Annotated in this window: 57 protein-coding genes and 1 tRNA gene (2 of these 58 running past the window's edge); 36 read left to right on the top strand and 22 right to left on the bottom strand. The window is 57.9% G+C overall.

The features are described from left to right. On the bottom strand, positions 1–166 hold the 5' portion of the coding sequence (locus JXR15_RS09990; protein ID WP_422053083.1) for a helix-turn-helix domain-containing protein. Its footprint begins 236 nt before the window's first position; the window shows 166 of its 402 coding nt (coding positions 1–166); its start codon is at positions 164–166; its stop codon lies beyond the left edge, outside the window. 81 nt (positions 167–247) lie between these two features. Between JXR15_RS09990 and JXR15_RS09985 the strand changes: the two genes are divergently transcribed. Further along, a complete protein-coding gene (locus JXR15_RS09985) occupies positions 248–1,450 on the top strand; it encodes a pyridoxal phosphate-dependent aminotransferase (protein WP_422053082.1) in 1,203 nt (400 codons plus the stop codon). Positions 1,451–1,477: 27 nt separating this feature from the next. After that, entirely contained in the window at positions 1,478–1,885 is a 408-nt protein-coding gene (locus JXR15_RS09980; RefSeq protein ID WP_422053081.1) for a hypothetical protein, read from the top strand. Positions 1,886–1,960: 75 nt separating this feature from the next. Here the strand turns inward: JXR15_RS09980 and JXR15_RS09975 are convergent, their stop codons facing one another. After that, complete coding sequence (locus JXR15_RS09975) at positions 1,961–3,331, bottom strand: MATE family efflux transporter (protein ID WP_422053080.1); 1,371 nt, start codon at positions 3,329–3,331, stop codon at positions 1,961–1,963. Positions 3,332–3,465: 134 nt separating this feature from the next. Between JXR15_RS09975 and JXR15_RS09970 the strand changes: the two genes are divergently transcribed. Further along, complete coding sequence (locus JXR15_RS09970; RefSeq protein WP_422053079.1) at positions 3,466–4,110, top strand: TIGR02453 family protein; 645 nt, start codon at positions 3,466–3,468, stop codon at positions 4,108–4,110. On the opposite strand, the gene ppk2 is transcribed toward JXR15_RS09970, so the two are convergent. Further along, entirely contained in the window at positions 4,107–5,060 is a 954-nt protein-coding gene (ppk2, locus tag JXR15_RS09965; RefSeq protein WP_422053078.1) for a polyphosphate kinase 2, read from the bottom strand. The genes JXR15_RS09970 and ppk2 overlap by 4 nt on opposite strands. 238 nt (positions 5,061–5,298) lie before the next feature. On the opposite strand from ppk2, the gene JXR15_RS09960 reads away from it, so the two are divergent. The 7 genes from JXR15_RS09960 to JXR15_RS09930 all read left to right on the top strand — a co-directional run bounded on the left by JXR15_RS09960 (position 5,299) and on the right by JXR15_RS09930 (position 12,226). Further along, entirely contained in the window at positions 5,299–6,600 is a 1,302-nt protein-coding gene (locus tag JXR15_RS09960; RefSeq protein WP_422053077.1) for an alpha/beta hydrolase family protein, read from the top strand. A 230-nt stretch (positions 6,601–6,830) separates the two neighbouring features. After that, positions 6,831–7,607 carry a substrate-binding periplasmic protein gene (locus JXR15_RS09955; protein ID WP_422053076.1) on the top strand — a complete coding sequence of 259 codons (777 nt, stop codon included), beginning with the start codon at positions 6,831–6,833 and terminating at the stop codon, positions 7,605–7,607. 215 nt (positions 7,608–7,822) lie between these two features. Beyond that, positions 7,823–9,781, top strand: a complete 1,959-nt coding sequence (gene parE / locus JXR15_RS09950) for a DNA topoisomerase IV subunit B (RefSeq protein ID WP_422053075.1) — start codon at positions 7,823–7,825, stop codon at positions 9,779–9,781. A gap of 30 nt (positions 9,782–9,811) precedes the next feature. Next, on the top strand, positions 9,812–10,102 hold the full coding sequence (locus tag JXR15_RS09945; protein ID WP_422053074.1) for a hypothetical protein: 291 nt from the start codon (positions 9,812–9,814) through the stop codon (positions 10,100–10,102). 148 nt (positions 10,103–10,250) lie between these two features. Beyond that, entirely contained in the window at positions 10,251–10,691 is a 441-nt protein-coding gene (locus JXR15_RS09940; protein WP_422053073.1) for a hypothetical protein, read from the top strand. Between the two features lie 69 nt (positions 10,692–10,760). Then, positions 10,761–11,507: a hypothetical protein gene (locus JXR15_RS09935; protein ID WP_422053072.1), complete on the top strand. Its 747-nt coding sequence runs from the start codon at positions 10,761–10,763 to the stop codon at positions 11,505–11,507. A 44-nt stretch (positions 11,508–11,551) separates the two neighbouring features. Further along, positions 11,552–12,226: a hypothetical protein gene (locus JXR15_RS09930; RefSeq protein ID WP_422053071.1), complete on the top strand. Its 675-nt coding sequence runs from the start codon at positions 11,552–11,554 to the stop codon at positions 12,224–12,226. A 116-nt stretch (positions 12,227–12,342) separates the two neighbouring features. Here the strand turns inward: JXR15_RS09930 and JXR15_RS09925 are convergent, their stop codons facing one another. Together JXR15_RS09925 and gph are read right to left on the bottom strand one after the other, a co-directional pair. Further along, entirely contained in the window at positions 12,343–12,918 is a 576-nt protein-coding gene (locus JXR15_RS09925) for a PA14 domain-containing protein (protein WP_422053070.1), read from the bottom strand. A 104-nt stretch (positions 12,919–13,022) separates the two neighbouring features. Beyond that, positions 13,023–13,676, bottom strand: coding sequence for a phosphoglycolate phosphatase (gph, locus tag JXR15_RS09920; protein ID WP_422053069.1), 654 nt, complete (start codon positions 13,674–13,676; stop codon positions 13,023–13,025). Between the two features lie 161 nt (positions 13,677–13,837). On the opposite strand from gph, the gene JXR15_RS09915 reads away from it, so the two are divergent. The 7 genes from JXR15_RS09915 (at position 13,838) to lpdA (ending at position 24,101) form a co-directional block, all read left to right on the top strand. Beyond that, complete coding sequence (locus JXR15_RS09915) at positions 13,838–14,764, top strand: LysR family transcriptional regulator (protein ID WP_422053710.1); 927 nt, start codon at positions 13,838–13,840, stop codon at positions 14,762–14,764. A 129-nt stretch (positions 14,765–14,893) separates the two neighbouring features. Then, on the top strand, positions 14,894–16,312 hold the full coding sequence (gene puuE / locus JXR15_RS09910) for an allantoinase PuuE (protein WP_422053068.1): 1,419 nt from the start codon (positions 14,894–14,896) through the stop codon (positions 16,310–16,312). Further along, complete coding sequence (locus tag JXR15_RS09905; protein ID WP_422053067.1) at positions 16,305–16,814, top strand: ureidoglycolate lyase; 510 nt, start codon at positions 16,305–16,307, stop codon at positions 16,812–16,814. Before puuE ends, JXR15_RS09905 begins: the two co-directional genes overlap by 8 nt. 65 nt (positions 16,815–16,879) lie before the next feature. Then, entirely contained in the window at positions 16,880–18,220 is a 1,341-nt protein-coding gene (locus JXR15_RS09900) for a uracil-xanthine permease family protein (RefSeq protein ID WP_422053066.1), read from the top strand. Positions 18,221–18,420: 200 nt separating this feature from the next. After that, complete coding sequence (gene aceE / locus JXR15_RS09895; RefSeq protein WP_422053065.1) at positions 18,421–21,075, top strand: pyruvate dehydrogenase (acetyl-transferring), homodimeric type; 2,655 nt, start codon at positions 18,421–18,423, stop codon at positions 21,073–21,075. Positions 21,076–21,099: 24 nt separating this feature from the next. Then, the gene (gene aceF / locus JXR15_RS09890; RefSeq protein WP_422053064.1) at positions 21,100–22,359 is read left to right on the top strand and encodes a dihydrolipoyllysine-residue acetyltransferase; all 1,260 of its coding nucleotides are present in this window, start codon (positions 21,100–21,102) and stop codon (positions 22,357–22,359) included. An 11-nt stretch (positions 22,360–22,370) separates the two neighbouring features. Further along, a complete protein-coding gene (lpdA, locus tag JXR15_RS09885) occupies positions 22,371–24,101 on the top strand; it encodes a dihydrolipoyl dehydrogenase (protein ID WP_422053063.1) in 1,731 nt (576 codons plus the stop codon). A 198-nt stretch (positions 24,102–24,299) separates the two neighbouring features. On the opposite strand, the gene JXR15_RS09880 is transcribed toward lpdA, so the two are convergent. After that, complete coding sequence (locus JXR15_RS09880; protein WP_422053062.1) at positions 24,300–26,078, bottom strand: SLC13 family permease; 1,779 nt, start codon at positions 26,076–26,078, stop codon at positions 24,300–24,302. 175 nt (positions 26,079–26,253) lie between these two features. Beyond that, positions 26,254–27,072, bottom strand: coding sequence for a TIGR00282 family metallophosphoesterase (locus JXR15_RS09875; protein WP_299419703.1), 819 nt, complete (start codon positions 27,070–27,072; stop codon positions 26,254–26,256). Positions 27,073–27,221: 149 nt separating this feature from the next. On the opposite strand from JXR15_RS09875, the gene JXR15_RS09870 reads away from it, so the two are divergent. Continuing rightward, positions 27,222–27,479, top strand: coding sequence for a DUF333 domain-containing protein (locus JXR15_RS09870; protein WP_422053061.1), 258 nt, complete (start codon positions 27,222–27,224; stop codon positions 27,477–27,479). Positions 27,480–27,482: 3 nt separating this feature from the next. On the opposite strand, the gene JXR15_RS09865 is transcribed toward JXR15_RS09870, so the two are convergent. Both JXR15_RS09865 and mgtE read right to left on the bottom strand, forming a co-directional pair. Beyond that, positions 27,483–28,040, bottom strand: coding sequence for a 5-formyltetrahydrofolate cyclo-ligase (locus tag JXR15_RS09865; RefSeq protein ID WP_422053709.1), 558 nt, complete (start codon positions 28,038–28,040; stop codon positions 27,483–27,485). A 13-nt stretch (positions 28,041–28,053) separates the two neighbouring features. Next, a complete protein-coding gene (gene mgtE, locus JXR15_RS09860) occupies positions 28,054–29,442 on the bottom strand; it encodes a magnesium transporter (RefSeq protein ID WP_422053060.1) in 1,389 nt (462 codons plus the stop codon). Between the two features lie 143 nt (positions 29,443–29,585). Between mgtE and guaD the strand changes: the two genes are divergently transcribed. Next, positions 29,586–30,872: a guanine deaminase gene (guaD, locus tag JXR15_RS09855; protein WP_422053059.1), complete on the top strand. Its 1,287-nt coding sequence runs from the start codon at positions 29,586–29,588 to the stop codon at positions 30,870–30,872. On the opposite strand, the gene JXR15_RS09850 is transcribed toward guaD, so the two are convergent. Both JXR15_RS09850 and JXR15_RS09845 read right to left on the bottom strand, forming a co-directional pair. Further along, positions 30,869–31,252: a nuclear transport factor 2 family protein gene (locus tag JXR15_RS09850; protein ID WP_422053058.1), complete on the bottom strand. Its 384-nt coding sequence runs from the start codon at positions 31,250–31,252 to the stop codon at positions 30,869–30,871. The genes guaD and JXR15_RS09850 overlap by 4 nt on opposite strands. 23 nt (positions 31,253–31,275) lie before the next feature. Next, the gene (locus JXR15_RS09845) at positions 31,276–31,515 is read right to left on the bottom strand and encodes an Lrp/AsnC ligand binding domain-containing protein (protein ID WP_164641951.1); all 240 of its coding nucleotides are present in this window, start codon (positions 31,513–31,515) and stop codon (positions 31,276–31,278) included. A gap of 131 nt (positions 31,516–31,646) precedes the next feature. Here JXR15_RS09845 and hisB point away from each other — a divergent pair, with 131 nt between their 5' ends. Then, positions 31,647–32,234: an imidazoleglycerol-phosphate dehydratase HisB gene (gene hisB, locus JXR15_RS09840; RefSeq protein ID WP_422053057.1), complete on the top strand. Its 588-nt coding sequence runs from the start codon at positions 31,647–31,649 to the stop codon at positions 32,232–32,234. Positions 32,235–32,281: 47 nt separating this feature from the next. On the opposite strand, the gene JXR15_RS09835 is transcribed toward hisB, so the two are convergent. Further along, complete coding sequence (locus tag JXR15_RS09835) at positions 32,282–32,914, bottom strand: DUF2306 domain-containing protein (protein ID WP_422053056.1); 633 nt, start codon at positions 32,912–32,914, stop codon at positions 32,282–32,284. Positions 32,915–33,011: 97 nt separating this feature from the next. Between JXR15_RS09835 and JXR15_RS09830 the strand changes: the two genes are divergently transcribed. Further along, a complete protein-coding gene (locus JXR15_RS09830) occupies positions 33,012–33,617 on the top strand; it encodes a TetR/AcrR family transcriptional regulator (protein WP_422053055.1) in 606 nt (201 codons plus the stop codon). An 82-nt stretch (positions 33,618–33,699) separates the two neighbouring features. Further along, positions 33,700–34,338, top strand: a complete 639-nt coding sequence (hisH, locus tag JXR15_RS09825) for an imidazole glycerol phosphate synthase subunit HisH (protein ID WP_422053054.1) — start codon at positions 33,700–33,702, stop codon at positions 34,336–34,338. A gap of 76 nt (positions 34,339–34,414) precedes the next feature. Here the strand turns inward: hisH and JXR15_RS09820 are convergent, their stop codons facing one another. Then, positions 34,415–35,140 carry an AraC family transcriptional regulator gene (locus JXR15_RS09820; protein ID WP_422053053.1) on the bottom strand — a complete coding sequence of 242 codons (726 nt, stop codon included), beginning with the start codon at positions 35,138–35,140 and terminating at the stop codon, positions 34,415–34,417. A gap of 93 nt (positions 35,141–35,233) precedes the next feature. Between JXR15_RS09820 and JXR15_RS09815 the strand changes: the two genes are divergently transcribed. Then, positions 35,234–35,770 (top strand): peroxiredoxin-like family protein, encoded by a 537-nt coding sequence (locus JXR15_RS09815; protein ID WP_422053052.1) that lies wholly within the window; start codon positions 35,234–35,236, stop codon positions 35,768–35,770. 65 nt (positions 35,771–35,835) lie between these two features. On the opposite strand, the gene JXR15_RS09810 is transcribed toward JXR15_RS09815, so the two are convergent. Next, positions 35,836–36,228 (bottom strand): DUF2147 domain-containing protein, encoded by a 393-nt coding sequence (locus JXR15_RS09810; protein WP_422053051.1) that lies wholly within the window; start codon positions 36,226–36,228, stop codon positions 35,836–35,838. 169 nt (positions 36,229–36,397) lie between these two features. Here JXR15_RS09810 and hisA point away from each other — a divergent pair, with 169 nt between their 5' ends. The 7 genes from hisA (at position 36,398) to JXR15_RS09775 (ending at position 41,600) form a co-directional block, all read left to right on the top strand. Then, entirely contained in the window at positions 36,398–37,120 is a 723-nt protein-coding gene (hisA, locus tag JXR15_RS09805; RefSeq protein ID WP_422053050.1) for a 1-(5-phosphoribosyl)-5-[(5-phosphoribosylamino)methylideneamino]imidazole-4-carboxamide isomerase, read from the top strand. Then, positions 37,117–37,428: a hypothetical protein gene (locus tag JXR15_RS09800; RefSeq protein WP_422053049.1), complete on the top strand. Its 312-nt coding sequence runs from the start codon at positions 37,117–37,119 to the stop codon at positions 37,426–37,428. The genes hisA and JXR15_RS09800 overlap by 4 nt, the downstream gene beginning before the upstream one ends. Before the next feature lie 69 nt (positions 37,429–37,497). Then, the gene (locus JXR15_RS09795) at positions 37,498–37,965 is read left to right on the top strand and encodes a DUF2867 domain-containing protein (RefSeq protein WP_422053048.1); all 468 of its coding nucleotides are present in this window, start codon (positions 37,498–37,500) and stop codon (positions 37,963–37,965) included. Positions 37,966–38,042: 77 nt separating this feature from the next. Beyond that, on the top strand, positions 38,043–38,840 hold the full coding sequence (gene hisF, locus JXR15_RS09790; protein ID WP_422053047.1) for an imidazole glycerol phosphate synthase subunit HisF: 798 nt from the start codon (positions 38,043–38,045) through the stop codon (positions 38,838–38,840). Further along, entirely contained in the window at positions 38,837–39,154 is a 318-nt protein-coding gene (locus JXR15_RS09785) for a phosphoribosyl-ATP diphosphatase (protein ID WP_422053046.1), read from the top strand. Before hisF ends, JXR15_RS09785 begins: the two co-directional genes overlap by 4 nt. 67 nt (positions 39,155–39,221) lie before the next feature. Further along, entirely contained in the window at positions 39,222–39,758 is a 537-nt protein-coding gene (locus JXR15_RS09780; RefSeq protein ID WP_422053045.1) for a hypothetical protein, read from the top strand. A 108-nt stretch (positions 39,759–39,866) separates the two neighbouring features. Continuing rightward, entirely contained in the window at positions 39,867–41,600 is a 1,734-nt protein-coding gene (locus tag JXR15_RS09775; RefSeq protein ID WP_422053044.1) for an ATP-binding protein, read from the top strand. Here JXR15_RS09775 and JXR15_RS09770 read toward each other — a convergent pair. The 3 genes from JXR15_RS09770 to rlmB form a co-directional block, all read right to left on the bottom strand. Next, on the bottom strand, positions 41,597–42,064 hold the full coding sequence (locus tag JXR15_RS09770) for a CoA-binding protein (RefSeq protein ID WP_422053043.1): 468 nt from the start codon (positions 42,062–42,064) through the stop codon (positions 41,597–41,599). The genes JXR15_RS09775 and JXR15_RS09770 overlap by 4 nt on opposite strands. Before the next feature lie 239 nt (positions 42,065–42,303). Continuing rightward, positions 42,304–42,663, bottom strand: a complete 360-nt coding sequence (locus JXR15_RS09765; protein ID WP_422053042.1) for a hypothetical protein — start codon at positions 42,661–42,663, stop codon at positions 42,304–42,306. 108 nt (positions 42,664–42,771) lie between these two features. Then, positions 42,772–43,551 (bottom strand): 23S rRNA (guanosine(2251)-2'-O)-methyltransferase RlmB, encoded by a 780-nt coding sequence (gene rlmB / locus JXR15_RS09760; RefSeq protein WP_422053041.1) that lies wholly within the window; start codon positions 43,549–43,551, stop codon positions 42,772–42,774. A 138-nt stretch (positions 43,552–43,689) separates the two neighbouring features. Between rlmB and JXR15_RS09755 the strand changes: the two genes are divergently transcribed. Together JXR15_RS09755 and JXR15_RS09750 are read left to right on the top strand one after the other, a co-directional pair. After that, a tRNA-Tyr gene (locus tag JXR15_RS09755) sits at positions 43,690–43,773 on the top strand. Positions 43,774–44,000: 227 nt separating this feature from the next. Continuing rightward, positions 44,001–46,289, top strand: a complete 2,289-nt coding sequence (locus tag JXR15_RS09750; RefSeq protein ID WP_422053040.1) for a calcium-binding protein — start codon at positions 44,001–44,003, stop codon at positions 46,287–46,289. 31 nt (positions 46,290–46,320) lie between these two features. On the opposite strand, the gene JXR15_RS09745 is transcribed toward JXR15_RS09750, so the two are convergent. The 4 genes from JXR15_RS09745 to JXR15_RS09730 are packed head-to-tail and all read right to left on the bottom strand — an operon-like array spanning position 46,321 to position 50,250. After that, a complete protein-coding gene (locus tag JXR15_RS09745; RefSeq protein ID WP_422053039.1) occupies positions 46,321–47,097 on the bottom strand; it encodes an SDR family NAD(P)-dependent oxidoreductase in 777 nt (258 codons plus the stop codon). Further along, positions 47,094–48,032, bottom strand: a complete 939-nt coding sequence (locus JXR15_RS09740) for an SDR family oxidoreductase (protein ID WP_422053038.1) — start codon at positions 48,030–48,032, stop codon at positions 47,094–47,096. Before JXR15_RS09740 ends, JXR15_RS09745 begins: the two co-directional genes overlap by 4 nt. Continuing rightward, positions 48,029–48,937: a bile acid:sodium symporter family protein gene (locus JXR15_RS09735; RefSeq protein ID WP_422053037.1), complete on the bottom strand. Its 909-nt coding sequence runs from the start codon at positions 48,935–48,937 to the stop codon at positions 48,029–48,031. Before JXR15_RS09735 ends, JXR15_RS09740 begins: the two co-directional genes overlap by 4 nt. After that, a complete protein-coding gene (locus tag JXR15_RS09730; protein ID WP_422053036.1) occupies positions 48,937–50,250 on the bottom strand; it encodes a flavin-containing monooxygenase in 1,314 nt (437 codons plus the stop codon). The genes JXR15_RS09735 and JXR15_RS09730 overlap by 1 nt, the downstream gene beginning before the upstream one ends. 64 nt (positions 50,251–50,314) lie before the next feature. On the opposite strand from JXR15_RS09730, the gene JXR15_RS09725 reads away from it, so the two are divergent. Then, a complete protein-coding gene (locus JXR15_RS09725) occupies positions 50,315–50,980 on the top strand; it encodes a TetR/AcrR family transcriptional regulator (protein WP_422053035.1) in 666 nt (221 codons plus the stop codon). 17 nt (positions 50,981–50,997) lie between these two features. Here JXR15_RS09725 and JXR15_RS09720 read toward each other — a convergent pair whose 3' ends face one another. Next, a complete protein-coding gene (locus JXR15_RS09720; protein WP_422053034.1) occupies positions 50,998–51,441 on the bottom strand; it encodes a hypothetical protein in 444 nt (147 codons plus the stop codon). A 105-nt stretch (positions 51,442–51,546) separates the two neighbouring features. Between JXR15_RS09720 and JXR15_RS09715 the strand changes: the two genes are divergently transcribed. The 3 genes from JXR15_RS09715 to JXR15_RS09705 form a co-directional block, all read left to right on the top strand. Further along, positions 51,547–52,551: a hypothetical protein gene (locus JXR15_RS09715; protein WP_422053033.1), complete on the top strand. Its 1,005-nt coding sequence runs from the start codon at positions 51,547–51,549 to the stop codon at positions 52,549–52,551. A 244-nt stretch (positions 52,552–52,795) separates the two neighbouring features. Beyond that, a complete protein-coding gene (locus JXR15_RS09710; protein WP_422053032.1) occupies positions 52,796–54,085 on the top strand; it encodes an O-acetylhomoserine aminocarboxypropyltransferase/cysteine synthase family protein in 1,290 nt (429 codons plus the stop codon). A 214-nt stretch (positions 54,086–54,299) separates the two neighbouring features. Then, positions 54,300–55,767: the 5' portion of a hypothetical protein gene (locus JXR15_RS09705; protein ID WP_422053031.1), read on the top strand. The gene runs 1,274 nt beyond the window's last position; 1,468 of the gene's 2,742 nt are visible here — the first part of the coding sequence; the start codon lies at positions 54,300–54,302; its stop codon lies beyond the right edge, outside the window.

Below are 55,767 nucleotides of genomic sequence, written 5' to 3'. Positions count from 1 at the left end.
CTTCCCAATTGGACAGGGTGCTGCGTTTGATCCCCAGCCGCTTGGCCAGTTCCCCTTGTTTCAGCCCCGCCGCGTCGCGCGCCGCCGCCAGGCGATCGCCAAAGGTCGCCACATCCTCACCGTACCAGCCTTCGTCGGTCAGCGGTTCTACTTGGTCCTGTGACATCTACATTCCTTTGGTTTCTACCTTGAACGGTATTCGCGCGCACCCTAAGACATGGAGCCAGTGATTACAAACGAGGCCCCAATGTCTTTCCTGTCCAATACCCTGTCCCGCGTGAAACCCTCCCCGACCATCGCCATGACAGCAAAGACCGCCGAGCTGAAAGCTGCGGGCCGCGATGTGATTGGCCTTTCGGCTGGTGAGCCAGATTTTGACACGCCTCAGAACATCAAAGACGCGGCGGTAGCGGCAATTGCGGCGGGCGAGACCAAATACACCGCGCCGGACGGCATTCCCGAGCTGAAGCAAGCGGTTTGCGCCAAAATGAAGCGCGATCACGGGCTCGAGTATACGCCTGCACAGGTCTCCGTGGGCACCGGCGGCAAACAGACACTGTACAATGCGCTTATGGCCACGTTAAACGACGGCGACGAAGTCATCATCCCCGCGCCCTACTGGGTGAGCTACCCGGATATGGTGCTGCTTGCGGGCGGCACACCGGTGGTTGTGGAAACCTCGCTAGACGCCAAATTCAAGCTCACCGCTGAGCAGCTTGAGGCCGCAATCACGCCCAAAACCAAATGGCTGATCTTCAACTCACCGTCCAACCCGACCGGCGCGGGCTACTCCCGTGAAGAACTCAAAGCGCTGACCGATGTGCTGATGCGCCATCCCCATGTCTGGGTGATGACCGACGACATGTACGAGCATCTCGCCTATGACGGGTTTGAATTCTGTACCCCTGCCGAAATCGAGCCCGGCCTTTATGAGCGCACCCTGACCTGCAACGGCGTGTCCAAAGCCTACGCCATGACCGGCTGGCGCATCGGCTACGCCGCTGGTCCCATCGACCTGATCGCCGCCATGCGCAAGGTGCAATCCCAGAGCACGTCCAACCCGTGCTCGATCAGCCAATGGGCTGCCGTGGAGGCGCTCAACGGCACGCAAGAGTTTCTGGAACCCAACAACGTGGTCTTCAAACGCCGCCGCGATCTGGTGATTGAGATGTTGAGCCAGATCGACGGCATCTCTTGCCCCACACCCGAAGGTGCCTTCTATGTTTATCCGTCCATCGCAGGCCTGATCGGAAAAACCACGCCCAAAGGCACCGTGATTGAAAACGACGAGGCCTTTGCCAACGCGCTGCTAAACGAAGCGGATGTCGCCGTGGTCTTTGGTGCCGCCTTTGGTCTGTCGCCCAACTTCCGGGTCAGCTACGCCACCTCAGACGAGGCTCTCAAAACCGCCTGCACGCGCATTCAGACCTTCTGCGCCTCGCTGACTTAATCGCGGATCCAAACCAAAAGGTGGCCCATGAGCAGTGACCTGCCAGACTACTACTTCCGCGTCCGCGAAAACGGCGCCATGGTTTTTCGTGTCGACACGGAAAACCGTCAACGCCGGATCGAGATGGACCAGATCGCGGTCATCAACATCAAAAACGGCGACGTGAAACCCCATGGTGACACCAAGCTGACCAAGGAAGATAAGGCCGAGATCAACGCCTGGATGGACGAGCGCCGCGCGCTTTTGGACGCGCGAACCGTGGACGATATCCTGCGCACGGTGGACCACCTCAACCTGACCTCGCAATGGGCGCAATCCAAAGCCACGCCCGATCAGCTGGAGCAAATCACCGACACCTTGCTGTTGGCGATGCATGATCTGCGATCCGTATTGGTGCGCAAAAAAGCGGACCGCCTGCTCAAGGGCAAAAAGTAAGAGGGGCGTTGCCCCGCCCCATCCCTGATGGGACTCCCCAGGATATTTTGGGACTGTGAATATGGGGCGTTGGCGTTAAGCCGACGCCTTTTTCTCAGAGAACCGCTTACGCAGGCGATTCAGATCGGTGACCCAAAAACGGTACATCAGCAGGATGCCCGCCGCGGTCAAACCGCACACCAGCCCCAGCCAGACACCTTCGCCCCCCAAGCCAAAGGTAAAGCCCAGCACATAGGCGCTTGGCACGCCAATACCCCAATAGCTAATCGCGGCAATGACCATTGGCCCACGGGTGTCTTGCACCCCGCGCAGCAACCCAAGCGCCATCACCTGCGCACCATCGGTGACCTGGAACAGCGCCGCCACATACAAAAGCGTCACTCCGGTGGCGATGATCACCTCTCGCTGAGGCTCCTGCGGGTCAATAAAGGCCCCCAAAAGCTGCTCCGGGAAGATCAGGAAAATCGCCACCGCAATAAACGCCATCAGCAAGGAGGCCACAATCGCTACCCAGGCGCCGCGCGCCATATGGTCCGCGTCTTTGCGCCCCATGGCATTGCCCGCCCGCACAGTGGCGGCATTGGACAGGCCCAGATGGATCATAAAGGCCAGGCTTGCCAGTTGCAGCGCGATGCCATGCGCAGCCAAGGTCACTGTGCCCAGCCACCCCATCATAATGGACGACGCCGAGAACAACCCAACCTCCGCCAGGTTGGTCACGCCGATTGGCAGGCCAAGTCGGAACACCTTGGCAAACACTTCCCAATCCGGCCGCCAAATGCGGGCAAACAGCGTGTGCTGCGGCAGCGCTTTTACAGCGTAGAGGATCACGCCAATCAGCGACACAAACTGCACAATGATCGAGGCAATTGCCGCCCCGCGCACGCCCAGTTCCGGCAGCCCCCAATTGCCAAAAATCAGCCCGTAGTTCACCACTGCATTCACTGGAACGGCGGCCACCGTGACCCAGAACACCACGCGGGTGTGCTCCAAAGCTGCGAGATACGATTTGAGCACCATCACCAGCAAAGCTGGCACCAACCCAAGTCCGGCAATCCGCAAATAGGCCTGCGCCAGTTCCGCCACATCTGGGGCCTGTTTTAACGCCAGCAGAAGTGGACCTGACATCAGGAACAGTGGCTGTACCAAAACCCCAAAGATCACAGAGAGCCACAGCCCCATGCGTGTCACACGGCGTAAGGCCTGTTCGTCGCCTTCGGCATCCGCCTCCGCAACCAAGGGCATCACCGCGATGGCAAAACCGGATCCCAGAATAAAAATGACAAAGAAAAACATGCTGCCCAGCACCACAGCCGCCAGCGCCTCGACCGAGTACCAGCCCAGCATGACCGTGTCGGTCAAGCCGATTCCAAACTGCGCCACATGGCCGCCGATGAGCGGAAGGCCAATGCGCAAAAGGGCGCGAACGTGGTCAGACGTCCGCATTGGGGCGGTCACTTGTGATGTTGTCATGCCCAAGCAGTAAGCTTGTTAATTAGGCAGAGCAAGACCCGGCTTTGCGTTGATCAAAATTCCGCCCTCTGGCACCATGTTCCGTATTAATTGAACAAGGTCCTTCCATGTCCCCCGATCCCTTTGCCACATTGATTTCCGACAGCCGCACTTTTCTCACCACGCTGGCCGACAACAACACCAAAGACTGGTTCACCGAGAACAAACCGACCTATGAGGCCCAACTCAAAACACCCGCTTTGGCTTTGCTCGACACGGTGGCGGCCGCATTGGAGCGACAAACCGGTCAAGTGCCGTCCACCAAGCTTTTCCGCCCCCACCGGGATGTACGCTTCTCTAAAGACAAAACGCCTTACCACCTGCATCTGCACATGTTGTGGTCCACCCCGCCCACTGGGTTTTTCTTTGGCATCGGCCGCGACTATCTGTCTGTGGGCGGCGGCATCATGGGGTTGGACAAAGACAAGCTCACCTGCTGGCGCGCGGCTGTGGATGGGGCGACTGGCGCAAAAATCGCCACTGCCTTGGACGAACTACAAGCCAGCGGTGCGCGCATGGACGACGCAGAGCTCAAACGTGTCCCTGCCCCGTATGACAAGGACCATCCGCAAGCCGCCCTGCTCAAACGCAAAAGCTGCACAGTCTGGTTTGACTTTGAGGAAAGTGAGATCACAAAAGGCGGCCTCGTGTCACACATCGAGACCGCCTTCCAAAAATTGCAGCCACTCAATGAGCTGCTGTCCGCACTTTAACGCGGCTTACGTGTGTCCGGGTGCAAGGCCGCGCCCAGAATGTGGTCAGACTGGTGGATCACATGACTCGCTGTGTTCACAATCAGCGGATCCGCATGCTCGACAATGCTGTGATCCTTGCCTGGATAGTCAAGTGACGCCAGGAAGTGCCGCATACAGTTCAAACGCGCACGCTTCTTGTCGTTAGATTTCACCACCGTCCAGGGCGCATCCGCCGTATCCGTGTAGAAAAACATCGCCTCTTTGGCCTCGGTATAGTCCCCCCATTTGGAAAGCGAGGCTTTATCAATTGGGCTCAACTTCCACTGCTTGAGCGGATCGGTCTCGCGGCTTTCAAACCGGCGTTTCTGCTCGTCTTGCGTGACCGAGAACCAGTATTTGTATAGCCGAATACCCGAGCGCACCAACATCCGCTCCAGATCCGGAGTCTGGCGCATAAATTCCAGATATTCCCCCGGTTCACAAAATCCCATCACCCGCTCCACACCAGCCCGGTTGTACCAGCTGCGGTCATACAGCACCATTTCGCCAGAGGTTGGCAGATGGTCAATGTAGCGCTGGAAATACCACTGGCCACGTTCTTCATCGGTGGGTTTATTCAACGCCACCACACGCGCGGATCGCGGGTTAAGGTGCTCGGTAAAGCGTTTGATTGTGCCGCCTTTGCCGGCCGCATCCCGTCCCTCAAACAGCATCACAAACTTCTGACCAGTGTCCTGCGCCCAAAGCTGTACCTTCAACAACTCTGCCTGCAGCTGTGCCTTCTGCTTTTCGTATGACCGACGGGACAGCTTGGTCGCGTAAGGGTATTCTCCTTTCTCAAACGCGCGGCGCAACTCCTCCGCCGTTGGCTCGTTTTCGGCACCCGTCACTTCTTCGTCCGCTGCCTCTGCAACGTCCTTGATTTCACCGTCATTTACCTGAGCCACACCATCCAACTGGTCATCCATAAGCGTCTCCTTTCTTGCTTTTCTTGTGATGACACCGACCTACCACGCGGCGCAAAAACCCTCTTTGATGCACGTCAACTGAATCTTCTGTTTTGTGGGTTTCCGCCAATAAAAACAGGCATTCCGGCCTGGCCTTCGGTACACACCTGTACACAATGACCTCACGTCGCCAAATCACGCTCAGGTAGATTGGCGCACCCCGCCCCCCTAGACTTTCCCCAGTCATTGGAGGACGCTTATGTTTGGTACTTCTCTCTCCCATTTTCGAAAGCTCGCCGTGTCACTGACCCTCGCAGCCACATCCCTCTCCGCTCAGGATCGCATTGACCTGATACGCCCCGACGCCCCGGACCTGGCACCCTATGGCGCTTTGCCAGTTGGCGTCACAACACGGACCTTTAATAATCCCGATCAAATCGACGTGCTCAACTCCACCGAGGACACGCTCACGCGCTACGATCGCACCTTGACCGTAGAGATCTGGTATCCCGCTGCAGCAGGCACCCAACTGGGCGGCACCTACGAAACCGAACTGCGTGATCCGTCCCTCTCGGCAACCCTCACCGGCCGTGCCGCCCGCGACGCCACGCCCACAGCAGACGGCTCTTTCCCGCTGGTGGTGATCTCCCACGGCTACCCCGGCAACCGCCTGTTGCTTTCCCATCTGGGCGAGAACCTCGCCTCCAAGGGCTATGTGGTCGCCTCCATCGATCACACCGACAGCACCTACGCTGATCAAGCCGCCTTTGGCTCCACCCTGCTCAACCGCCCCTTAGACCAGAGCTTTGTCCTCAACAACATGGCAACGCTCGACGGCCCCATTGGCGCCATCACCAACGCCGATCAAGCTGCGGTGGTTGGCTACTCCATGGGCGGCTACGGCGCGCTAATCTTTGGCGGTGCCGGGCTCGCACCGGGTGTCGAAGCCTCCCCTTTTGCGCCGCCACAAGGCACCCTGCTGCACAACGTTCGCAACACGGACACGCACGAAGCGCTGGTCGATGATCGCGTCAAAGCGCTGATCTCCATTGGCCCCTGGGGACGCAACTATAACCTCTGGGATGACGAAGGCCTCGCGGGCCTGCGCAAACCAACCCTCCTGATGGCGGGCGAAGTGGACGATGTCTCAATTTACCCGGCCATGCGCGAAATCTTCGAACACGCCACAGGGACAGACCGCCACCTGCTCACTTTTGAAAACGCCAACCACAACGCCGCCGCGCCGATCCCTGCGCCTATGGCCAGCTGGCAACCGTCCGAGACACTCGGTTTCCCGCCGTTTGATCACTATGCCGACGCGGTCTGGGACACCACGCGCATGAACAACATCACCCAGCACTTCGCCACAGCTTTTCTGGACCTGCACTTGAAAGACGACAGCGACAAGTCGATCTATCTCGACCTTATCCCCAACGCGAAAGACGGCCTGTTCTCCGCAGAAGAAGACGGCACCTTCAAACCGGACCACTCTTATTGGAAAGGCTTCCCGGCCCGCACCGCAATTGGTTTGCGATTTGAGACCCTACTCAAGGGGCAGTAAGCGCACTCTCCCCCCAAAAGGCGACCATTCCGGTCGCCTTTTTCACGGCTGCATTGTTTAGAATTGTCTCCAACTGTCACAAATCGCCCCGACAAAACAATACCTGAACTTCTTATATAAATCAGTATTTTAGATAAGTTCACCACCCGAAATAAAACCTATTTTCCGCTAATATGTCATTAAGACTTGGGTGCCTAGGCTGCTGCAGGAATTGCGAGGAGGCATCCCAAATGAAATTCATGACTGCCACGGTTTCTGCCATTGCGCTGACCGTTTCCACCGGCGCTGCCATCGCCGACACCATCACCATCCTGGCCGCGGATCTGCCGCCTATGGTCTATGCCGACGGTTCCGGGCGTGAGGCCGAAATTGTCACCCGTGTGATGGAACACTGCGGCCACGAGGTAAATTATGTGGTGCAACCCTTCACCCGCCACTGGGCCACCTATGAGGGCGGAACAGGCGACGCGGTGATGACCGTGCCCATGGGCATGCCCATGGACGGCGCTCAAAGCGCGCCTTACATCGCGTATCAGAATGGCGTGTCGTATCTTGCCTCGTCCGGCAACAATTTTGGCGCGCTGGATGATCTCTCTGGTCTCAGCATCGCCGCCTTTGAAGGCGCCTCCGGCATCCTGCCCGGCCTGTCTGATGCTCAGGGCTCCTTTGGCTCCTACCGTGAGATGGCCGACCAGGAAACCCAATCCAAACTGCTGTTTGGCGGCCGCGTTGACGGCATCTTGGGCGACGGCATGCTTTTTGCCGCCTACGCAGCCAGCCTGCGTGACGCTGGCTCTTCCGCAGGTGTAGACGCCAGCCAACCGCTGGAGTTCCGCGCCATCTTTGAGCCCTCCAACTACGCCATGAACTTCCGTGATCCGGACATGTCCGTTGCCTTTGACCGCTGCTTCACCGAGCTCGAAGCAGACGGAACCATCGCGGCGATCAACACCAAGTGGATCGACAAATACCGTGACTCGCTGGCGGACAACTATCTGTCCATGTGACCGCCAGCCTTTCCGTCACGTATCGCGTGATCTCGCGGTGCCCGGGTATCCCTATCCCCATATCCCTCCATCCGGGCACCGCACATCCCCTCTCTCTCCAAAAGCCGCCTGTTTAATCACAGGCGGCTTTACGGTTCTTGCGCCCAGCCTCTTCCCACCGCCGCACACCCCTGCCATAATGCGCGCCAAGCAACACAAACAAGAGCAGCCCGCGAATGCCCAACGACCTTCTGGCCGAAACACAGCCGACCGAATACGACGCCTCCTCTATTGAAGTCCTTGAGGGGCTGGAACCTGTCCGAAAACGGCCTGGCATGTACATCGGCGGCACGGACGAACGCGCGCTGCACCACCTTGTGGCCGAAGTGCTCGACAACTCGATGGACGAAGCGGTGGCGGGCTTTGCCAATCGCATTGAGGTCGAGCTGCACGAAGACTATTCGATCACCATCCGCGACAACGGCCGCGGCATCCCGGTGGACCCGCACCCAAAGTTCCCTGACAAATCCGCCTTGGAAGTCATCCTCTGCACCCTGCACGCGGGCGGGAAATTCTCCGGCAAAGCCTATCAGACCTCGGGCGGTCTGCACGGCGTCGGGGCCTCTGTTGTGAACGCGCTATCTGATCTGATGGTGGTACAGGTTGCACGCGACAAAAAGCTGTTTGAACAACGCTTCTCCCGCGGCATCCCCCAGGGCCCCGTGGAACAAGTGGGCGCCGCCCCCAACCGCCGTGGCACCACCGTGACTTTCCACGCCGATGAGCAAATCTTCGGTTCCCACCGCTTCAAACCGGCCCGCCTGTTTAAATCGATCCGCTCCAAGGCCTACCTCTTCTCCGGCGTTGAAATCCGCTGGAAAACCGCAATCGACGACGGTGAAACCCCGGCAGAGGCCACCTTCCACTTCCCCGGCGGTCTGTCCGACTACCTCAAAGAAACCATGGACAAGGCGACCACTTACGCCGAACAGCCCTTTGCTGGCACCGTGGATTTCCAAGGCCGCTTTGGCGTGCCCGGCAAGGTCGAATGGGCCATCAACTGGACGCCCTCGCGCGACGGTTTTATCCAGTCCTACTGTAACACCGTGCCCACCCCCGAAGGTGGCACGCACGTTGCCGGCTTCTGGTCCGCCGTGCTCAAAGGCATCAAAGCCTACGGAGAGTTGGTCAACAACAAAAAGGCCGCCTCGATCACCCGCGACGACCTGATCACCGGCGGCTGCGCGCTGGTCTCCTGTTTCATCCGCGAGCCGGAATTTGTTGGCCAGACCAAAGACCGCCTTGCCACCGTCGAAGCCCAGCGTCTGGTGGAAAACGCCGTGCGCGACCACTTCGACAACTGGCTGGCCGCAGATACCAAATCCGCCGGCGCCATCCTCGACTTCTTGGTCCTTCGCGCCGAAGAGCGTCTGCGCCGCCGTCAGGAAAAAGAGACCGCGCGCAAGACTGCCACCAAGAAACTGCGCCTGCCCGGCAAGCTGGTGGACTGCTCCGCCACCAACCGCGACGGCACCGAGCTCTTCATCGTGGAGGGCGACTCCGCGGGCGGCTCCGCCAAAATGGCCCGCAACCGCAAGACGCAAGCTTTGCTGCCGCTGCGTGGTAAAATCCTCAACGTGCTGGGTGCGGCTGGCTCCAAGATCACCACCAACCAGGAAATCAACGACCTGACCCAAGCGCTTGGCGTGGGCCTTGGCACCAAATTCAACGTCGACGATCTGCGCTATGACAAGATCATCATCATGACCGATGCGGACGTCGACGGCGCCCACATCGCCGCGCTCCTGATGACCTTCTTCTACACCCAAATGCGCCCGATGATCGACGCCGGCCACCTCTACATGGCCTGCCCGCCGCTTTTCCGCATCACGCAGGGGGCCAAACGCGTCTACTGTGTGGATGAGGCGGAAAAAGACATGTGGCTGGAAAAAGGCCTTGGCGGCAAAGGGCGCATCGACGTGTCCCGCTTCAAAGGTCTTGGGGAAATGGACGCCAAAGACCTGAAAGAAACCACCATGGATCCCGAAAGCCGCAAGCTGATCCGGATCACCATCGACGAAGACGAGCCCGGCGAAACCGATGGGTTGGTGAATGACCTGATGGGCAAAAAGCCCGAAAAACGCTTCCAGTACATTCAAGAGAATGCGCGGTTTGTGGAGGAGTTGGATGTTTGAGGCATAACGCTTCGCTTCCAAGATACTGAGATGTCCAAACTCCAAGGTTCCGATCCCAAAGTTTTTTGGGTCTTTCAACTCTGCAACATCGGCGCATCGGCTCTTCTGAAAGTTTTCCTGCCCCTCACAGTTGGCGGCATCAACCTCGCATATCCGCTTTTTGCAGCGAAGATCATTCTGCTCATTTGGATGACTGACTTTCCCCAACGCAGATCTCTAACTGCCTTGGCATTCTTTATCCTGGTCTGTTTGGATGTTTGCGCCATGCTCCTGGCTGGCTCGTTTTCCATCTTCAGCTGGGTCTACGCACATCTCTTCTAACAGCTGAAGAGACAGACCAATTTAGGCAGCGCCTGACCCGAGGGTGGGTGCAGAACGCGCCCTCCCATGGGGGTGGGTCGGGCGCGGCGGAATGCTCTGCATTCCGCATTAGGTTGTGGAACACACCTCACCCTGCCAAACTCCCCGCATGCGCCCTGCCCTTGCCCTGATCCTCGCCCTCCTGCTGCCCGTCCCTGACGCCACAGCCCAAGCCCGCAAAGATTCCGCGCGGCATCAGAACAACTTCATGTCGCCAGAAAGCCAGCAGCGCTCCAATCAGCCGTCTTTGAACACCAACAAAGGCACGCACCAGTGGGGGCAAAAACAACCGCGCACAGAGCTCTTCTGTGACCAATACGCCCGCGCCGCCGCCGGTATGCGCGGGCGTGTACAAGGCGGGCAAACCGGCACGCAACTGGGCTATGGCCTCGGCTACATCGGCACCCGCGATCACCGCGACGCGCTTGGCAGTGCCGTGGTCGGCGGCGCCATCGGCTCCGCCGCTGGGGCCGCGCAAGACCAGAAGTTTTACGATTTCCACTTCACCGAATGCATGAACGGCGGCCGCTTGGTCACCACGCCCAAGTAAGTCCGCCGAAGTCCGTCGCGACACGCAGCCGTGATCCCTGTTTCAGCCATTCGTCGCTAAGCTGCCTCCATGGCCGCGTTTTTACAAACCTATCAACTCCCTTTGATCCTTGCCTGCTTTCTGCTGGGCTGCCTTGGCGCGCTGACGCTCTTTCGTCGCACGGAAGACACCAAGGCCTGGCTTTTGGCCGACGTGATCTGGGTCGCCTTGGGCGGGGTTGGCGCCGTGGTCGCCATCGCGGCGAGCATCTACCAAGAGGACAGCACAGCCCTCAACCGCCAGATCACCGTCGCCTACACCGCGTCCCGCGCCTTTGACACTGACGCCGCCCGCTTCCGCCTGCGCTACTGCGCAGAAACCAGTGACGCGGACCTGACCACGCTCTGCGAAAAGGTCGAATTCCTCTCCGCGTCCTCAGCGGAAAACACCGCCCTGCCCCTGTTCCTCACCATCACGGAACGCGCCGCCCCACTGGAAGGCATCTCCCTACTGTTTGGCAGCGCCCGCGATCACGCCGAGATGTCCCAAGCCACCGCGGAGCTGGAAATGGCCGAGTTCCTCGCCTTTGACACCCGAGACGTGCCCACCATCATGGCGGTGGAAAACATCGCGCCCACCCGCCCGGAGATCGCCGCCGACTACCGCGTGCTGGCGCTCACCTATGACACGCTGATCGAAGACATCACCGCCTTGCGCGACTCATGGCAACGCCTGCAATCCGGCCGCGCCCTCTTGATCCTGCAAATCATCGCCCTCTGCCTTGTGGCCTTTGCGGCACCTTTCCGCTTGGGCCGCACAATCGACAGCCTTCTGTGATTTCCCACCTTGCCACCACAAGGCGCTTTGTTAGTCTCCCCCACATGCGCATCTGGCCCGTTTTCTTCTGTCTCGCTTTGATCTCCTGTGGCCGGTCCCTGACCGATACGGAACGGGCATTTACCGCTGACGTTTTGGGCGACACCATCGACACCAAACCGATCCGGATCACCAAAAACGCCCCTCTGGGCATTCAGACGTGGGAATATGAAAAACGCCCCCGCCTCGCCTGTCGCGAGCGCATCAATCCGGAGCCCAAAGAGGAAACCATCACCGCCACCGCCGCCGGTGTTGTGCTCTATGAGCACGTCTACACCTCCCGCGATTGGTCGGTGCCGGACTACGTGCCGAGCTATCCTGAGAAGCTGCACCTGACGGCGGCGATGTTCTTCGCCCATGAAATGGTGCACGTCTGGCAATGGCAGAACCGTGAGATCACCGGCTACACGCCGTTGAAGGCCGCCCAAGAACACAAAAACGGCGCGGATCCTTATCAGTTCGAAGGCGCCACTGCCGCGACCTTTCTGGACTACGGTTATGAGCAACAGGCCGCCGTGGTCGAGGAATACCTCTGCTGTTCATTTCTCGACCCCGAGGCCCCACGAACTGCGCGCCTGAAATCTTTGCTCTCACCGCACTTCCCAGTCGAAAATCTGCCCCGCCCAGACGCGGTGGTTCTGCCGTGGGAAGACGCACAGGTTAAGAATATCTGCCGCTGATCGGTGCAAAAATCGCCACAGTCGCGAAACAGTCGTGATGCCGACAGAATACCGACGTGGATTTCGCCCACAAAAAAGGGGGCCGAAGCCCCCAATTAATCACTCTGAACAGATGTTTACTTATAACCAAACGCGCTGTTTGGGATCAGCTGACGCTTGCCACCAGGCGCTTTCCACTCGCTTTCGAGGCACGCCGTGCCCTCTTTCTGCCAGTATAACACTTTGAAATCATACCATCCTGCCGAGGGCACATTGACCTTCGGCCGCCCCACACTGGCACAAGCCGTAATCTTGTTCAGCTTCGCCACCGACTTGCCACCGATCCAAATTTGCGAGCCATCATTGCTAAAGAATTCAAGGTCATAGACCCCGGGCTTATCAAACTTGATATACCCGTTAATGTCCGCAACCACCAAAGTGGCCTTGCCCGATGTCAGCACCGGCGCGCCCTGCCCTTTGTCCGGAAAGTTCAACCCTGGCAAAGGCTTACCCGGCTTGGACCACTTGATCTTGGACTTCGCCTGCGACAGGTTCCGCACATTGCGTTCGCCAGTAAAGTAGTTGACCTTGAGCCCCCGCTTCACGCCCGTTGGCTGAGGATTGGCCGGGGTTATGTCAATCGTCTGTGCAGAGACAGCCCCCCCAATCAAAATAGCTACAGCGGCCAAAGCACTGACAATAAAAGATTTCACAACCAAACTCCTCGCGTCATGGCGTTTGGAAACAGCCTAAAACCAACTGCCCCCAATGAGCAAGTCACAGTTATGCGGATCGGAGAGAAGCCGCGTATTTTGGCCTATGCCGGTTGCGCTCCCTCAACCACTGCCAAAAAATCACGCCACTTTGAAAAAATGAAATCATGGTGAATGTCCGCTACGGGTGTCTTTCGGTAGCCCTCTGTAAATAAAGCAAAAGTCACGCCAGCCCGCTGCGCCGTCTCCGCATCAACTTCGCTGTCACCCACATAAAGCACGTCCGACAAATCGGTTTCGCCAATCACATTCAAAAGAGGCAAAGGGTCCGGTTTCCGTTTTTCAAACGTGTCTCCCCCAACAACCATGTCAAAAAACTGCGTCAGATCCAAAGCCTGCAAAACGTGCCGCGCAGGCTCTTCCGGCTTGTTGGTACAAACTCCTAACCGCACCCCTTTGGCTTGAAGCGTACTCAGCACATCCCGCACACCATTGTACAACACTGTGTGCTCATAAGTTGACGCATTGTAGATCGCCAACACCCGCGCATTGAGACGCGAAAACTGCGTATCCTCAATGTCAAAATACGCCATGACACGACGGACCAACGTCGGTAATCCATTGCCAACAAAGGAAATAACTGTTGGTAGGTCCAACTCCTCGAAGCCTTCTTCTGCCAGCATGACATTCACCGACGCTCGAATATCCGGAGCACTGTCCACTAGGGTTCCGTCCAAATCAAAGATCACTGCCTGCATAGCACGCGCCTCCTAAGCTTATGGTTTTGCAAATTTTCAATCACGCCGCGACGATAATGGAAAGCAAGAAATCGTTTGCATGTCAGCCCCTCTGGCGCGGACGACTTTTTTGGGATACCATGGAATACAATTCCAGTTTCAAGAAATGCCTGAAGATCGCCATGTCCTACATCGACAACATTCGCACTTTTGTACGTGTCTACGAACTTGGCAGCATGTCCGCCGCCGCTCGCGACCAACGCATTTCCGCAGCCGTGGCCTCGTCGCGGATTTCACAGTTGGAGGATTATCTCAGCGTTCGCTTGTTCCACCGCACAACCCGACAGCTCAACCCCACTGAGCAAGGCAATACCTTCTATGAAGGCGCTTGCAAGATTTTGGAAACCATTGACGAAGCGGAAGCAGCGGTTAACTCCATCACACAAAGCCCACGCGGCTTGCTTCACATTGCGGCCCCGTTGGGCGTTGGCCGCCGCCTGATTGCCCCCCTGATCCCTGAGTTTAAAAAGGAATACCCGCTCATTGATCTGCGCTTGCGATTGTCTGATCGCAAGTTGGATTTAACAGCAGAAGGCCTTGATGTAGCGTTCTTTTTGGGTGTTCCGGAAGATAGCACTCTACGCATTCGCAAAATCGCGGACTGCCCGCGCGTCTTATGTGCTTCGCCAAAATACCTGTCAGACCGAGGCGCGCCAACCAGCCCCGAGGAATTGACCAATGGCACCCATGACTGCCTCAATTTGCGGTATCCTGGTGCTCCTGAATTCCAATGGCCGTTGGAGACAGCAGAGGGCACTCGCCGGTTTGCTGTCAAAGGCCCATTTGAATCCGATGACGGCGACGTCCTCACCGATTGGGCTCTTGAGGGCCATGGCATCACGCTCAAACCCGAATTCGAGATTGCGGAACATCTGACATCTGGCGCCTTGGTTTCGGTCCTATCAGGGACCCCGCCCATGCCAATCCAAATGGCACTGCTGTACACACACCGTCGTCACCAAGATCCAAAAACCAGGCTCCTGATTGAGTTTATGACGCCGCGCTTGCAAGCGGCGCTTCAGAAAAAGGAAGCAGCCGCAAGCACCTAACGGTGAGCCCTCGCACAAATCTCTTTTTTACGGGTTTCTCGTGACAACAACTCTTTCAAGAAAAATTGGAAAGTCACGGCGCGCTTTATAAGGTAAAACGAAGCAATCGCGAAACAGGGGAGATTTGGCGTGATGCGTTATGCACGGGACATGCGAGGCTACGGCCCTAAGCCACCACACGCACAATGGCCCAATGACGCCAAAGTTGCTGTTCAATTTGTGCTGAACTACGAAGAAGGTGGCGAAAACTGCGTTCTGCATGGCGATGCAGCCTCTGAGGCGTTTCTTTCCGACATTCCAGGCGCCGCCCAATGGCAGGGCCAGCGTCATTGGAACATGGAGTCGATCTACGAATACGGCGCGCGTGCCGGTTTCTGGCGCCTGCATCGCTTGTTCACTGGCAAAGACATTCCTGTGACCATCTACGGCGTGGCAAGTGCGCTGGCGCGTAACCCAGAACAGGTTGCGGCCATGAAGGCCGCGGATTGGGAGATCGCCAGTCACGGCCTCAAGTGGGTTGAGCATAAAGACATGCCCGAGACGGAGGAACGCGCGTCCATTGCCGAAGCGGTTCGGCTGCACACCGAAGTGGTCGGCGACCGTCCGCGCGGTTGGTACACGGGGCGTTGTTCCGAGAACACTGTGCGGCTCGTCGCCGAAGAAGGTGGGTTTGCCTATATCTCGGATACTTACGATGACGACCTGCCATACTGGCGCGAATATGGAGACAGCGATCAGCTGATCATCCCATATACACTGGAAGCCAACGACATGCGCTTCGCCACGGCTCCGGGCTGGGTCACAGGGCAAGATTTTTTCACCTACCTCAAAGACGCCTTTGACGTGCTCTATGCCGAAGGCAGCGAAGGCGCCCCCAAGATGATGTCGATAGGCCTGCACTGCCGGTTGATTGGCCGTCCAGGCAAACTCGCCGGATTGGCGCAATTCCTCGACTACATTCAGGGCTTTGAGGGCGTATGGACCCCGCGACGTATCGAGATTGCGGAACACTGGGCACAGACACATCCACACAATCGGATCGAACGCCCCAGCGAAATGGACAAAGCTCGATTTGTGGAGCTGTATGGCGGCATTTTTGAGCATTCCGCCTGGATTGCGGAACGTGCCCATACGTTGGAATTGGGGGCCGCACACGACTGTGCCGCGGGGGTTCACAGTATACTGTGTCGGGCTTTCCGCAGGGCAAGTGACGAAGAGCGTCTTGGCGTGCTCAACGCACACCCGGATCTTGCGGGCAAATTGGCATCCGCCGGTCGTCTGACCGCGGAAAGCACCTCTGAACAGGCCGGTGCTGGTCTGGATATGCTCACGGATGAAGAGCGCGCAAACTTCACTCAATTGAACAGCGACTATGTGACCAAACACGGCTTCCCATTCATCATAGCAGTGCGTGACCACACCAAAGCTTCGATCATGGCGGCTTTTGAGCGTCGGATCGGCAACGACAGCGTCACCGAGTTTGCGGAAGCCTGCAAACAAGTTGAACGCATTGCAGAATTCCGGCTGATGGATCTTTACCGTGACTGAAATCGCCATCCAGCCCCTGACAGCAGAGGCATTCGCGCCCTTTGGCGATGTCATCACGCTCAAGACGGAAGCTGACAAAATCATCAATCAAGGCATGTGTGGCCGTCACCACGACTTGGCAGAGATGGACTTTGCCGATGGCCGCGCGGGCATCAGCCTGTTTAACGCGCAGCCGCGCAGCCTGCCCTACACACTAGATATGGTTGAGCGCCATCCGGACGGAAGTCAGGCTTTCATTCCGATGACGGAACACGCATTCCTTGTAGTTGTTGCCAAAGATTTGGGCGGCAAGCCGGATAAACCTATGGCGTTTCAGACGCAACCGGGACAAGCCATCAACTTCCATCGAAACACATGGCACGGCGTTTTGACCCCGCTTGCAGCCCCCGGCCTTTTTGCCGTGGTGGACCGCATTGGCGACGGTGCCAATCTCGAAGAATTTTGGTTCGACACTGCTTACCAAGTGGTGGCGGATCAAAACCAAGGGTCAGGTATCCCCTGACCAAACCGCCCTTAAGCTGCTCGTAAAATGAAGCGGCGGGGCTCAACGACCGACAGGAGAAGGACATGGCTGACACTATGACAGCTCAGGAAAAACAAGCGACCGGACAATACTCCGATCCAAACGTCACGCCCCCATTGGGGCAGGCAATCCCGCTGGGACTCCAACACGTTTTGGCAATGTTTGCCTCCAACGTAACCCCATCCATCATTGTAGCTGGCGCGGCCGGACTCGCGTTTGGTGGGGCTGAACAAGTCTATCTGATACAGATGGCCATGCTATTTGCCGGCATCGCAACCCTGTTCCAAACCGTAGGGATCGGCCCCATTGGCGCGCGCCTGCCAATCATGCAGGGCACCAGTTTTGCCTTTGTTGGTGTGCTGGCCGGTGTTGCCGCCACCCAAGGCCTTAGCGTCGCTCTGACCGCTTGTATCATTGGCGGCGTCATCCACTTCGCGCTTGGCTCTGTGATTGGCAAATTGCGCTGGCTGTTTCCGCCGCTGGTCACCGGACTGGTGATCTTGGCGATTGGTCTTTATCTGATCCCAGTGGCGATCAAATACGCTGCTGGTGGCGCGGCGCAATTCCAAATGGAAGCGGAAAGCTTTGGCTCTCTGAAGCACTGGACCGTGGCTTTGACTGTGATCATTGTGGCTCTCGTCTTGAAGTTTTTCACCAAAGGCACATTATCCAGCGCGGCCATTCTGGTGGGCCTGATCGCAGGTTACGTTGTGGCGTACCTCTCCGGCATGGTGAACTTCGGCGCCGTTGCCAAGGCTTCCTGGGTGACCGGCATCACGCCACTGCCATATGGCTTTGAATTTAGCCTTGGTGCGGTGATTGCCGTGACATTGGTGTCCATCGTTTCCGCGATTGAAACCGTAGGAGACGCCTCCGCCACTGCCAAAGCGGGTGCTGGCCGCGATGCAACCGACGAAGAGATCCAGGGCGCAACCTATGCGGACGGTCTCGGTACAGCTATCGCTGGTGTCTTTGGTGGTCTGCCAAACACCTCGTTCTCGCAGAACGTAGGTATTGTCGGCATGACCGGCGTTATGAGCCGTCACGTGGTGACCATTGGCGGCATCATCCTGATCCTCTGTGGTCTGATGCCAAAAGTGGGTGCTGTGATTGCCTCGATGCCTTTGCCGGTTCTCGGCGGCGGTGTGATCGTGATGTTTGGCATGGTGGCCTCGGCTGGCCTGAACGTGCTGTCCGAAGTGGAGCTGAACCGCCGCAACATGGTGATCATCGCTGTATCGCTCGCTGTGGGTCTGGGCCTGAACCTTGTGCCAACCGCCGTGCAATATCTGCCGGGTGTTGTGAAAACGCTGATGACCTCAGCTGTGGCACCAACCGCCCTCTGCGCGATTGTGCTGAACTTGGTTCTTCCTCACGAAGACTAACAACCTCTTTAATTCAAGTGACTTACAGGGACCTTCGGGTCCCTGTTTTTTTTCCTGATAACTACGCTACACTGCCACAATATCCTTTTGATCGAGCCTTGCACCAGACGCATGGGACCCATGCAACGTGCGCACTAGCTCAATTGTTTAATATTAAACTATAAGATTTGAAACGCGGATTGCAGTGGAGGAGACGCCGCATGGCAAATGAATTTCCAGACATCGACCCGGTAGAATCCCAGGAGTGGCAGGACGCCATTGAGGATGTGATCGCCCGGGATGGACCTGACAGAGCACATTACCTGCTCGACAAAGCGGTGCAGCAAGCCCGTGCGGCCGGCGCGACCCTGCCCTTCTCGGCGACCACGCCGTATCAGAACACCATCCCAACCGACGATCAGGAAGAGTTTCCTGGCGATCTGGACATGGAATGGCGCATCCGCACCATCAACCGCTGGAACGCCATGGCAACCGTGGTGCGCCGCAACAAAGTGAGCAGCGAGTACGGCGGTCACATCGCCTCCTTTGCCTCCTCTGCGGTAATGTATGATATAGGGTTGAACCATTTCTGGCGCAGCAAATCTGCGATCCACGGCGGCGACCTTGTGTTCTTCCAGGGTCATGTGATCCCTGGCATCTATGCGCGCTCCTTTATGGAAGGACGCCTGACCGAAGAGCAGCTGGAAAACTTCCGCTCTGAAGTCGATGGCGGCGGCCTGTCCTCTTACCCGCACCCTTGGCTGATGCCAGATTATTGGCAGTTCCCAACCGTCTCCATGGGCCTTGGTCCGCTGATGGCGATCTACCAGGCGCGGTTCATGAAATACATGCACAACCGCGGCCTCATCGACATGGCCGACCGCAAGGTCTGGTGCTTCCTCGGTGATGGCGAGATGGACGAACCGGAAAGCCGTGGCGCCATTGACCTCGCAGCACGCGAGGGCCTCGACAACCTGATCTTCGTGGTGAACTGCAACCTGCAGCGCCTGGATGGCCCTGTACGGGGCAACCACAAGATTGTGCAGGAACTCGAAGGCGACTTCCGCGGCGCGGGCTGGAATGTGATCAAGCTGCTCTGGGGCAAAGGTTGGGACGAGCTTCTGGAGAAAGACACCTCTGGCAAGCTGCGTCAGCTGATGGATGAAACCGTTGATGGCGACTATCAGACCTTCAAATCCAAAGACGGCGCCTACATTCGCGAAAACTTTTTTGGCAAGTACCCAGAAACTGCCGAATTGGTGAAGGACTGGACCGACGAACAGATCTGGTCCCTGCGTCGTGGTGGTCACGACCCACAAAAGGTCTACACTGCCTTCAAACGGGCCAGCGACACCAAAGGTCAACCAACCTGCCTGCTGGTAAAAACCGTTAAAGGTCACGGTATGGGCACCGCTGGCGAAGGCCAGAACACCACGCACCAGCAAAAGAAAATGAACGAGGATCAGCTGCGCGCCTTCCGCGACCGCTTTGAGATCCCGGTCAGCGACGAAGATGTGGGAGATGCGCCGTTTGTAAAACTCAACAACGCGCAAAAAGCTTATCTTGCGGACCGCCGCAAAGCGCTTGGCGGGGAGTTCCCCAAACGTGAAAGCCAATCGCCTAAGCTGGAGATTCCAGCGCTGGACAAATTTGCCGCGCAGCTCAAAGGCACCGGTGATCGCGAGATCTCCACCACCATGGCCTTTGTACGTATTCTGACAACCCTTCTGCGGGACAAGCAGATTGGCCAGAACATCGTGCCGATTGTGCCGGATGAAAGCCGCACATTTGGGATGGAAGGCCTGTTCCGCTCGGTGGGCATCTACAACCCGGAAGGACAGAAATACACGCCGCAAGACGCCGACCAGATGATGTACTACAAGGAATCGACCAACGGTCAGGTTCTGCAGGAAGGCATCAACGAAGCTGGCGCCATGGCAGATTGGATTGCAGCAGCCACCGCCTACTCGAACCACGGCGTGCCGATGATCCCGTTCTTCATCTACTACTCCATGTTTGGCTTCCAGCGCATCGGCGACTTGGCCTGGGCCGCAGGCGACAGCCGTGCGCGTGGCTTTATGCTGGGCGGCACAGCTGGCCGGACCACGCTGAACGGCGAGGGTCTGCAGCACGAAGACGGCCACAGCCACATCCTTGCAGGCACCATTCCGAACTGCATCTCTTATGACCCGACCTTCCAACACGAAGTTGCGGTGATTGTGCAGCACGGTATGAAACGGATGTATGAAGACCAGGAAGATGTGTTCTTCTACCTCACACTCATGAACGAAAACTATGCCCATCCGGATATGCCGATGGGTGTGGAAGACGAGATCATCAAAGGCCTCTACCGTTTCAAAGAGGTAAAGAAACCGTCCAAGAAGCATGTGACGCTGATGGGCTCAGGCACCATTTTGGTGCAGGCCATGAAGGCGGCAGAAATGCTTGAAACGGACTTCGGAGTGACGTCGGAAATCTGGTCAGCCACCAGCTTCAACGAGCTGGCACGGGATTGTCAGGATGTGGCCCGCCACAATCGACTGAACCCGCTGGCAGAGCCGAAAGTGTCCTTTGTGGCGCAGCAGCTCTCCAAGGCCACTGGCCCAGTGATTGCGGCAACCGACTACATGAAGAACTTCGCAGAGCAGATCCGGACCTGCGTGCCGGGCAGCTATACCGTGTTGGGCACAGACGGCTTTGGCCGCTCTGACAGCCGTGTGAACCTGCGCCGCTTCTTTGAGGTTGACGCAAACCACATTGCAGCTGCGGCCATGGTAGACCTCTACAAAGAGGGCGCTGTGACCAAGAAAGACCTTGAGGCCGCACTGGCCAAATACGACATCGACGGCGCCAAGCCGAACCCGCGCCTGGTGTGATCGGGAAGAGAGGAGAAATTAGCAATGGCAATTGAAGTCAAAGTTCCCGACATCGGCGATTTCACTGATGTTCCAGTGGTTTCCGTCCTGGTCAGCACCGGTGACGTGGTCGCCGCCGAAGACCCGCTGATCGAAGTTGAAAGCGACAAGGCCACCATGGAAGTGCCATCCCCAGCGGCTGGTAAAGTGGTTGAGATCAAAGTGTCCGAAGGCGACGCCGTATCAGAGGGGGCGCTGATCCTGATGTTGGAAGCAGAGGGTGGCACCGAAGCGGAGACCCCTGCCCCTAAAGCGGAAACTGCAGCGCCTGCAGCGGCAGCACCAGCCCCAGTAGCCGCAGCTGCTCCGGCGGCGGTGACCGATGCCGGGTTTGGCAAAACCCACGCTTCCCCCTCTGTGCGTGCCTTTGCACGCCAGTTGGACGTAGATCTGGCCAAGGTGAACGGGTCCGGCCGCAAAGGTCGTATCTTGCGTGAAGATGTGACAGCTTTCCTGAAGAGCTCCACAGCAGCAGCGCCTGCCGCCGGTGGCGCAGCACAGGGCGGCATGGGCATTCCGCCGATCCCGGCTGTCGACTTCTCCAAATTTGGTCCGGTCGAAGACGTCGAGATGCCACGCATCAAGAAACTGTCCGGCCCGGCATTGCACCGCAGCTGGCTCAACATTCCGCACGTAACCCACAACGACGAAGCGGACATCACTGATCTGGACAAGTACCGCAAAGAGATGGACACGATGGCCAAGGAAGAAGGCTATCGCGTGACCCTACTGTCCTTTGTGATCAAAGCGTCTGTGTCGGCGCTGAAACAGCATTGGGAAGTGAACTCCTCGATTCATCCGGACGGCGATAAGCTGATCAAGAAGGATTACTACAACATCGGCTTTGCGGCAGACACGCCAAACGGCTTGGTTGTGCCTGTGATCAAAGATGCGGATCGCAAGGGCATTGTGGAAATCTCAAAAGATCTCATGGAGTTGTCCGGCAAAGCCCGCGCAGGTGAGTTGAAGAGCGGCGACATGCAAGGCGCGACCTTCACCATTTCCAGCCTCGGCGGCATTGGTGGTACATCTTTCACGCCAATCGTGAATGCACCGGAAGTGGCCATCCTCGGTCTAACCCGCTCCAAAATGGCGCCGGTCTGGAACGGCGAAGAGTTTGTGCCGCGCCTGATGCAGCCATTGTCGCTCAGCTATGACCACCGCGCCATCGACGGGGCATTGGCCGCACGGTTCACCGTGACGCTCAAAACCCTGCTTGGCGATATGCGCAAGTTGATGTGGTAAGGAGAACAAAGATGGACGTCAAAGTACCTGATATTGGGGACTTTTCCGAAGTTCCCGTGGTCTCCGTTCTGGTCTCTGTGGGCGACACTGTTGCCGCCGAAGACCCGCTGATTGAGGTCGAAAGCGACAAGGCCACCATGGAAGTGCCTTCGCCCGCCGCTGGCGTGGTGAAGGATATCAAAGTGGCCGAAGGCGACGCTGTGTCCGAAGGCAGCCTGATCCTTGTGTTGGAAGCGGAAGGTGCTGCTGAGGCGCCTAAGGCTGCCACTCCGGAGGCGCCAGCCGCGCCGCAAGCAATGGCTGCAACCGGCACCGCATCCGGCGCTGGAGATGTGCATGCCGAAGTGGTGGTGCTGGGCTCTGGCCCAGGTGGCTACACGGCAGCGTTCCGCGCCGCGGACCTTGGCAAAAAGGTTGTGCTGATCGAGAAAGACAGTTCGCTTGGCGGCGTCTGCCTGAACGTGGGCTGTATCCCCTCCAAAGCCCTGCTGCACTCTGCCAAGGTAATTACCGAAGCCGAAGAAATGGCGGAGCATGGCATCAGCTTTTCCAAGCCCGAGGTTGACCTCGACAAACTGAGAGGCTGGAAAGAAAGCGTTGTAAATCAACTGACTGGCGGTCTTGGCGGATTGGCAAAAACGCGTAAGGTTCAGGTTGTGAACGGCTACGGCTCTTTCGCTGGCCCCAACATGATTGAGGTCGACAACAACGGTGAAAAATCCACCGTCAGCTTTGACCAATGCGTCATCGCGGCCGGTTCTGAGCCGGTCACCCTGCCCTTCATTCCCCATGATGATCCTCGCGTGATCGACAGCACCGGCGCGCTGGAGCTGGAAGATGTGCCAGAGCGCCTGCTGGTGCTCGGCGGCGGCATCATCGGCCTGGAAATGGCCACCGTGTATGATGCATTGGGCTCCAAAGTGACCATCGTTGAGTTCATGGATCAGATCATACCCGGGGCGGACAAAGACGTTGTAAAACCGCTGCACAAACGGATTGAAGGACGGTATGAGGCCATCCTAACCAAAACCAAAGTCACTGCGGTTAAAGCAACGGACGCTGGTCTTGAGGTCACCATGGAAGGTCCGAAGGGCGAAGTGGTTGATACGTTTGACAAAGTGCTTGTTGCAGTAGGTCGTCGCCCAAATGGGGCAAAGGTCAATGCAGCAGCGGCTGGTGTGACTGTGGATGAGCGTGGGTTCATTGCGGTCGATAGCCAGCAACGCACTGGAGTGCCTCACATTTTTGCCATTGGTGACGTTGTTGGACAGCCAATGCTGGCGCATAAAGCCGTGCACGAGGGCAAAGTGGCCGCTGAGGTGGCTGCGGGGCACAAACGTCACTTTGATGCGCGGGTAATCCCGTCTGTGGCTTACACCGATCCTGAGGTCGCTTGGGTGGGTGTCACAGAAACACAGGCCAAGGCCGAAGGCATGAAGGTTGGCAAGGGTGTGTTCCCTTGGGCCGCGTCCGGGCGCTCGCTGTCTCTGGGCCGCTCCGAAGGGCTTACCAAGTTGATTTTCGACGAAGATTCCGAGCGCGTGATTGGCGCCGGGATTGTTGGACCCAACGCTGGTGACCTGATTGCCGAGGTGGCGCTGGCCATCGAAATGGGCGCGGATGCGGTTGATTTGGGACACACCATTCACCCCCACCCAACGCTCAGTGAGACCATCAACTTTGCTGCTGAAATGTTTGAAGGCACGATCACCGACTTGATGCCCCCGCGCAAAAAGAAGTGATCTACACCTGACCAAAATTCAACGCGTCGCAGGCCTCTGCGGCGCGTTTTTTTGTTGGCGAATTAATCGGCAAATTTGACGCTGTTTGGACGTCGGTATTTTGTCTGTATCGCGGCTGTATTGCGGAGGTGCGTATCTTCAGCTGCCAAAGGCGCGCAACAGTAAACGCAACGCCCGTTGCACGACGTCAGAACAGCCTTACAGCGGCCAGAAAAACGGGATCAGCGCAGAGGCCAGAATGCCAATTGATATGTTCAACGGAATGCCGACACGCATGAAGTCGGTGAACTTGTAGCCGCCCGGACCAAAGACCAGCATGTTGGTCTGATAGCCGATGGGTGTCGCAAAGCTGGCCGAGGCTGCAATCATCACGGCGACCACCAAGGGGCGCGGATCCACACCAATGGCCTGTGCCAAACCCACGGCGATAGGCGTCACCACTACGGCCACGGCGTTGTTGGACACAAGTTCGGTCAGCACGGAGGTCAAAAGGTAGATCGCCCAAATCAAAAGGAATGGCGGCAAGCCTTGCAGCCCGGGTGCCAGACCATTCACAATCAGTGACACTGCGCCGGAATGTGAGAGCGCAGCCCCTATGGCGAGCATTGAGAAGATCAACGACAGCAGACGGCCATCGACAAAAGAAAACGCCTCATCCGCGTCGATACAGCGGGTCAGCAGCACCACGGCCACCGCCAGGATCGCCAGATAGAGGATCGGTGCGACGCCCATGCCGGCCAGGATCACGATACCAACCATACAGCCAAGCGCAATTGGGGCGTGACCCCGGCGGTACTCGCGCTCTGACGGGTGGGACACGTCAACCATGTCCATATCGGTGGCCAGACGTTGGATGTCCTCAGGTGCGCCCTCAAGCAGCAGCGTGTCGCCAACACGCACCACCAGTTGATCCAGCTGTTGGCCGATATTCTGATTCCGGCGGTGCACCGCCAGCGGATAGACACCATAGCGGCGACGCAGGCGCAGTGCGCCCAAACGGCGACCCACCATCTTGCAGCCAGGCGTGATCAGCGCTTCTACGGTGGTGGTTTCCACCGCGCCGACCTGATCCAATCGTTTCAGAGACTTGTTTCGTTGCAGGCTAAGCAACTCTGTCATTTTGGTGCGCAGAACGACACGGTCGCCGACCTGGAGCGTGACCGCGCCAAGGTTGCGACGCAGCGAGGTATCACCCCGGATCACGTCAACCAGACGCACGCCGTCGCGCTTAAACAATTGCACGCCAGTCACTTCCCGACCAATTAAGTTGCTCTCCGGCGGGATAACCGCTTCGGTGAAAAACTTCATTTGACTGCGGTTAGACAAAAGATCCGCCATGCTGGCGCGTTCCGGCAGCAAACGGCGGCCAAAAAAGTAAAGATACGCCATGCCCCATGCGACAATAATCAGGCCCAGAGGCGTGACTTCGAAGATTCTGAACGGTTGCAAACCTTGGTCGCGGGCCACACCATCAACAAGAAGGTTTGTGGACGTCCCGATAAGGGTCAGTGTTCCCCCCATGATCGCTGCATAGCTCAATGGGATCAAAAGCTTAGACGCCGATGTTCCCAGCGTACGTGCCAGTTGGGTGAACACCGGTATCATAACCACCACCACAGGTGTGTTGGAGACAAATGCCGAAGCGATGACCACAAAGCACAATAGGACCGTGATCGCGATCTGTGGACGTTCTTGAGCTTGCCCGTCCGCCAAGGCAGTAAAGACCGACAACGCACCTGTGCGCACCAAAGCGCCCATGACAATGAACATCGCCGCGATGGTCCATGGGGCTGGATTGGACAGAACCCCAAGCGCAGCTTGGTACGGCAGCACCCCTAAGAACAAGAGCACAGCAACGCCGCCGATGGCCACAACCTCGGTGGGATACGCTTCGCGCAGAAACAGCACAAACATGCCCAATACAGTGAGAAGGGCCAAAACCGCCTGTGTGGTCTGCGAAAATGCAAAAAGGTCCATACTAAGTCCGTTGTTACCAGCGGCCAACGTTTAGCATGAAGGCCCTGTTGGGCAACAGATTTTCCGCAGGTGCATCATAGTGCTTGGATCGCTTCAGGCTGCGTTCAGGCGCATATGTATCCGCGCCATCCCCCTGATTGCAGATCGTTTTGATTTTGACCGCAATTCAGTGGCGTCAGCTGGGGCCAGATTGGCTCAACCGGCCGCCCTGTCGCACCATTTCGATCCGGGTTGCGGCGCCTGTGCGGTCATCTGTTTCGACGTAGACACCGGAGAGCGTGGCCTCGCCCAGCGCGGGCGTGAAGCGTGATTTTGGCATGCCAGTCACAAAGCGGCGCATGGGCTCTTCTTTCTGCATACCAATCACCGAGTTGTAATCCCCACACATGCCGGCGTCGGCCTGAAACGCGGTGCCGCCGGGCAGGATCTGGGTATCTGCGGTTGGCACATGGGTGTGCGTGCCCACAACCAAGCTCACACGACCATCGCAGTAATGCCCCATACCCATTTTCTCAGATGTGGCTTCGCAATGCATGTCGACAATCGCCGCCTGCACCATGCCGCCACGTGGATGGGCGCGCAGTACTTGGTCTACCGCTGAGAACGGGTCACTATAGGGCTGTTTCATAAACACCTGCCCCAGAGCCTGTGTCACCAGCACCTTACGCCCAGCGCGGGCGGTGAACACGCGAAAGCCTTTGCCCGGCACATCGCCCCGCGCAATATTCAGCGGCCGAATGACTCGCGGCTCATTCTGAATGAACTGCAACATGTCTTTTTGATCAAAGGCATGATCGCCCAAGGTGATACAGTCTGCTCCCGCGTCGAGCAGCGTTTTGGCGTGCGCGCCCGACAAGCCCATGCCATTGGAGGCGTTTTCGCCGTTCACAACAACAAAATCCAGCCGCCAATCGTCGCGCAGCTTCGGCAGGCGTTCCACCACAGCCGCACGTCCCGCACGGCCCATCACATCACCAAGGAAAAGCATTTTCATGGAGACGGTCCTAGGACGGAGTTTCCCGCTTGGCAAGAGTATGACCGGCGGAATGTGGCGTAACATCGCGCTGGCACGTGTGGTCCCCTCTTGTGCCACACCAATTAGGCGATATCTTAAACCGGAACTGACAACACAGGATGTTTTTCATGAAAGCAATTTTGACAGTGGCCGCGGCCGGTGGTTTGGCCGTCCTCGCAGGTTGTGATGAGTACAGCGCGCCCAACCAGGCAGCAGATGCAGCCAACCCAGCCGCAACCTTCTGTATCAATCAGGGGCACGGCTATGAGATCCGCAAGGATGCCGAAGGCAACGAATACGGTGTCTGTAAGTTCAAAGGTGGCGGTGAGCAGGATGCCTGGGAGTACTTCCGCACCAATGCGACCGGGGCGAACCCGGACCTCTAAAGTTTAGAACTCGATGATGCGGCTTTCCGTGATCATCATATCCAGGGGCTGATCGGTGTCTTCCAAAGGCAAGTGGTCAGCCTCTTGTGCATCAAAGGCAAAACCAATTGCCAATGTGGCGCGACGGGCTCGTAGGCGTTCCAGTGTGCGGTCATAGAACCCCCCGCCATAGCCCAGCCGACCGCCTTTGATGTCAAAAGCCACCAGCGGCACAATCACAATTTCTGGGTCAAAGTAGTTGTCCTCTACAGGCACTTTCGCGCCAAAGGGGCCGTCTCGCAAGTCGCCGTCCGGTTCCCAGCGGGAGAACTCCAGCGGCATGGCCTCGCCTTGGATCACAGGCACCCCGACGGGGCCGTGGGCCGAGGCTTCGGCCATTGCCGCAAGCGGAGAGATCTCGGTGCGGATCGGCATATAGCCTGCGAGCGGCACACTACGGTAGCCTGCCAGCACTTCGGAGAGATGCGCGGATTGGCCGGGGGCTGCGTTGGCAAAGGCGTCTTTGCGGCGGGCAAAGGCCGCCTTACGAGAGGCGGCTTTTTGTTCTGTCAGGTCCATCAGCAATGTCTCCGCGTTAGAGTAGCACTTGGGCGGCCAACCCAAGGAAGAGGAAGAAGCCCACCACGTCGGTCACCGTGGTGACGAAAGGACCGGACGCCAAAGCTGGGTCTATGTTTAGTCGGTCCAGTGCCATAGGGATCAGGATACCGCCCAGCGCGGCGGCAACCTGCGTAAGGAACATCGCCACGGCAATCACCACCGCCAACATCGGAACGCCAAACCAGACACCGGCCACTCCCGCCATGATCAGGCCAAACAGCGCGCCATTGAGCGCCCCAACAGACACCTCCCGACGGATCACCCGCCAGGCGTTCTGCGCAGTGAGGTCTTTGGTGGCCAGCGCACGCACGGTCACGGTCATGGTTTGGGTGCCTGCATTGCCCCCCATAGAGGCCACAATCGGCATCAACACCGCAAGCGCGACCATCTGATCTACTGTGTCCGCAAAGAGGTTGATCACGCCGGAGGCCAGAATGGCGGTGAGCAGGTTCACAAACAGCCAGGTAGCGCGGCCTTTGGCGGCATCGAGGATGGTGTCAGACAGGCTGGCCTCATCGCTCACACCCGCCATACGCAGGATGTCTTCTTCGTGTTCCTCATCGAGCACGACCATCGCGTCATCAATGGTAATCACCCCAACCAGCCGGTCGTCCTCGTCTACCACCGGGGCGGAGATCAGGTGGTACTGGTTGAAGGCATAGGCCACGTCTTCCTCATCCTGTGTGACGGGGATGATCTGGAACACGTCTTCAATCAGATCCTTCAGCGGCAACTCCCGGCGAGAAGACATCAGCTTGCCCAATGTGACATTGCCAATCGGCTTCATACGGGGGTCCACAAGGATCACATGGTAAAACTGTTCCGGCAGCTCTTCGGCATTGCGCAGATAGTCGCTTGCCTCGCCAACCGTCCAATGCTCTGGCGCACAAACGGTTTCGCGCTGCATCAAGCGGCCAGCGGTGTTCTCCGGATAACTCAGCGCCTGCTCAACGGCGACACGATCTGCATCCTCAAGCGTTTCAAGGATGGCTTCCTGCGCCGGTTCATCGAGGTCTTCAACGATGTCGACAATGTCATCGCTTTCCAGATCGCGCACCGCGTCGGCAAGAACGTCCGGTTGGAGAACCGCCATAACGTCTTCGCGCAGACCATCATCCAGTTCCGACAGGATATCGCCGTCAAACTCTTCGCCGTAAAGCTGCACAAGGCGACGGCGGTCAAACGGGTTGATCTGTTCCAGAAGGTCAGCAATGTCTGCCGGGTGCAGCGGCTCGGTCAGCTCGATCAACGTGTGCCGGTCTTGCGCCTCCAACGCGTAGAGCACGCCCGCCACAAGTTTCTTTGAGAGTGTGTAGTCTTCGCTGTCTGCTTCGGGCGCGGTCTGCAACTCTGTGTTGGGCATGACGCGCTCCCTTCATGGCGATGGGCCAGTTTGTGTGGCCTTGGACTTGCCACGGACCATAGAGTAAATCAAAGCTAGGACTCAATGGGACACGACCTGTTGGTGCCGAAAAAAGACCCGCCCTCAAGAGATTGGAGAGAATTATGTGCGCACAGACCCTACTGCTTGGGCAGACGCTGAGCTTTGCCGCCAATCCTTTTGAGGCCGGTGTCGACGCCGCCCGGCATGAGACCCATGGCGGGGTTGTTGTCGAGGGGGGGCGCATTGTGGCGGTTGGCACAGCGGACGCCATGCGCACGGCCTACCCTGCGGCGCAGGTTGTGGATTATGGCGACAAGCTGATCTCTGCGGGTTTTGTGGATGCCCATGTGCACTACCCACAGACCGGCATCATTGCGAGTTGGGGCAAGCGGTTGATTGATTGGCTCAACAGCTACACCTTCCCCGAAGAGATGCGCTTTGGCGATCGGACCTATGCGGATCAGATATCGGCCACCTACCTCGACCTCACCGCCAAACACGGCGTGACCACTATGGCGAGCTACTGCACCATTCACCCGGAATCAGTGGATGCCTTCTTTGAGGCGGCGCAAGCGCGGGGACAGCGGGTGATTGCCGGCAAGACCTGTATGGACCGCAATGCGCCGGACGGTCTGCGCGACACGCCGCAGAGCGCCTATGACAACAGCAAAGCTTTGATTGAACGCTGGCACGGCGTGGACCGGATCAGCTATGCTATCACGCCACGGTTTTCGCCAACTTCTACTCCGGAACAGCTGGAAGCGCTTGGCAGTCTGTGGGCGGACCATCCTGACTGCCTGATGCAGACCCATCTGAGTGAGCAAACCGACGAGATTGCCTGGGTGGCGGAATTGTTCCCTGAGGCGCGGGACTACCTAGACACCTATGAGCAATTTGGCCTTTTGGGGGAGAAAGGTCTCTACGGCCATGCGATCCATCTGGAAGAACGCGAAAAGGACCGGCTGCGTGAGGCTGGGGCTGGATTGGTACATTGTCCGACCTCCAACACCTTCATCGGGTCGGGCCTGTTTGACATGGGTGGACTTATGGCCGCCGGTCAACGGGTTGGCCTGGCGAGCGACACTGGCGGCGGGTCCAGTTTTTCGATGCTGCGCACCATGGCTAGCGCTTATGAGGTTGGACAACTGCGGCACAACCCGCTGCATGCGGCAGAACTGATGTGGCTGGCCACGCAAGGCTCAGCGCGGGCGCTGCATATGGAAGACAAGATCGGCAATCTGGCCGTCGGCTTGGAAGCCGATCTGGTGGTGTTGGATTTGGCAAGCACGCCGGAGATTGCGCAGCGGTCGGCGCGGGCCAATGATCTGTGGGAAGCGCTTTTCCCAACCATCATGATGGGCGATGACCGCGCCATCGCGGCCGCCTGGATCAACGGCAAAGTGGTCTAGAACAATCCGTTGTCATTGGATGAGGTCGCCGGGATGGTTTGCAACACATCCCAGTGCTCCACCACCTTACCGTTGTCATCAAAGCGGAAGATGTCGATGCCGGCGTAGTCTTCGTCACCCGGCCATTCCTGATGGCAGTGCAACACCACCATGTTGCCCTCGGCTATGGCGCGTTTGAAGTACACTTTCTTACCAGGATACTCGGCGGCCATGCGTTCAAAGTAAGTGATAAAGGCCTCTTTGCCGTCGCCGACATGCGGATTGTGCTGGATGTACTCAGCACCAACGTAGATCTCTATCGCTTCACGCGGCTTGTTCTGATTAAACATCAGATCGTAGAACGCCATGGCGTTGGCTTTGTTTGTGTCCAAATCGGCCATGGCGTTTTCCTTTTTGTGAGGCTTTAAAACGCCTTGAACGTCAGCGTCGTCAACGTCCGTTCGACGTCCGCAATATCCAGCATATGGTGGTTGATGAACTTGCCCACGTCTTCACCCTCAGGGATGTAAAGCTTCATCAGCAAGTCATACTCGCCGCTGGTGGAATGTAACTCGGAGTGGATTTCTTTTAGTGCGATCTCTTCGGCCACGCGGTAGGTGGTGCCGGGTTTGCAGCGGATCTGGATAAAGACGCAGGTGGTCATAAAAGCCCTCATGTCGGTTTGGGTGTAAGCTGGCACAAATGCCACCCTGACCACAATCGCAAACTGCGCCCCCTTGGCCCGCCTGCGCACGCTGCCTATAAGGTGGCCGACTATCAGCGAAGGATGACCAGATGCGTCAGGCAAGCGTGAGCCGCACCACTGCGGAAACCAAGATCACCGTGGAGATCAATCTCGACGGGACCGGGGTGTATGACAACAAGACCGGCGTGGGTTTCTTTGACCACATGCTTGATCAGCTGTCGCGCCACAGCCTGATTGACATGACCATCCGTGCCGAGGGCGATTACCACATCGATGATCACCACACAGTAGAAGATGTGGGTATCTCGCTGGGTCAGGCGCTGACACAGGCGTTGGGCGACAAGAAGGGCATCCGCCGCTATGCCACCTGTCACCTGCCAATGGATGATGCGCAGGTGCGGGCCTCATTGGACCTGTCCGCCCGCCCGTTCCTGATCTGGAACCTGGCGATGCCCACCCAGAAGATTGGCACTTTTGACACCGAGCTGGTGCGCGAATTCTTCCAGGGCTTTGCCACCCACGGCGGGATCACCCTGCATGTTGATCAAATCCACGGGTTCAACAGCCACCACATTGCCGAAGCGACATTTAAGGCGGTGGCGCGCGCGCTGCGTGAGGCGGTGGAAGTGGACCCACGGAAGGCGGATGCCATCCCGTCGACCAAAGGCGCGCTGTAGCCCTCCAACATTCTCGAATTGGAAAGCCCGCTCTGTGCGGGCTTTTTTTATGCTATCGGCGTTGCTGCGCGTCGGGTGTCACGTCGGATAAGCCATTCTGCAAACATCAGGTTGGGCACCCAACACAGCCAACAGATCAGCGGGTAGCTGCTCTCTTCACCAACCGTCAGAGCCCCAACAATCATATAGAGCCGAAGCGTCACCGCAGAGACTGTCAGAGCGCCAGAGCGGATCATCCAGCGGCGATGTGCTGGGATATCTCGGGTGATCGCAAGGTACACAGCAAACGCGGTTGTCGACAGCCAGGCGACCGCCAAGGTGACAAGACCGCTCGCCGCCACAGGACCTTGTATGGTTTGCAGCCCCAAGAAGACACCGGCGGTGCCGGAAATCAGAACGCCCACGCCGTAGGCCCGTCCAAGCCAGCGATGCAAACCCGGACGACGCATTCGCAGCGTCTTGCCAAATTGAAAAGGCATGATGGCTAAGGCAAAGGGGGCAAAGAAGATATGTGCATAGAGCAGCCAGGGACGCTCCAACGCGTGGTGCACCATCGCGGGCATCACCAGAGCGATATCGGCAATCAGAAACCTAAGAGACCCAAGCGCGATGGCAATCGACAGAAACCACAGCACTGGCAGGCTGCGTGGCAACAGCGGGCGTTTGGGGATGGGGTACATGGGACACTCCGATCAAAATTGACACTGTAAAGTTAATCTTGACGCTGTCAAAATCAGAATTGCTTGACACTGTCAAGTCACGGTTTAGTTTGTCGCCATGAGCACAGCAAAAACCCGCCACCACCACGGAGACCTCAAACGCGCGCTGATCCAAGCGGGCATTGACTTGTTGGAAGAAGGTGGGCTGGAAGCGCTCACGTTGCGCAAATGTGCCGCGCGTGCTGGCGTGTCCCACGCGGCGCCCGCGCATCACTTCGCAGGTTTGCCGGGGTTGATCACCGCCATCGCCGAAGAAGGGTTTGACATATTTTCCAAAAACATGACGGACGCGATTGAGGCAGGGAAGCAGACCGACCGAGAGCGCCTGCGCAGCATCTGTCGCGGCTATTTGCAGTTTGGGCTAAGTCACAGCGGTCTGTTAAAAGTGATGTTTGGCGAACATGGGCTGGGCGTACACGCACCGCGCAAAGACAACCGCGAAGAGGCGGCGGCGTATCTCATCCTGCGCGGTGTCTGCGCGCCATTTGTGCCGGAGGGCGAAGACCCGCATATCGTTGAGGCGCAGGTCTGGTCGCTGATTCATGGCTTTACGCTGCTCTATCTAGGCGGCGAGTTTGGCTGCACCACCACGCCAATTGAAGACAGCCCGTTTGAGGCGGTTATGGCATTGATTGACCGGATTGGCACACAGGTCGAGGCCTAAAGCGCAGCCCTGCCCTGCGCCCTCTTGACCCGCGCGGCGTTTCACTTCACTTGGAAGCGACACGTAAAACGGGACTAAGATCATGCTCACAGCGATCATCGATTATGAAAGCGGCAACCTGCACTCTGCCGAAAAAGCCTTTCAACGGATGGCCGCAGAGGTGCATGGCGGCGAGGTTGTTGTGACCTCGGACGCGGATGTGGTCGCCAAGGCGGACCGCTTGGTACTGCCCGGCGACGGCGCTTTTCCGGCCTGTGCCGCCGAGCTGCGCGGCCACAAGGGCATCTACGACGCCATGGTTGAAGCGGTCGAAGGCAAAGGCCGTCCGTTTCTGGGCATTTGCGTGGGTATGCAGCTGATGGCCTCACGCGGTCATGAATATGAGCTGACTCAGGGGCTGGGTTGGATCGAAGGCGACGTTGAGAAGATTAAACCCAGTGATGCTAGCCTAAAAGTGCCGCACATGGGCTGGAACAATCTGGTGATTGACCACCCGCACGCGCTGCTCGATGGCATCAACAGCGGCGACCACACCTATTTTGTGCACTCCTACCAATTCCACGTGACCAAGCCGGAAGAACGCTTGGCCCATGTGGACTATGGTGGAGACGTGACCGCCATCATTGGGCGTGACACCATGGTGGGCATGCAGTTCCACCCGGAAAAGAGCCAGGACATTGGCCTGCGGATGATCGGTAACTTCCTGAAATGGGCGCCCTAAGCGGCGATGTGAGAGGGGCCAGCCCCTCTTGCGCTAATGCGCAGTTCATCCCGGGATATTTTTAGACAAATGACGGTCAAGCGGCGCGCAAAGCTGTCGGCGCGACCCCATGGGCTTTGCGAAAGGCACGGGTGAAGCTTTCCGGGCTGTTGTAGGCATAGCGCCGAGCGACAGCATCAACCCGGTCACCACGGGTGATGTCTTGATGCGCCAAAATGAGCCGCCAGCGGCGCAGGTAGCCCATCGGGGTTTCGCCGACAGTTTGGGCAAAAAGTTCCGCAAAGCGTGACAAGGACAGGCCCGCCACCTGCGCGAGGTCTGCATTGCTCCAGACCCGGCCCGGAAAATCATGCATTGAAACGATGGCTCGGCTCAGCCGTGGGTCAGCCAAGCCAGCCAGCAATCCCACATCCGTGGCACCACGAGAAATTTGGTCGCGCAGCAAACGCACCATCAGTGCCTCGCCAAGGCGGTTGATCACCGATTGCGCACCGCAGCGGTTGGCGGTGGTTTCCTCCGCCATCAAGCGCACCAGGGCGCGGCTGTCTTCTTCTCCGCTGAGGTCATAGCGCACCTCATCGGGCAAGGCCGACATCAACGGGTTGGTCAGCCCCATCCAATCCACATGCGCGGCAAAGAGCACCTCGCCTGCACAGGTGGTCGTACAGGTCCCACGGGTCAGAAACACCACCCGCGCCGGGGTGCCATCCTCGCCTGCTTTGGCGATCAGATTGGCCTCTGTCAGCGAGGCAGGATGCACGGTGAGGTGAAACTTTTCAACAAGTGTCGTCAGGCGGTCCATTTGGGCTTCCGGAGTTTGAGCACGATCAATCGGATTTATTTGACACAGAAACCGACAATAAGTCCAGCAAGCTCAAACCAAAAGGACAATTCTATGCTAATCCCCCGTCAAAAAACCCCCAACTTGACCTTGCCACTTGTCGGTGGTGGCACCTTTGATCTGGCCGCTGAAGGCTCCGAGCGCGGCACGGTTGTGTGTTTCTATCGCGGCCTGCATTGCCCGATCTGTGCCACCTACCTGAAAGAACTGGAAAAACTGGTCGAGGCCTTTGCCGAGCGCGGCGTGACCTGTGTTGCAGTCAGCAGCGATGGTGAAGAGCGTGCCAAGGACATGGCGGAAAAGATTGCGGCGACTGGCCTGCGCGTGGCCTATGACCTGCCATTGGATGTGGCCAAAGACTGGGGGCTGTATATCTCCACCTCACGCGGCAAAACCTCGATCGGCATCGAAGAGCCTGCGCTGTTCTCCGAACCAGGCCTGTTTATGGTGAGCCCTGAGCAAGCGCTTTATTACGGCTCGGTACAAACCATGCCGTTTGTGCGTCCACATTTCAGCGAGCTTCTGGGCGCGCTGGATTTTGCGATCAAGAATGACTACCCGGCGCGGGGCGAGTACACCGGCGCGGTGTAAGCCCGATACCAAAACCAAAAAAGGCGCGGTCCTGCCGCGCCTTTTTACGTTTCTTTTGGGGGGCGTTACTTCACGCGGGTCCATGACCCACCGCTGCGGCAGATGCCCAGCACGCAACCGCTCACCGCCAAGGAGTTGCCAGAGAGCACCAGCTTGCCTTTGTAGGTTTTGTCGCGGTCGGGCGAGTAGACTTTGCCGCCGCTGTAGTTGCCGCCGCCGTCCGCATTCATGTCCCAGATGATTTTGCGACCGTTGTTTGGGCTGTTGAGCTCGCTGCCATCCGGATTGAACGATTTGGCCAGTGTGCCGCAAATCTTGCTGCCGCAGGCGGCAACGTTGATCAGTCCGTAGTTGCCATTGTCATCCGGAATCGTCTTCCAGGTGCCATAAATTGGATCCGCAAAGGCCGCGCTGGCCCCGATAAGCGTCATGGCCGCAGCCATTAGCGTTTTTTTCATCATTTTCCTCCCGAGTATTTGCACAAACTCTGCGACAAGGCTGTGAGTCGCATCAACCCTGACTTTGGGTCAGGGAGTGATGTCTCGCCGCGTTGCAATTTTGACGGCACCATGCAAAACCAATCTTAACAGCCGGTTTCGGCGTGACATGATAAGAAGGCCCTGCCCCATGATCCTTTATCCCGCAATTGACCTCAAAGATGGCAATGCTGTGCGTCTGCTTCATGGTGACATGGACAAAGAGACTGTTTTTAACGAGAACCCGGCCGCACAGGCATTGGAGTTTGTTGAAGCAGGCTGTGAATGGCTGCATCTGGTGGACCTGAACGGCGCGTTTGCAGGGATTCCGATTAACGCAACGCCGGTTGAGGAAATCCTTAAGCAAACCAACGTGCCAGCGCAGCTGGGTGGTGGCATTCGCGACATGGCCACCATCGAGCGTTGGATTTCCAAAGGCCTGTCGCGGGTGATCCTTGGCACTGTGGCTGTGGAAAATCCGGATCTGGTGCGCGAAGCGGCCAAAGAATTCCCGGGCAAAGTGGCCGTGGGCATTGACGCACGCAACGGCAAGGTTGCGACCAAAGGCTGGGCGGAAGAAACCGATGTGGACGTGATCGACCTGGCAAAGTCATTTGAGGACGATGGTGTCTGCGCGATCATCTACACTGACATCCTGCGCGATGGCGCAATGAAGGGCCCCAACGTTGAGGCCACTGCGGCACTGGCCAAATCGGTGTCGATCCCGGTGATCGCCAGCGGTGGCGTGAGCTCTGTTGAGGATCTGAAGGCGCTGAAAAATTGCGGCGCGGAGCTGAACGGCGCGATTTCCGGTCGGGCGCTGTATGACGGCGCCATTGATCTGGGCGAAGCGCTGAAAGTTCTCAAAGCGTGAGACTGCGGCGCAAGATTGCTTATGGCATCTTGAGCCTGTTGCTGGCCGCCTGCATGTGGCCAGCCTATTTGGTGTGGTGGGCGCAGAGTACGGCGGAGGCGCATGGCTGCACCTTTGGCATGGCAATGCACACCGACGGCTGTCTGGTAAATGGTGAAAACATCGGCGCGCAACTCAATTCAGCCTATTCCAATGCCGGATTGGTGATCCTGACCATGCCCGTTGGCTTTGTGATTGTGGTGAGCCTGATTGTCATGATCAGCAAGGACTTACGACGGAAACACACTCGTTCCCAAACAGAGGCGTGACCTTCTGACGCCTTGGAAATCTCCTGTCCGCATCCCAGTTTGGTAGCGCGAACAAATCAGGAGACGCAGATGTCCGTTTCATTCTTTGATGTCACCGCCACGCCCTTGCCCGAAAACAGTCAGTTGCACGCCCGTATTGCGCCGGACGATTTTCTGGATTGTTACTGCATCGACAGTGATATTCCGCCACGCCAAGCCGCAGAAATCGTCACCAACTTTCCCGGCTGGGCGCAAATGCTGGCAAACCTGCGCACCGTTTTGGTGAAACCTTTTGGCCTGCGGACCGAGGCGCCTAAGGATCAGGACTGCGTTGGCATTTTTCCGGTTGAAAGCGAAAGTGACACAGAGGTTATTGCGGGATTTGACGACAGTCACCTGAACTTTCGAGTGTCCGTGCTGTCGCAAGGCGGCAAGGTGTTTGTCGCCACATGGGTGCATCGCAACAACCTGTTTGGCCGAATGTATCTGGCCACCATCATGCCGTTTCACATCCTGATTGCGCGGGAGTCCTTGGTGCGGGTGGCGCGGGCGACCTAATCCAAACTGTCCGAGCAGATTGCACGTTGCGCCCTGCCACGCTAAGGAGAGGCGCAACGCTTTGAGAAAGCTCCGATATGCTGAAGACCCGTATCATTCCCTGTCTGGATGTCGCTGATGGCCGTGTGGTCAAAGGTGTGAATTTTGTTGGCCTGCGCGATGCCGGTGACCCGGTGGAAGCTGCGCGCGCCTATGACGCCGCTGGTGCGGATGAGATCTGTTTTCTAGACATCCATGCCACCCACGACAACCGCGGCGTGATGATTGATATGGTGCAGCGCACCGCGGAACAGTGTTTTGTACCTCTGACCGTGGGCGGCGGTGTGAGAACGGTCGCAGATGTGCGCAAGCTGTTGCTGGCCGGTGCTGACAAAGTGAGCTTCAACTCCGCGGCGGTGGCCAACCCGGATGTGATTGCCGAAGCCGCCGCACAGTTTGGCAGCCAGTGCATCGTCTGTGCAATTGATGCCAAAACAATTGGCCACGATGAAAACGGCGTGCCCAACAAATGGGGCATCTTCACCCATGGCGGGCGCAAAGAGGCCTTGGACAAAGACGGCAACCCCATTGATGCAGTGGAGTTTGCCAAGCTGGTGGTGGCCAAGGGCGCGGGGGAAATCCTGCTGACCTCGATGGACCGGGACGGGACCAAGGCGGGCTTCAACCTGCCGCTGACCAAAGCGATCAGCGACGCGGTGAACGTGCCGGTGATCGCCTCGGGCGGCGTGGGCACGTTGGATCACCTCGTGGAAGGTGTGACCAAAGGCGGCGCGAGCGCGGTCTTGGCGGCGTCGATTTTCCACTTTGGCGAATACACCGTGCAGGAAGCCAAGCAATACATGCACGACGCCGGTATTCCGATGAGGCTGACATGAGTGTTCTAAACGAATTGGCCGCCACCATTTCCGAGCGCGCCAAGGCGGACCCAGAAAACAGCTGGACCGCCAAGCTTCTGGCCAAGGGGCCTGAGAAATGCGCCGAGAAGTTCGGCGAAGAGGCCATTGAAGCGGTGATCGAAGCCGTCAAAGGTGACCGTGAGAAGCTGACCTATGAGGCGGCGGATGTGCTTTATCACCTGCTGGTGATGCTGGAAGCCCGCGATGTGGCGCTTGACGATGTGCTGGCAGAGCTGGCGCGGCGTCAGGGGCTCAGCGGTGTGGCGGAAAAAGCGGCGCGCCCAAAAGGCTAAGCAAACTCTTGGGCATTTGCGCGCCTCCGCCTATAGTCGCGCAAACGTCCAAAGAGGCAGCGAGCAGATGATAGCAAGATTACGGGTGGGACTGGCGCTTTTGGTGGCAGTGGTTTTGGTGGCGTGTGGCGCGCCGCAGAAACAGGCGCCAGCCGATGTGGCGGGCCTTACCCAAGCGTTGATCTCCCTTGATCCAGTTGTGGACCCCGCCGAGGCGGCGCGGGCTGCGGAGATTGCTTACAATTACTCGCTGGTCTTGCGACAGGACTACAACGTCACCGACAGCGCCCTGATGCACAACGCCAAGGTCAATCAAGGTCTGCGCCCGCGTGGGCTGTGCTGGCACTGGGCGGATGATCTGCAAACCCGCTTGCGACAAGAAGGGTTTCAGACGCTGGACATGCACCGTGCCATCGCTAACCACGACACCATCCTGATCGAGCATAGCACCGTGGTGATGAGCGCCAAGGGCGGCAAAATGCGTGAAGGCATCGTTTTGGACCCCTGGCGCTATGGCGGCTATCTGTTCTGGTCTCCGGTACTGGATGACAGCCGATACAACTGGGAGGAGCGCCATATCGTGCAGGCCGGCCGGAACCGTTAAAAATGCCCCTATTTCTTAGTGAAACCAGACCAACGGCAACATGATTTCAGGTAAATTTAACACTTGGAGCGGCATGACTAATGGCGAGGAAACAAGACCAAGCATGTCATGAACAGCAAACCGACACATGGGGTTCTTGCGAGGCTACTGGACTATTTCTGGCCGCAACAGGAACAGAACCACAGTTTTGAGGAAACACGCGCAAAGCTCTTGTGCGGGTTCTCCGGCCTTATCGGCACGGTGGCTGCCTTACACAATGCCCATATCCTGAGCACGGACACGCAGTTTTCTACGGCTGTCGCAATTGCGTCGTTGTTGTGCGTGCTTGCCTATTTCTTTATTCCGCTGATCTGGCACCGTACACAAAGCAAAGTGCTCGCGACAATGGCACTCATTAGCCTGTACCTGTTTCACACAAATATTCAGATGGCTTTTGACACAAATTACCAATGGCGGCAGGAGATTTTCCTGATCGGGCCGCCGGTGCTTGCGTTGTTGCTTGTTGGCAAGAGAGCCGCGTGGGTGGCAACGGCGGTAATCAGTCTAAATTTGATTGTCGCAGCGATCTGGCAGGACCACCTGCCGTTTGGTTCTCTGATTGTGGTAGCGGCGGTGGCCGTGACCCTAATGACGGGCCTGACCCTGTTTCACAACGAAATTGAGCGCAAAGAACTGCACCTGATTGAACTGCGAGATGAAGCACAGCGCGCAGATCGCGAAAAGAGCGAGTTTCTCGCCAAAATGAGCCACGAAATTCGCACACCTCTCAATGGCTTATCTGGCATTCTTCAATTGCTGGATGAGACTGATCTGACCGAAGATCAAAAATCCCTAGTGGCCACCGGACGCAGCTCCGGGCGCAGCTTGATGGTGCTGATCAACGATGTGCTGGATTACTCAAAAATCGCCGCCCATGGGGTCACCATCGAGCGCATTCCGTTTTCCACACGGGAGTTTTTGACCGGCATTTCCGCAGCGCAATCCGGCGCCGCCAAAGCCAAAGGGCTCACCTTGGACATCGAAGTTGCCGCGGATGTGCCGGCATGGATTGCGTCCGATCCAACCCGCCTCAATCAGGTGGTCACGAACCTTGTTGGCAACGCCATCAAGTTTTCGCAGGACGGCGCCGTCACGGTCACCATGTCGGTGAAAGAGCAGATGCTGTATGTCGCGGTTGCGGACAAAGGCATTGGCCTGACTAACGAAGCCCAGGCACGGGTGTTCAACAAATTTGAGCAAGCCAGTTCTGCCACCAACCGCCGGTACGGCGGTACGGGATTGGGTCTGTCGATTTCCAAAGAACTGGTGGAATTGATGGAAGGGCAAATTGGCGTCGACAGCGCACCGTTCAAAGGCAGCACCTTCTGGTTCACCGTCCCTCTGGTGCCAACAGAAGCCCCCAAAGACACCGCCACAAAAGCCACGGTGTCCACAGTGCAGAGCTTTGACGGGGTTGAGGCTCTGGTGGTGGAAGACAACCGCACCAATCAGATGATTGTGCGCCGCTTTCTGGAAAGCATGGGCGTGAACGTCGATATAGTCGAGGACGGCCGCCCTGCCCTGCAGCACTGTGCCGCCAAACGCTATGATCTGATCCTGATGGACATCCAACTGCTGGATATGGACGGCGTCGAAGCTACTGAAATCTTGCGGGCTCATCCTGGCCCCAACCAACACACGCCGATTGTGGCCCTCTCCGCGAACATCCTACCGGAGCAAACCAACGCCTATCTGAAAGCCGGCATGAACGCCTGCCTTGGCAAGCCGTTCCGCAAAGATGAGCTGTCCAAAGTGATGAGCGAATTGGTGAAGCCGTCTCAGGCGGACCAGCCAGCAGCCTAAAGTTTGGACGAAATCACGCCGGTGTTAAAGCCGCCCATGCGCAGCTCCCCAAACAGGCGCTGATACTCGATCTTGGGACAGCGGTTTTGCACCACGTCGACGCCACGCGCCGCGGCCGTTGCTGCCGCCTCCGCATGTTCGACGCCAATTTGCATCCAGATGGTCTGAAGCTCCGGAAACTGCGTCAGCGCCTCGTCGACAATGGGCGGCACGGCCTCTGAGCGGCGAAAAATATCGACCATATCCACTGGCTCCTGAATGGCACTTAAGCTCGGCTGGATGGTTGCACCAAACAACTCCTTGCCTGCATGACCGGGATTTACAGGAATGACCTTGTAGCCCTTGAGCGACAAGTAGCGCGCCACGTAGTAGCTCGGCCGCACTGGGTTCATCGACACGCCGACCACAGCAATGGTTTTGGTGCGCTTGAGGATGTCGCGCAGGAAAACGTCGGTGTCAGTCATGGTTGGCCCCGGTTAGCAAGTGGTGGCCGCACCGTAGCGCAGCACACAGGGAACAAAAGGCAAAAAAAAGCGCCCAAGGTGAAACTTGGGCGCAGGTTCGGAACGAGGGACAGTGAAGGGAAACACGGAAGCTCCGTAGGCCGTGTCTCTTACATCACTACGTATGTTCGCAGAATTGGATGTAAAGAGCGTGCGAGATTCTCATGAACAAGTGGTTAACAACTTGGGCAGATTTCCGCTCAATCGAAGATATCTTCAATCACGTCAAACACATCTTCAAACAGGTCTTTGGCCCATTTGCCACGTTTCTTCTTGGGCTTTTTCTTCTTCGAATACGACGTGTCGGACCATTGGGGATTGGGTTTTGAGGCGCGGCGCTCGGTTTTGTGTGCCGCTTTGCTTTTGGACTTTGGCGTGCGGATCGGATGAGAAAAATGCGCCGGAGCATTGTGTGGCGACGGCACCGGCATTTGTTTCAGATTGTGCAGAGGGGCGCCACAGCTGCTACAGGCCAGCTCATGACGGGTGTCACCAGCCAGCACAAGCGCGGCGCGTGCGCCACAATAGCAGCAGGTGGCAATTTTGGATGGGTGGGACAACGCGCGCTCCTCTGATGCTGGCTTGCCCACGTCACCTAAGCATCCGGAGGCGCCTTTGGGAGCCTCCAGCGGAGATATTTGGGGTCAAATGAAGATCTGGACCAGTTTTTAACGCGGCAATGTGGCGTAGAGCGCGACGGCAGCAGCGTTGGACACGTTGAGGGAGCCAAAGGCGCCGGCAAAGTTGATCTTCACCAGTTGATCCACCGTCTCTTTGGTTTTTTGGCGCAGCCCCGGTCCCTCGGCCCCCAGCACCAGAGCAATGGGCGCGTCGTGACGGCCCGCCAGTGCGGTCTCGATGGTCTCGTCGGCCTCGCCATCCATGCCCAGCACGATATAGCCCATGTTTTGCAACTCGGTGATGGTGTCCGCCAGATTGCGCAGGCGCAAATAAGGCTGGCGCTCCAGAGCGCCACTGGCGGTTTTGGCCAAAGCACCGGTTTCCGGTGCGGAGTTGTGGCGGGTACCTATCACGGCCAAGGCGCCAAAGACCTCCGCGGAGCGCAGGATGGCGCCGACATTATGCGGATCGGTTACGCGGTCCAGCAGGATCAGACGTTGCGGACGATCATCATCGGCAATGGCCACATCCGAGAGCTTGCCCCAGTTCAGTGGCTTCACTTCCAATGCTGCCCCCTGGTGCACGGATTGCGGATCCAGCGGCGCATTGAACTTGCGCGGATCAACCATCTCCGGCGTCATGCCCGACTCAGCAATGGCATCCGCCAGCTTATCCGCAGCATTTTTGGTCACGATGAGTCGCAGCTTTTCACGTTTTGGATTCGCCAGAGCGTCGCGCACAGCATGCAGCCCAAACAACCAGACGGTTTCTGCCGCATCCTTGCGTTTCTGCTGTTCTTTTTGCACGACCCATTTGGGTTTTTTCATCGCTCTGACACCTTCAAAATAAAGAGGGTTCACCAATGCGGAAAAGAAGCGGGCTCTGCAAGGTATTTTGTGGTTGACGCCCCCAACAACTGCCAATAAATACCGCCTCACACCAAGGCCAACGGGCCTTAAGAAAGTGGGCGACAGGCCGCAAGGTGTGGCAGGGGACTGTAACTCCCTCGCGGAGACGCACGCCTGGTTCGATTCCAGGGTCGCCCACCACTTTCTTCCCTTCCGATACAGACATCTGGCGGCAGACAGCCGGCCAAATCCCGTTGCTGCTGCGCCAAATCCACAATTGTCCGCTTCAAACCCGGGGAAACACACTGTTTCCACGCGATTAAAAGTTAACAGCGATCCATTCATTGAAAACAACCGCTTAACGTGTAAGGACATCCCTGAGATTTCCTTAAAATCATTGTCTCGTGCGTTAGGAGGACCATCGTTCCATGTTACTTACCCTGTTGTTGAGCACATCCGCATTGGCGCTGGGCGCCATGGTCGCCACCCCGCAGAGCGATGATGACGTTGAAGGCCCAGATGCGACCACCCCACCGTTGGAACCAACGTCGGAAACCGGCACCGGCGGCAGTGACATTCTGCACGGCACCATCGAAGACGAGGTGATGCGTGGCTATGGTGGCAACGACCTGATGCAGGCCTTTGCCGGAAACGACCTGCTGTTTGGTGGGGACGGCAACGACGAGCTCTACGGCGCCGAGGGCGAGGACACCCTGCGCGGCGGCACTGGCGATGACTGGCTGTTTGGCGAGACAGGCAACGACTATCTGCTTGGCAAAGATGGCAATGACAGTCTGAGCGGCGGCACCGGCACCGACCTGCTAAAAGGCGGGCGTGGCGATGATGTGCTCGACGGCACTGATGGCGTCGAAGATACCACCGACAGTGACACGCTGGAAGCCGGCGACGGCAATGACCTGCTATATGGCGACAATGGCGATGTGCTGTCCGGCGGCGCGGGCGTGGACAGCTTTGAGGTGATTGTTGATCCCAACAGTGACTCCATGGTGCACATCCGTGACTTTGACCTGACCGCAGTTGACGGCGATGCAGTGGAAACCATCACGCTGCTGGATGAACACGGCGATCAGATCCGGCTGCAGGACCTCCTTCAACTCGACGCGCCGATGTTGACCATCGTGGACGCCGAGGACGGCACCGGAGCCCTGCTGCGCTTCAACGATGTGAATGTGGCTTTGGTGGAAGGCGTGAGCGCCAGCGATTTGCTCAACGACACAAATAGTTGGCTCGGCAACACTTCCGTGCCCACGCCTGAGCCGATTTTTGGCACCGGCGGAGGAGAAGAGCTGATTGGCGGCCAAGGCGACGATGCCATCCGTGCTTATGGCGGTGACGACCTTGTTGATGGCAACGGCGGCGACGATCGTGTGCTGGCGGGCGCCGGTGACGACACTGTCTATGGCGGCACAGGCAATGACGTGCTGCGCGGCATGGATGGCAATGACTCCTTAGAGGGTGGTTCGGGAGACGACTACCTGCTGGGCAAATCTGGCGACGACATATTGCGGGCCGGGACCGGCACCGATGTGCTCAAAGGTGGGTTTGGCAGTGACCTTCTGGATGGCCGCGATGGCGCGGTGTCCGGTGTGGACAGCGACACATTGGAAGGTGGGGATGACAACGACCGTCTGATCGGGGACAACGGCGATGTGCTGACCGGCGGCACGGGCATCGACGACTTTGAAGTCGTGGTCGACCCGGACGGCGCGGAGGTGGTGCAAATCACCGATTTTGACCCAACCGAGCAGGACCGTAACGACGCCGAGACAATCACCCTGCTGGATGAAAACGGACAGCTGTTGCCGGCCTCCGATTTTAACAATCCGGACACCACAACCTTGTGCATTCATGATACCGAGGATGGCAGCGGTGCGATCCTGCATCTTGACGGTGTGGATGTGGCGTTTATCTCCGGCGTCACCGCCAGTGAGCTGCAAGACAACATCGATAGCTGGCTTGGCAACCTCGTGGGACCTCAGGTTCAGTCGAACCACGGCACGGGCGGTTCTAACGACCTCGCAGGCACCGACGACGCAGAGGTCATCCGCGCCTATGGCGGCAATGACACAGTAGAGGCCGCGGGCGGGGACGACCTGGTCTTTGCAGGCAATGGTGATGATGTGGTCGATGGCGGCGAAGGCGATGACACGCTACGCGGTGGCAACGGCAACGACCTACTGGAAGGTGGCGACGGCGACGATTACCTGCTGGGCAAATTTGGCGATGACACGCTGGAAGCCGGTGAAGGCACCGACCTGCTCAAAGCCGGCAGCGGGGACGATCTGCTGAATGGCCAGGACGACGGAGAGGATCCGACAGACAGCGACACGCTGATTGGCGGCGACGGGGACGACCACCTGATCGGCGACAACGGCGATGTTCTGGAAGGCGGCGAAGGCTACAACACCTTTGAGGTGGTCCGCCACGCAGATGCCGGTGCCGTCGTGCACATCCGGGATTTTGAGCCGACAACGCAATACGGCCAAGACAAAGACGTCATCACATTTGTCGACGACAATGGCGATCCGATGCCAGTGGACATGTTCTCGTCGCCCTTCATCAATCTTGTGGACGATGCCGATGGCAATGGTGTGTTTGTACAGGTCAACGGCCAAACATCCGTGTTCCTGGAAGGGGTGACTGCCCAGCAGTTGGAAGGCCTCAACAACCGTTGGGTTGGAAACTACGCCTCCTAATGCGACGCGCGACAGGTGGCTCGTGTAGCGGTCACCTGTCGGCCTTGATCGCCCGGCCCATGACCCAATCATACAGCCGTGGCGACAGGCGCATCATCACATCTGACAGCTTGGCGACGCGCCCAACAAAAATGTCAGTTTTGCCGCGCTTAAGCCCGCGCAAGATCATGCGGGCGGCTTGCTCCGGCGTGACCACATCCACGGCGTCCTGCGCCGCGCCGGGGCGGGCCAGCCCGTCAGTGTCCGCATCTGGATTGCCCACATTGGTGGCAACAAAGGCCGGCGCTGCGATAACGGTCCTCACGCCGTGGGCCGCTTCTTCCCCCCGCAGAGAGGCAAAAAAACCGGTCATGGCGTGTTTGGAGGCGGCGTAGCTGGCACGGTGGTGCAACGGCGCAAAGCCTGCCACCGACGTGATCGCCAAATGGGTGCCTTTGGAGGCGCGCAGAGCAGGCAGAAAGGCTTTGGCCATGGCGGCGGCGGCAAAGTAGTTGATGTCAAACAGGCGTCGATGCGCCTGTTCCTGCAGGTCTTCAACCGGTGCAATGGCGGTCACCCCTGCCCCGTAGATCACCAGATCAATGCTGTCATGGCAGGCCAAAATTTTGCTGCAGCAATCTTTCAACGCGCGTGCATTGGTGATGTCACATTTCATTGGCAGCTGGGTGGCCGATTGGGACAAATGCGAGACGTTCAGATCCAGCAAAACCACGCGCCAGCCCTGAGCTTGCAACTGCGCGGATAAGGCGGTGCCAAGCCCGCCTGCCCCACCTGAGATCACAGCGGTTTTCTTCAGTTGTTTGCTCATTGCGATTGGGCCTCCCACCAATGTTCAAACACTTCACGGCTGTCTTTCTCAGGTGTGTAGCCAAAGTCGCGTTTTAGAGCCTCGTTGGACAGAACCGGGCGAAATTGCAGAAAGCGCACCTGCTCCGGACCGTATTGGGTGAGACCCAGTGGCCGCGCGATGGCGAGCGCCGTTTTGAGACCCCAAGCAGGCAGGCGCAGGATTGGCTTTTGCAGGATATCCGCCAGCTCTTGCACACCAAGTGCGCCATCACCGGCCACATTGAAAATGCCAGCCGGACCGTTGGTCGCGGCGCGCCTCAGAATACGGGCCAGATCACGGGTCCAAATGAACACAAAAGGGCTGTCGCTGCCGTGCACGGCCAGCAGGCGCGGCCTACGAAACAAGTCTGTGATCTGATTGTTGGTCTCACGACCCAAGACAGTGCCAACGCGCAAAATGACCTGTTCTAGGTGCGGCGCGTTTTGGCGCGTTTCCGCCAGAAACTCCTCAACCAAACGCTTGTGATAGGCGTAGGCAAACTCTTCGTTGCCTCGAATGGCATCTGTTTCGGTGAGAGGCACCGGGTTGTCCGCATGATAGCCATAGGCCGCGCCAGACGATGTCACCACCAGTCGCTTGGTGCCTGCGGCGAGTGCAGCGTTGACCACGTTTTTGGTGCCGATCACGTCGACATCATATGCAATTTCTCGGCCGCTACCCGGCGGCGGGGTCACAATGGACGCCAAATGCACAATGACTTCCGGCTGGTGTCGCGCGATGACCCTAAGAGGCGCGTCGGTGGTGACATCCATCAAACGAAATCGAGCGTTGTCTGGCAGGCCGTCCGGCTCCACCACGTCACAGGCTATAACCTCATGATCTGTGTCTGCCAGTTCCGCTATCAGGCTGCGCCCCACCAAACCCGCGGCGCCAGTGATCAGTATGCAGGTCATCGGGCTGCCTTTTTTCGGTTCATTACGGTGGCAACAGCCAATCCGGTGATTGCGTGCCAAGCGCCCCAAAACGCAGCGACCACTGCCATGCCGCCCAATCCCCCAAAGAAAGCAAAGATCAGGATCAACCCGAGCCCGGAGTTCTGAATGCCGGTTTCAATTGTCACAGCGCGGCGGTCATAAGCAGAGAGACCAGCCAGGGTTGCAAGGCTGTACCCGCCTGCCAGTGCAAGTGCGTTGTGTAACACCACCAACAACGCCACAGCGCCAGCAAAGCTCAGGAAATTTCGCCAGTTGTTGATCAAGACCAACACGATGAAGGCCAGAAAGATCAGCATCGAGAGCGTTTGCAGAGGCCCGCGAAGACGGGCAGCCAAAGCCGGCTTTGTGGCCCTTAATGTGACACCCAGAACAAGCGGTAAAACCAACATAAACCCAACCGTAATTGCCACGGAGACCGGGTCAATTTTGGTGGCCTGAAGGATGTCGCGGGTTGGCGCATACAATCCGCCCCAGAACGCAATGTTGAATGGCGTTAAGAGGATCGCACCAACGGTGGCAAAGGCCGTCATCGACACGGATAAGGCAGCGTTGCCTCCTGCGCGGTGGGTGATGAAGTTGGAGATATTGCCGCCAGGACAAGCGGCAACAAGCATCAATCCCAGCGCGATAGAGGGCTGCGGCTGCGTGACCAACACCAGCACAAACGTCAGCGCGGGCAGCAGGAGAAACTGGCTGGCCAATCCGGTCAACAAGGCGCGTGGGGTGTAAAGCAGACGGCGGAAATCGCTTGGTGTTAGGTCAATCGCAATGGAGAACATCACCACCGCCAGAACCCCGTTGAGCACCGTCATGGCGGTGGCGTTGAAGTTCAGCGCAACGGTGTCTATGGCTGTGACATCCATTAAATTTGCCCTGCTTGCAGCGATTTGATCCAGCCGGTCACAGCCCCGCGATAGGTCGCCTTGTCCACGTAATAGGCCATACGTGGCAGATCGAGGTAGTCCATGCCGCCGGTGGCACGATCAAAGCCTGCCGACTTCTCGGTCTGCAGTTTGTTGGCGGCTTTGGAGCCGTCGCGCAAACCAGTGATATAGCGCGCCACCATCTCCGCCTGCTCGTGCCGCCCTTGCCAGCCCAAGCCCGTGGCCTCCACCATGCCCAGCACAAAGAGATCATCCCGCGCCGGGTGGAAGGCATTGAGGAAGAGATGCGGTGCGTCCCCGCGCCAGTTTAGCAGCGTTTTATCGATAAACGGATAGTGCAGCTTATAGCCCGTGGCGGCGAGGATCATGTCATAGTCCGCCGCTGTGCCATCTTTGAAGGTGACGGTGTGGCCCGACATGTCCGCAATGTCGCCGCGAATGGAAATGTCGCCGTGCCCCGCGTGATACAACACCAGCGAGTTCACCACGGGATGGCTTTCGTAGAGTTTGTAGTCCGGTTTCGGAAAGCCGTATTTCTGTGGGTCCCCCACAAACCAACTCAGGATCAGACTGTCGATTGGCCGCTTGAGCCACATCGGCAGTTTGATTGCGCCCCCCATGGTGTCGGCAGGTTTCCCAAAAACGTATTTGGGCACAAAGTAATAGCCGCGCCGCATGGAGATGTCACAGCTTTTGCCATGGTGCACCGCATCCACGGCAATATCACAACCAGAGTTGCCCGCCCCCACGATCAAAACGCGCTTCCCGGCAAACTGTTCTGGGTGACGGTACTGTGATGCGTGGATCAACTCACCGTCAAATCGGCCCGGAAACTGCGGCATGTTAGGCTCGCTCAAAGTGCCATTGGCGATCAGCACACCGGCATAAATCTTCTCCTTCTGTTGACCATCCTGACGCGTAACCACCCGCCATCCGTCGCCGTTGTCTCCCAATGGGGTGATCTGCAGAACCTCTGTGTTGAACTGGTAGTGACCGCGCAGATCAAAGTGGTCGGCAAAGTCGCGGAAATACTGCGCCATCTCGCGGTGGGACGGGTATTCGGCCACCTCCTCCTTCATCGGGAAGTCAGCAAACTCAGTCATCGTCTTGGATGAGATCAGATGTGCGCTTTCATACATTGTGGAGTGTGGCGCCTCGATATCCCAGAGGCCGCCAACGTCGCTGTGCAGTTCAAAGCCGTCAAAAGCGATGCCCTGCTCTTTCAGAACCTTGGCCATCGCAAGCCCCATCGGCCCTGCCCCGATCAGTGCAAATTTGTCGCTGGTGTCCATGTTTGTCCTCTCCCCCAGAGACTTTTAAATTGAACACTCGTTAAAAATAAGGCAAGCTCTTTTTATGCTGAAAGACATTCCTCAAGAAAAACAAAGACAAAGAGCCCCATCCAAACGTGCTTTGGAAACCCGCGCACGCATTATGGACGCTGCAGAGCGGGTGTTTGCCCAAAGCGGATTTGATGCGGCCTCGATTCGAGACATCGCCGCAGAGGCCGAGGTTCAAGGCGCGCTGGTGAACCATCACGGCGGCAGCAAAGAGGAGCTGTTCTGGCGTGTGGTGGCGCGGCGGGCAGATGTTTTGGGAGATGCCCGTGTCGCCGCATTAGAGGCCCGCAAAGCACAAGGGCCGCTGACCGTACCTGCCATTCTGGAGTGTTTCTTCGGGCCGTTTTTTGAACGCATCGATGTGGGCGGACCGCAATGGGTGGCCTATGCACGGATCGTGGCCTTTGTGTCGGCGGATGCGCGCTGGAAGGATCTGGCGGCGATCTGCTTTGACCCAACCGCCAATCGCTTTGTCGAGGAGCTTGCAGCGCTTTACCCAACGCAGGCGCGGGCCGCTGTCGCCAACAGTTTTGTCTATTCGGCTGCGGGCATGTTGGCTTTGATCACCTCGCAATGGCGTATGGATGTGTTAAGCGACACATCTTCAAACGCCGCCAACCACTTGGACGAGCTGGTGGCGTTCTGCACCGCCGGGATCAACGCGGCGGCACAGCGGGCGTAGGGCTGGTTGCTACCAGATTACGGCAGCATCACCGAAGCGCGTTCAAACCGCACCGTATCGGTGCCCAGATCATCATACAGCAGGGACACATCCACCGTTTCCACCGAGCCCAGAGGTTGGGTGATGAAGATCTGCGTGTCTTCGGGAATGGTCATGGCATTTTCAATATCCGGCGGGCATTCAGGAATTGGGAACACCTCAGCCGGACCGCCGTTGATCACGTATTGCACCTCATAAAGCCCGCAGCGCCAGGCCAGCAGGTGGGTGAAATACACCAGATCCTGCCCGTCAAATTCTCGCACACCGATCCAGCTGGTTTTGGTCGCCTCCAAGATGGGACGCACCTCGCCTGCGGTGAGAAATTTGCCAGTGGGAGTTTGGTCTTCGGCCACGCGGTCTTCAGCCAGAGCAGCGGTGCCAAAGAGGCCAAGACAGAGAGTGGCCAGCTTAAAGAGTTGCATAAGCGAACGCCTTTCTATGATTTCTTCAAAAAGTGTAATGCCCGCTTTTGCCACGGGCTTATGGGGCGTATAGTCGGCGCAAGCATCGTGCAGGGCAATAGAAGAATGACAAGTAAAGCGCTGAAATCGCAGGTATTCAACGTCGTGGTGGTGGGCCAGAATGGCCGGCTGATGTATGAGGCGGCGCTGTTTGCCGCCTCGCTGCGCGCCAAGTCGCCGCAGTTTGCAGGCAAGCTTTATGTGGCGGAACCCGCGCCTGGCCCGCGCTGGGAGAAAGACCCGCGCATTGGCAATCCGGACGTGCGCGCCTTGCTGGAAGACCTTGGCGCAGAGATTTTGCCGTTTGACACGCCGGTCTTTGGTGAGCCCTATGCCTATGGCAACAAGATCGAGCTGTTGTCCGCCTTACCCGCTGGTGAGCCGTTTGTGTTTTTTGATACTGACACGCTTATTTTGGATGAGTTGAGCACGGTGCCGTTCGACTTTGATCGCCCCTCTGCCTCGCTGCGCGTAGAAGGCACCTGGCCGATCCCACCCCTGTATGGTCCGCAATACACCGGCATCTGGAAGGCGCTGTATGACCGTTTTGGACTGGATTTTGAAAGTTCGCTCGATCTGAGCCAGCCGGATGAGTACTGGCGACGGTATTCGTATTTTAACGCGGGTTTCTTCTACTACCGTTGCCCCAAAGTGTTTGGCGAGTTGTTCCTGGAATACGCCCGCAGTGTGAGCGACAATCCACCGGATGAGCTGGCCTGTCAGGCGATTTACCCCTGGCTTGACCAGATTGTTTTGCCCTTGGTGATCCATGGCTTGGGCGGTGGGCGCGATGCCTTGCCGTCCGGCCATTTGGACGGATCTGTCACCTGCCATTACCGCTTGATGCCGCTGCTTTATGCGCGGGAAAGAGATGCGGTGGTGCAGGTGCTCGAAGAGGTCGCCGCCCCCAACAAGATCAAAAAAGTGCTGAAACAATATGACCCGTTCAAGCGCATGATCTACCAGAACCGTGGCCACAAGGCGCGCGCCTTGTTTGATCAAAACCATCTGCCTCGCAAGGAGCAGGCCATTCGCAATATGCTAAAGAAAAATGGCTATTGGCTGCGATAGCGGCTGGCTTCGGATTTGGGGCGCTGCCCCTGGGCCAACTGCGATGCCCCCAATCCGGAATTTTTCGGGCAAGAAGAAGCGGCTTGGACAGGGGTCAGGCCGCCATGCGTTTGAGTGCCCAAACAACCCAGATGCGCGGTTTTTTTAGGAAATGCGACTTTAGGCGACACACGGCCCCAACTTTGGTTGCGCGATGGCTTTGGTCTGCCTAACACTTGGCGCGATAATTTTAGGGAGAACAACGATGTCAGAAGCGACATACGGATTTGACACATTGCAAATTCACGCCGGTGCACGGCCAGATCCGGCCACCGGCGCGCGGCAGACGCCAATTTACCAATCCACAGCCTATGTGTTTCGCGATGCCGAGCACGCGGCGGCGCTCTTCAACCTGCAAGAAGTGGGCTACATCTACTCCCGTCTGACCAACCCCACCGTGGCTGTGCTGCAAGAGCGCATTGCGACGCTTGAGGGCGGCGTGGGCGCGGTGTGTTGCTCCTCCGGTCACGCGGCGCAAATCATGGCACTGTTCCCGTTGATGCAGCCGGGTTGCAACGTGGTCGCCTCCTCCCGCCTGTATGGCGGCACCATCACCCAGTTCAGCCAGACCATCAAACGCTTCGGTTGGTCCGCAACCTTTGTCGACACCGACGATCTGGATGCGGTGGCAGCGGCGATTGATGAAAACACCCGCGCGGTGTTCTGTGAGTCCATTGCCAACCCGGGCGGGTACATCAGCGACATTGAAGCGCTGGCCAAAGTGGCCGACAACGCCGGTGTGCCACTGATCGTCGACAACACTTCAGCCACCCCGTACCTGTGTAACCCCATTTCCCTGGGCGCCTCTTTGGTTGTGCACTCCACCACCAAATATCTGACCGGCAACGGCACCGTGACCGGCGGCTGCGTCGTGGATAGCGGCAAGTTTGACTGGTCCGCCTCCGACAAGTTCCCGTCGCTGAGCCAGCCGGAACCAGCCTACCACGGCCTGCGTTTTCATGAGACCTTTGGCCCGCTGGCCTTTACCTTCCACGGCATCGCCATTGGTCTGCGTGACCTTGGCATGACCATGAACCCACAGGCGGCGCATTACACGTTGATGGGCATCGAAACCCTGTCTTTGCGCATGGAGCGCCATGTGGAGAACGCCAAAACCGTCGCGGGTTGGCTGGAAGGTCATGAGCACGTTGACTACGTGACCTATGCGGGCCTGCCGTCCTCGCCGTACCACGACCGTGTGGAACGGATTTGCCCCAAAGGCGCTGGTGGCCTGTTCACTGTTGCGCTCAAGGGTGGCTATGACGCCTGCGTGAAGTTTGTCGACAGTCTTGAGATTTTCTCTCACGTCGCCAACCTCGGTGACACCCGCAGCCTGGTGATCCACTCCGCCTCAACCACCCACCGTCAGCTGACACCAGAGCAGCAGGAATCGGCGGGCGCAGGCCCAAATGTGGTGCGGATTTCGATTGGCACCGAGACCAGTGCCGACCTAATGGCCGATCTGGATCAGGCGCTGAAGAAAGCCCACAGCTAAGCCATTTTGCGCTTTAAGACGAGAACAGAGACCGCTTCAGTCTTGGGATTGGAGCGGTCTTTATTTACCATAGGGTCACTTTGTAGAGGCAAACCGCCCCCAAGCCCTCAAAACAGAGCGGCTTTTCCTTCCCCTTCGGCGATAACTTGCTATAAATCCTACAATTCTGGGCAAGGCCACGCTTTGCCAATCACTGCATGCTAGGGCTTGATGCATGACTGCAAATCTCGCGCTTACACTTTCTTTTGAAGGCATTGGCCTTTTGACTCGCGTGCCGGGGGGCTGGCATTTGCTGGGAGAAGTGGGGCTCGACAGCCCGGATTTGGCAGGTGAACTGGCGACATTGCGCGCACAGGCCGTGGAAGTGGGTGGCGAGACGTTTGCCACCACGCTGGTGCTGCCCAATGATCAGATCAAATATCTGACCCTGCCTGCTGGCCGGATGAGCGAGAAGAAGCGTCGCCAGAAAGCAGAAGATGCGCTGGAGGCGGAAACGCCTTATCGCGCGGATCAGCTGGTGTTTGACATTGCCATGTTGGACCGAGTTCCGCAGATCGCGGCGGTGGCACGTGACACGCTGAACGAAGCCGAAGCCTTTGCTGTCGAACACGCCTTTAATCCGGTAAATTTCACGGCAATCCCGACGCAAGATAGTTTTGCAAGTGCGCCGGACTTTGGCGACACGGCCGCTGCCCAGGCCGCTGGCATCAAGATCAAGGCTGACAAAACCGCTATTGTGGTTGTGGGTGAAGGACCATTGCCAGAACCGGAACCGGCGCCAGTACCAGCCCCCAAGCCTGAGCTTGAGCTTGAGCCACAGGCGGAGCTCAAACTGGACATCCCGCCAGTGGCGCCAGCCTCGGCGGAACCGGCTGCCGAAGAGGTACTTGAGTCAGATCCAACACCTGTCGAAGAGACGACGGCGCAAGCGCAAGAGGCTGCCTCAGAAACGCAAGACGATGTGCAGGCTGTGCCTGCCGCGGAGCCTGTTGAGCCAAAAGAGCCTCAGACGCCGGAGCGAGAGACATCCGCTGCGACAGAATCAGACGCGCCAAAATCCGAGGTCAAACCAGAGGCCGCGCCAGTACAACCGGTCACATCTGAGAAAGCCAAAGCAGCCAAACCTGCCGCGCCCAAAGAAGACGCAAAGCCCGCAGAACCAGCGGCCGCTTTTGCTTCGATCCGGGCGCAGAAAGCCGCGCCAAAGGAAACCAAAGCTGCGCCGGAGCTCAGCGGTGTCACTCGCAAGGTCAGTGGCACCAATGCGCCCAGCATCCCAACCAACACCAGCGACGGCAAAACACCACCGCTGCGGTTTGACCCGGCCAAGGCAGTTGCCGGGCTAAAGTCCGGACACGACGAAGACGCCTCCTCTGCACCAAAGGCAGACGACAGCGCCGCCTCTGATACGGAAGCAACCACATTTGCCAGTGCCCGCAGCAAAACCAAAGTGGCCGGACCTGCGCCCAAACTCGGCAAAAAGGGCACGCGCTCCAAAGCCAAAAAGGCAGCGCAAGACACCTCTGCACAAGAAAAGCAGAAGATGACCATGTTTGGCGCGCGGCCACAGGAAGTGCGCGGCAAACCTAGGCATTTGGGGCTGATCCTGACCACGCTTTTGCTGGTGTTGATGGCAATTGTGGCCCTTTGGGCAACCTACGCAACCGAGGACGGCCTAGCGG

It is taken from the genome of Shimia sp. (assembly GCF_049116215.1).
Lineage (GTDB): Bacteria > Pseudomonadota > Alphaproteobacteria > Rhodobacterales > Rhodobacteraceae > Shimia.
The sequence above is the reverse complement of the archived record's forward strand: the minus strand, read 5'-3'. Positions and strand labels throughout refer to the sequence as shown.

Excerpts from the sequence above, each read along its gene's own strand:
- JXR15_RS09985 (WP_422053082.1), top strand. The coding sequence starts at position 248 with ATGTCTTTCCTGTCCAATACCCTGTCCCGCGTGAAACCCTCCCCGACC.
- JXR15_RS09980 (WP_422053081.1), top strand. The coding sequence starts at position 1,478 with ATGAGCAGTGACCTGCCAGACTACTACTTCCGCGTCCGCGAAAACGGC.
- JXR15_RS09975 (WP_422053080.1), bottom strand. The coding sequence starts at position 3,331 with ATGCGGACGTCTGACCACGTTCGCGCCCTTTTGCGCATTGGCCTTCCG.
- JXR15_RS09970 (WP_422053079.1), top strand. The coding sequence starts at position 3,466 with ATGTCCCCCGATCCCTTTGCCACATTGATTTCCGACAGCCGCACTTTT.
- ppk2 (WP_422053078.1), bottom strand. The coding sequence starts at position 5,060 with ATGGATGACCAGTTGGATGGTGTGGCTCAGGTAAATGACGGTGAAATC.
- JXR15_RS09960 (WP_422053077.1), top strand. The coding sequence starts at position 5,299 with ATGTTTGGTACTTCTCTCTCCCATTTTCGAAAGCTCGCCGTGTCACTG.
- JXR15_RS09955 (WP_422053076.1), top strand. The coding sequence starts at position 6,831 with ATGAAATTCATGACTGCCACGGTTTCTGCCATTGCGCTGACCGTTTCC.
- parE (WP_422053075.1), top strand. The coding sequence starts at position 7,823 with ATGCCCAACGACCTTCTGGCCGAAACACAGCCGACCGAATACGACGCC.
- JXR15_RS09945 (WP_422053074.1), top strand. The coding sequence starts at position 9,812 with ATGTCCAAACTCCAAGGTTCCGATCCCAAAGTTTTTTGGGTCTTTCAA.
- JXR15_RS09940 (WP_422053073.1), top strand. The coding sequence starts at position 10,251 with ATGCGCCCTGCCCTTGCCCTGATCCTCGCCCTCCTGCTGCCCGTCCCT.
- JXR15_RS09935 (WP_422053072.1), top strand. The coding sequence starts at position 10,761 with ATGGCCGCGTTTTTACAAACCTATCAACTCCCTTTGATCCTTGCCTGC.
- JXR15_RS09930 (WP_422053071.1), top strand. The coding sequence starts at position 11,552 with ATGCGCATCTGGCCCGTTTTCTTCTGTCTCGCTTTGATCTCCTGTGGC.
- gph (WP_422053069.1), bottom strand. The coding sequence starts at position 13,676 with ATGCAGGCAGTGATCTTTGATTTGGACGGAACCCTAGTGGACAGTGCT.
- JXR15_RS09915 (WP_422053710.1), top strand. The coding sequence starts at position 13,838 with ATGTCCTACATCGACAACATTCGCACTTTTGTACGTGTCTACGAACTT.
- JXR15_RS09900 (WP_422053066.1), top strand. The coding sequence starts at position 16,880 with ATGGCTGACACTATGACAGCTCAGGAAAAACAAGCGACCGGACAATAC.
- aceE (WP_422053065.1), top strand. The coding sequence starts at position 18,421 with ATGGCAAATGAATTTCCAGACATCGACCCGGTAGAATCCCAGGAGTGG.
- aceF (WP_422053064.1), top strand. The coding sequence starts at position 21,100 with ATGGCAATTGAAGTCAAAGTTCCCGACATCGGCGATTTCACTGATGTT.
- lpdA (WP_422053063.1), top strand. The coding sequence starts at position 22,371 with ATGGACGTCAAAGTACCTGATATTGGGGACTTTTCCGAAGTTCCCGTG.
- JXR15_RS09880 (WP_422053062.1), bottom strand. The coding sequence starts at position 26,078 with ATGGACCTTTTTGCATTTTCGCAGACCACACAGGCGGTTTTGGCCCTT.
- JXR15_RS09875 (WP_299419703.1), bottom strand. The coding sequence starts at position 27,072 with ATGAAAATGCTTTTCCTTGGTGATGTGATGGGCCGTGCGGGACGTGCG.
- JXR15_RS09870 (WP_422053061.1), top strand. The coding sequence starts at position 27,222 with ATGAAAGCAATTTTGACAGTGGCCGCGGCCGGTGGTTTGGCCGTCCTC.
- mgtE (WP_422053060.1), bottom strand. The coding sequence starts at position 29,442 with ATGCCCAACACAGAGTTGCAGACCGCGCCCGAAGCAGACAGCGAAGAC.
- guaD (WP_422053059.1), top strand. The coding sequence starts at position 29,586 with ATGTGCGCACAGACCCTACTGCTTGGGCAGACGCTGAGCTTTGCCGCC.
- JXR15_RS09850 (WP_422053058.1), bottom strand. The coding sequence starts at position 31,252 with ATGGCCGATTTGGACACAAACAAAGCCAACGCCATGGCGTTCTACGAT.
- JXR15_RS09845 (WP_164641951.1), bottom strand. The coding sequence starts at position 31,515 with ATGACCACCTGCGTCTTTATCCAGATCCGCTGCAAACCCGGCACCACC.
- hisB (WP_422053057.1), top strand. The coding sequence starts at position 31,647 with ATGCGTCAGGCAAGCGTGAGCCGCACCACTGCGGAAACCAAGATCACC.
- JXR15_RS09835 (WP_422053056.1), bottom strand. The coding sequence starts at position 32,914 with ATGTACCCCATCCCCAAACGCCCGCTGTTGCCACGCAGCCTGCCAGTG.
- JXR15_RS09830 (WP_422053055.1), top strand. The coding sequence starts at position 33,012 with ATGAGCACAGCAAAAACCCGCCACCACCACGGAGACCTCAAACGCGCG.
- hisH (WP_422053054.1), top strand. The coding sequence starts at position 33,700 with ATGCTCACAGCGATCATCGATTATGAAAGCGGCAACCTGCACTCTGCC.
- JXR15_RS09820 (WP_422053053.1), bottom strand. The coding sequence starts at position 35,140 with ATGGACCGCCTGACGACACTTGTTGAAAAGTTTCACCTCACCGTGCAT.
- JXR15_RS09815 (WP_422053052.1), top strand. The coding sequence starts at position 35,234 with ATGCTAATCCCCCGTCAAAAAACCCCCAACTTGACCTTGCCACTTGTC.
- JXR15_RS09810 (WP_422053051.1), bottom strand. The coding sequence starts at position 36,228 with ATGAAAAAAACGCTAATGGCTGCGGCCATGACGCTTATCGGGGCCAGC.
- hisA (WP_422053050.1), top strand. The coding sequence starts at position 36,398 with ATGATCCTTTATCCCGCAATTGACCTCAAAGATGGCAATGCTGTGCGT.
- JXR15_RS09795 (WP_422053048.1), top strand. The coding sequence starts at position 37,498 with ATGTCCGTTTCATTCTTTGATGTCACCGCCACGCCCTTGCCCGAAAAC.
- hisF (WP_422053047.1), top strand. The coding sequence starts at position 38,043 with ATGCTGAAGACCCGTATCATTCCCTGTCTGGATGTCGCTGATGGCCGT.
- JXR15_RS09785 (WP_422053046.1), top strand. The coding sequence starts at position 38,837 with ATGAGTGTTCTAAACGAATTGGCCGCCACCATTTCCGAGCGCGCCAAG.
- JXR15_RS09780 (WP_422053045.1), top strand. The coding sequence starts at position 39,222 with ATGATAGCAAGATTACGGGTGGGACTGGCGCTTTTGGTGGCAGTGGTT.
- JXR15_RS09775 (WP_422053044.1), top strand. The coding sequence starts at position 39,867 with ATGAACAGCAAACCGACACATGGGGTTCTTGCGAGGCTACTGGACTAT.
- JXR15_RS09770 (WP_422053043.1), bottom strand. The coding sequence starts at position 42,064 with ATGACTGACACCGACGTTTTCCTGCGCGACATCCTCAAGCGCACCAAA.
- rlmB (WP_422053041.1), bottom strand. The coding sequence starts at position 43,551 with ATGAAAAAACCCAAATGGGTCGTGCAAAAAGAACAGCAGAAACGCAAG.
- JXR15_RS09750 (WP_422053040.1), top strand. The coding sequence starts at position 44,001 with ATGTTACTTACCCTGTTGTTGAGCACATCCGCATTGGCGCTGGGCGCC.
- JXR15_RS09745 (WP_422053039.1), bottom strand. The coding sequence starts at position 47,097 with ATGAGCAAACAACTGAAGAAAACCGCTGTGATCTCAGGTGGGGCAGGC.
- JXR15_RS09740 (WP_422053038.1), bottom strand. The coding sequence starts at position 48,032 with ATGACCTGCATACTGATCACTGGCGCCGCGGGTTTGGTGGGGCGCAGC.
- JXR15_RS09735 (WP_422053037.1), bottom strand. The coding sequence starts at position 48,937 with ATGGATGTCACAGCCATAGACACCGTTGCGCTGAACTTCAACGCCACC.
- JXR15_RS09730 (WP_422053036.1), bottom strand. The coding sequence starts at position 50,250 with ATGGACACCAGCGACAAATTTGCACTGATCGGGGCAGGGCCGATGGGG.
- JXR15_RS09725 (WP_422053035.1), top strand. The coding sequence starts at position 50,315 with ATGCTGAAAGACATTCCTCAAGAAAAACAAAGACAAAGAGCCCCATCC.
- JXR15_RS09720 (WP_422053034.1), bottom strand. The coding sequence starts at position 51,441 with ATGCAACTCTTTAAGCTGGCCACTCTCTGTCTTGGCCTCTTTGGCACC.
- JXR15_RS09715 (WP_422053033.1), top strand. The coding sequence starts at position 51,547 with ATGACAAGTAAAGCGCTGAAATCGCAGGTATTCAACGTCGTGGTGGTG.
- JXR15_RS09710 (WP_422053032.1), top strand. The coding sequence starts at position 52,796 with ATGTCAGAAGCGACATACGGATTTGACACATTGCAAATTCACGCCGGT.